Consider the following 54,913-nt stretch of genomic DNA (forward strand, 5'->3'; position numbering starts at 1 on the left):
CGTCATGTTCGCGAACCTACGACCCGCCACGGGTCGCGGCACATGTGTGCGTCCCACACACCCGGGCGGTTGCCCCTGTGCGGTAGCTTTCAGCCCGCGATGAACGTCTCCCGACGCGCCCTGCTCGGCGCCGCGCTCGGCTCGCTGGCCGCGACGGCGGCCGGCTGCGCCCGCCCGGCCGACCCGGCGACCGGCGGCGCGCCCGGCGAGACGCTCGGCCTGGGCATCCTCGGCACCCGTACCGGCGCCGACCGCCGGCCCATCGACGAGAGCATCCGGTTCGAGCAGGGGCTGCGCGTGGCCGTGGGCTGGGTGACCAGCCGCACCAACCGGATCGGCGCCCGCACGATCAGCATGGCGCGGGCGGACGACCGCAACGACCCCGGCGCCGCGGCGGCCGCCGCCGAGGAGCTGGTCGACCGGGGCTGCCGGATCCTCGTGGGCGGCTTCACCGACCCGGTCGCGCTGCGGCTGGCCGAGGTCGCCGGGCGTCGCCGGGTCCTGTTCATCGCGGCCACCGCGACGGCCGACGAGCTGACCGGCGTCAACCGGTACACGTTCCGCTCCGGGCCGGAGATCACCCAGCTGCTGCTGGCCGCCCGTTCGTACGTGCGGCCGGGCGGCCGGCTCGTGGTGCTCGCCGCCGACCGCGCCCGGGCCGCCCGGGCCGCCTCGATGCTCGGCGCCGCCGCCACGATGGTGCTGCCGGCGGCCACGACGAACTTCGCCGCGGTCCGGCGGATCAGGGCCGCCCAGGTGTACGTCGACTGGCCGCGTCCGGAGCCGCGGCTGTGGACGGCGATCCCGGCCGGGGTCCAGCCGATCACCATCCTCGGCGCCCGGAACACGTGGCACCAGTACGGGACGCACGCCCCGGCGCTGCGGTTCGTGACCCCGTACGTGGACGGCGCCACCAGCAACAACGGGTACCAGGCGCTGCGCGTCGCCGTGCCCGACCGGCGCAGCGACACCGGCCACGCCGAGGGGTTCGCGGCCGGTCAGATGATCGTCCGGGCGTTCCAGTCCGGGGTGCGGGGCACCGACGACATGATCAGGTCGCTGGCGGACCTCGAGCTCAACGGCGTGAAGACCGGGCTGACCGTCCGGGCCGGGGACCACCTGCTGGCGCAGGGGCTGTGGGGTGGCAGGCTGACCTGGGTGGGCGCGTCCGGCGCGCTCACCGCCGTCACGGAACGCGAGTTCACTCCCGACGAGACCACCCCGGCGGTGTGATGCGATGAGCGACGACAACCGGCCCGCGACGGTCGCCGACGTGCACGAGATCGCCGAGGCGATGCCGCACGTCACGGTGGAGTGGGGCAGCGGCGACAACCCGGTCTACCAGGTCGGCCGCAAGTCCTTCGTGTTCTTCCGCACCCCGCGGCCGGACGCGTTCGACCCCGAGACGGGCGAGCGCTACCGGGACGTGATCGTCTTCTGGGTGGAGTCGCAGGGCGACAAGGAGGCACTCGTCCAGGACGAGTCGACGCCGTTCTTCACCACGCCGCACTTCGACGGGCACCCGTCGGTGCTGCTGCGGGCGAGCCGGATCCACGAGCTGACCCGGGGCGAGCTGGCCGAGATCATCCAGGACGCGTGGCTCTCGCGGGCGTCGGCCCGCCGGGCGGCGGCGTGGCGGGCCGCTCAGGAGGCGGGGCCGCTCAGGTAGCGGGTGCGTGCGGCGGCGCGGTGAGGTGTGCCCGCACCGCCTTGCGCAGGTCGTTGAGCAGCAGCCCGCGGTCGCCCGCCCGGGTCGCCAGGACCACGTGGGTGGGCTCGACCCCGTGCAGCGGGATCTCGGTGAGGTCCGGCCGGTAGGAGGCCGACCCGGCGGGCACGATCGCCACCACCTCGCCCGCGGCGATCAGCTCGGCCTTGTCCTCGAGCGAGGTCAGCAGCGGGCCGGTGGCGGTGCTGCCGGCCCGCCAGAACTCGTTCCAGGCCGGGTCGGTGGCCATCCGCGGCAGCGGCTCGTCGGCGATGTCGTCGAGGGTCACCGACTCCTTGCCCGCCAGCCGATGGCTCGCCGGGATGAGCAGCACCCGCGGCTCGGGGTAGAGGACCGTGACGTCGAGGCCCTCGGTCACCAGCGGCAGCCGGCACACCACCGCGTCCACCCGGCGGTCGAGCAGGGCCGGGCGCGGCTCGTTCCACGCCAGGTGCAGCGTGCGCACCTCGGCGTCGGGGTGCTGCCGGCGCAGCTCGGCCATCGCCGGGGTGACGATGACGCCGTGCAGGTAGCCGACGGTGAGCCGGGCCGGCGAGGCGGCGGCGCGGGTGTCGGCGACCGCGACCGCCGCCGCCGTCAGCAGGGCGGTGGCGTGGGTGAGGAAGACCTCGCCGGCCGCGGTCAGGCGGGCGCCCTGCGGAGTGCGGTCGAACAGCCGCGCCCCGGCCCGCTGCTCCAGCGCCCGGATCTGCCGGCTGAGCGACGGCTGGGTGATGTGCAGCGCGGCCGCCGCCCGGCCGAAATGCCCCTCCCGGGCGACCTCCGCGAAGTACCGGACGAGCCGCAGATCCAAGTCCATGCCCGGATCGTATTGCGTGATGCGAAACAGGCTTTGGCGTCCGCCCGGCCCGCCGGGCCACGCTGGCGGCATGAACGAGATCTGGGTACTGGGCGCGGCGGGCCGCACCGGCAGCGCGATCGCGGAGCGGCTCAAGGGCGAGGACCTGGTGCTGGTGGGCCGCGACCGGGCGCGGCTCGCGGAAGTGGCCGCGGCGACCGGCGGCCGGCCCGTGGCAACCGGCGACATCCGCGCGACCCTGGCGGCGGCGATGCCGAAGGTCGTGGTCAACACGATCGGCCGGCCCCTGCCCGACGGCGGCCACCACTATCTGGACCTGGCCAACGACGTGACCACGATCGGCGACGTGCTGTCGCGGGACGCCGCGGCGAAGAACGCCGGGCGCACGCTGGTCACCGGCGCCGGCTTCGGCGTCCTGGCCGCCGAGAGCGCCGTGCTGCGGCTCTGCGCGGGAAGGCCACGGCCCTCGCACGTACGGGTCGATGGTCTTGCCATGATCGAGCCGGTCCCCGGGAAGGTCGGCGAGGCGCTGGCCGGCACGCTGGTCGACGCCCTGGCCGCGGGCGGTCGCCGCTACGCCGGGGGCCGGCTGGTCCGCACCCGCCTGGGCGGCCATCACGCCAAGTTGACGCTGCCCGGCGGCGCGACGGCCGCGACGGTCGCGGTGCCCACCGGCGATCTGATCGCGGCCCAGCGGGCGAGCGGCGCGCCCTCGGTCATCGCGGCCACCTCGGAACTACCCAGTGGGCTCGCCGCCCGGGTCCTGTTGCCGCCGGTCAGCGCGTTGCTGTCGATTCCCGCCGTCGCCCGCTTCGCCAAGCGCCGCCTGGCCGGCCTGGACGCCCCGGCCACGCCCCCGGCCCGCGACCGTTCGTGGGCACGGGCGCAGGGCACCTGGCCCGGCGGCACCACGCGGGAGGTCTGGCTGGAGGCCCCCGAGGGCATGACCTTCACCACCGCGGTCGCGGCCGAGGTGGCCCGCCGCCTGGCCCACGACGAGGGCAGGCCCGGCGCCTACACGCCGGGTGCGCTCTTCGGCGCCGCGCTGGCCGAGGCGGCCGGCGGCCGGTTCATCGAGTGACAGCGGCCGGCGCCCACCGCCACGGGTGACCGGCCGCTTCCTCCGGTGACGCGGGCCGCCGGTCACCGCCACGGGTGACCGGACATGGACGGCTTTCGCTATGCTGCCGGGGATGTTCGACGATCAGTCTTTGGACGCGGCGCTCCAGCGGATCGACGAGTGGGAGCGGTCCGCCACCCAGCGCGCCGAGCAGGCGCAGGAGCTCGCCCGCCGGGCCGCCCAGATCTCCGCGACCGCCCGCAGCCGGGACGGCCTGGTCGAGGTCACGGTCGGCCCCGAGGGGCAGATCCAGCGCCTGCACCTCGACGACCGGATCCGGCAGCAGCCGGCGGCCGAGACGGCCGACCAGATCATGGCGACGCTGCGCAGCGCGCAGGGCCGGCTGGTCCGCCAGTTCGACGAGGTCACCGCCGAGACCGTGGGCGCCGACAGCGAGACCGGGCGGATGCTGATGGATTCGCTGCGCAAGCGGCTGGGCACCGGCGCCGAGCCGGCATGACCGATCACTTCCAGGTCAACGCGGCCTCCCTCACCTCGCACGCCGGCGAGGTCGACGGCATCGGCGACGGCCTCGGCCAGGCCGCGTCGGCCGCGCAGACCGTGCAGACCGACACCGGGGCGTACGGGCAGCTGTGCCAGTTCGTGCCCGCGCTGCTCAACGGCCTGCAGCAGGCCATGGTCGACGGGATGAACACGGCCGCCGGCTCCGCGCACGACACCGCCGACGCCCTGCGCGCCACCGCCGCCGACTACGACGGCGCCGACGCGGGCGCGGCCGAGAAGATCCGGAACACCCGATGATGCCGCGGCCGCCGCTGGTCGCGGTGGCGAACCCCGGCATCTCCGCGGATCCGTGGGCCGGCGTGTGGATCGCCGAGGACATCGAGACGATCCTCGCCGGGGTCAAGAGCGGCAGCTGGATCGACGTCACGCTCGGCGCGGTGTCGGCCGGGCTGGACGCGCTGGCGTTCGTCTCCGACCCGATCGGCAGCCTGCTGCAGTACGGCGTCGCCTGGATCATCGAGCACGTCAAGCCGCTGTCCGAGGCGCTCGACTGGCTGGCCGGCGACCCGGGCCAGATCGCGGCGCACGCGCAGACCTGGCGCAACATCGCGGGCTCGCTGCGCGACCGGGCCGGCGACCTCGAGCGGGCCGTGCGCTGGGACACCGAGGAGTGGAAGGGCGCGGCGGCGGACGCGTACCGGACGTGGACCGGCCAGCAGAAGGACGCCGTCGGCGCGCTGGCCGGCGCGGCCGACACCATGGCGGCGATCACCGAGGGCGCCGGGATGCTGGTGGCGGGCGTCCGGATGATGGTGCGCGACGCGATCGCGGTGCTGGTGTCCCGCCTGATCACGTACGCGGCCGAGGAGGTCTTCAGCCTGGGCCTGGCCACGCCGCTGGTGGTCGAGCAGGTCAGCACCCTGTGCGCGTCGTGGGCCGCGCGTATCGGGCGGTGGCTCAAGGGCCTGATCCGCAGCCTCGAGCACCTGCGCGGCCTCGGCAAGAAGATGGGCGAGGCGATCGAGCTCATCAAAAAGCTGCTGATGAAGCTGCGGCGCGGCAAGGAGGGCGGCGGCACCGTCCCGTCCGGCAAGCCGGACCCCGGCCGCAAGCCGCGTGGCGAGCGCACGAAAGCGCATCCCACCAAGAAGACCGACCGGGGGCTGCGCCGGGAGAACGAGTCGGCCGATACTCTGGCGCAGAACGGGTACGACGTCGAGCAGAACCCGCCGACGAACGCGAAAGGCAAGAACCCGGACTACAAGATCGAGGGCGAGTACTTCGACGCCTACGCTCCGAGCAGTAAGAACCTCGACAACATCCGCGACGAGATCAGCGGCAAGGTCAAGGAGGGGCAGACCGAGCGGGTCGTGCTCAACCTCGATGACTGCCCACGGTCGACGGAGGACATCCGCGGCGTGCTCGAGCGCAAGCCGATCACGAATCTCAAGGAGATCATCGTGGTCAAGGACGGCAAGGTCATCCCGTTCTACCCGTTCTCGTGATCCGCGGAAGGCACCATGGCGATCGAATACACGTACTACAGCGCGGCTGACCTGACGACCGAGGCCCTACGGTCGCAGGTCGCTGCGGTTCTCGGCGGCACGGTCACCGAGGACGGCACGGTGGTGCGGGACGGGTTGCAGACGACCGCCTACCACGCCGATCCGGGTGACGAGGCCGTCGCACCCGGCCTGTTCGGATTCAGGCACCGCATCACGGTGCGGTTCCGGTTCTCCGCGGTGCACCGGGAATTCGAGGAGCACAACACAGCGCTCATGGCGAGCGTCGTGATCGGGCTGGCCGGCGCCGATGGGGTCCTGCTGTTCAACGGCGAGGAGGCGGTCATTCAGGTCACCGGCGGCGCCGTCATTTTCAACGCCGAGTGGGACGACTGGGCGGAGAACCCGGAAACCGCGCCGCTGCTCACGCAGTTCCCGAGCCGGGTGCTTCCGCAGCCTCTGCTCTGAGCAGGGGCCGCACCAGGGCGGCGAAGTCGTCGGGCCGCTCGATCTGCGGCATGTGGCCGGTGCGCTCGAAGAGATGCCACTGGGCCTTCGGCAGCGCCGCCCGGGCCGCGGCCAGGTGGGCGCACGGCAGGACATGGTCGCGGTCGCCCCACACCAGCAGGGTCGGCTTGTCCTGGGCGGCCACCCGGGGGAGCAGCTCCGAGCGCCAGCCGGCGGCGATGCCGCGGAAACCGCCGAGGGCCTTGGCGATCTCGAGATAGACGGCGGCGAAGTCGGGCTGGCGGGCGATCCGGATCGCGGTCTCGATGCGCTCGGCGGTGACCATCGCGCGGTCGGCGAACAGGCTGCGCTCGACCCGCGGCGCGGTGTGCCGGTCGATGTGCGACAGCAGGTACCGGCCCATGCCGGGGATCGCCAGCATGCGCAGCGCGAACGTCACCTCCTTGCCGAAGCCGGCGCTGTTGACCAGGGTCAGCGTGGACACCCGGCCGGGCTCGTCGACCAGCATCCGCATCGACACCGCGCCGCCCAGGCTGTTGCCCATCAGGTGCACCGGCCGGGTCTCGCCCAGCGCGTCCAGCGTGGCCCACACGCCGTCCGACAGCGACACCAGCGTCGCCGAGGCGGGGTGGCGCTGGCTCAGACCGAAGCCGGGCATGTCGATGCTGATCACCCGATGGGTCCCGGACAGCCGCGGATGCTGGGCCGCCCAGTCCTCGAGGCTGCGGCCGATGCCGTGCAGCAGCACCACCGGGGGCGCGGACTCGTCGCCGGTCGCCTCGAAGCGGATCCGCGCGTCGCGCACGTCGATGTAGCTCATCGGGCCACTCCCTGCGGCGCGGCGGCGCGGGGGCCGCGGGACGCCCGGGCCGAGGTCGCCGCGCGCACGATCCGCTCGTGGCCGACGGGCAGCACGTGGGCGAGGAGGTCCGGCACTTTCGCGCTGGACGCGATGAGCACGCGGGCCTTGCGCTTGGCGACGCCGTCCAGGATCTGCCGCGCGGCCTTGTCCGGCGGGTACGTGAGAAGTTTCGCGAAAAGTTTCCGGTTGGGTTCCACCTCCTCGGCCGGCACGCCGCTGCCGACCGGGGCGTTCTCGGCGATCCGGGTGCGGACGCCGCCCGGGTGCACCGTGGTCACCCCGATCCCGTCGTCGGCGAGCTCGGCGTGCAGCACCTGGCTCAGCCCGCGCAGGGCGAACTTGCTGGCGCTGTATGCGGACTGCCCGGCCGGCGCGATCAGGCCGAACAAGCTCGACACGTTCACCAGATGCGCGCCGGGCGCGGCCTTCAGCGCCGGCAACAGCGCGTGGGCGAGCAGGAAGGGCGCGCGAAAGTTCACGTTCATGACCCGCTCGAACTCGTCGACCGTCACCTGGTCGAAGCGCCCGCCGAGCGCCATCCCGGCGTTGTTGATCAGCAGCCCGAGCGCGGGATGCTCGGCGAGCACCTGGGTGGCGAGGTCGTCGACGGCGGCGCGGTCGGCCAGGTCGGCGACGAGGGTCTGCACCGACCGGCCGGGGTGCACCCGGTCGATCCGGTCGGCCACCTCGCGCAGCCGGACGGCGTCGACGTCGACCAGCACGAGGTCGCTGCCGCGGCCGGCCAGGCCGTAGGCCAGCTGCTCGCCGATGCCGCTCGCCGCGCCGGTCAGCACCGCGGTGCGGCCGGGGAAGAGGTACGGGGTCATGAGGCGATCTCCTCCAGGGGGGCGGGAGCGGGACGGCGGGTGAAGGTCATGGCGCGGGTGACGTCCGCGCGGGGCAGCGACAGCGCGTCGCTGAGATAGTTCTGGCGCACCAGCCATGGGTCTTTCGCGCCCTGCCGGGGAAACTTGTCGAGCGCGCGCCGCACGTACCCGGACGAGAGATCGAGCAGGGGACGGCCCTGCCCGCCGGTCTCGTCCGGCGCCGCCACCGCGTAGCCGTGCCGGTCCATGTGCTTGAGCAGGCGCAGCACGTAGCGGTGCACCAGATCGGCGCGCAGCGTCCAGGACGCGTTCACGTAGCCGATGCAGTAGGCGAGGTTGGGCACGCCGCTGAGCATGATCCCGCGGTAGGCGGTGTGGTCGCCGATCTCGACCGGCGTGCCGTCGACCGTGAGCCGCACGCCGCCGATCGGCAGCAGCGACAACCCGGTCGCCGAGACGACGATGTCGGCCTCGAGCACGCGGCCGGAGCGCAACCGGATCCCGTCGGGCCGGAAACTTTCGATGTGGTCGGTGACGATCGACGCGGTGCCGGCCCGCAGGACCTCGTACAGGTCGCCCGACGGGATAACGCAGAGACGCTGGTCCCACGGCTCGTAGCGCGGGTTGAAGTGCTCGTCGACATAGGCCGGGTCCTTCAGGGCGCGCACCGCGAAGGAGCGCAGGATCTTCCGTACCCGGGCCGGCCGGCGCCGCGCGAGCTGGTAGAAGCCCTGGGTGATGAGGATGTTCTTGGCCCGGGCGATCCGGTTGGCCGCCCCGGCCGGGAGCACCCGGCGCAGCCCGTTCGCGATCACGTCCCGTTCCGGCAGCACCGTCATGTACGTGGGGGAGCGCTGCAGCATCGTCACGTGCCCGGCCTCGGCGGCCATCGCCGGGACCAGGGTGACCGCCGTGGCGCCGCTGCCGATGACGACGACTTTCTTGCCCGCGTACTCAAGGCCGGCCGGCCAGAACTGCGGGTGCACCAGCCGCCCGGCGAACTCCGCCATCCCCGGGAAGTCGGGCTGGAAGCCGGCCGCGTAGTCGTAGTAGCCGGCGCACGCGTACAGAAAACCGCAGGTCAGCGTGGCGCCGTCGGCCAGCCGGAGGGTCCACCGGTCGCCGGCCCAGTCGGCGGTGACCACCCGCGAGCCGAAGCGGATGTGCGGCATGATGCCGCCCTCGGCCGCGGTCTCCTCGATGTAGCGGCGGATCTTGTCGCCGGGGGCGATCGACTCCGGCTCGCGCCACGGCCGGAACGGATAGCTGAGCGTGAACATGTCCGAATCGGATCGGACGCCGGGATAGCGGAACAGGTCCCACGTGCCGCCGATCGCGTCGCGGGCCTCCAGGATCGCGTACGTCTTGCCCGGCATCTGCTCCTGCAGCCGCCACGCCGCGCCGATCCCGGAGAGGCCGGCGCCGATGATCAGGACGTCGAAATGTTCGGCCATGGTGGCAGTCTCGTCAACCCCGCCGCCGGCGGACTTGCCTTCGCGCGACACTCATTTATCCTTTCGCGACATGGGAACGATGGTGCGGGCCGCCGGGCTGCGCGGACTCCCCGGCCTCATCGACGAGCTCGACGGCGACGGCCGGGCGCTGCTGGCGCGGCACGGCGTCGACGCCGCCCTGCTCGACACCGACGACGCGGTGATCCCGTCGCTGTCGGCCGGCCGCATCCTCGAGGCGGCCGCCGCCGACCGGGACTGCCCCGACCTCGGGCTGCGGCTGGCGGCGCGGCAGGGCATCACGGTGCTGGGACCCCTCGCCATCGCGATCGAGAACTCGGCGACCCTGGGCGAGGCGCTGGACTGCGCGACGCGGTTCCTGTTCGTGCACTCGCCGGCCCTCACGATCACCCAGGTGCCGGACCCCGCGGGCCGGCCCGGCGTGGTCGGGCTGCGGTACGGCTCGACCGAGCTCGAACCAATGCCGCCGCAGGTGTGCGACAACGGGCTCGGGCTGCTGCACCGCATCACGGTGCTGCTCGCCGGCGGCCGTTACGGCCTGCGCTCGGTGCACCTGACGCACGGTCCGCTGGCGCCGGTGGCCCGGTACACCGAGTTCTTCGGCGCGGACGTCCGCTTCGGGGCCGAGTCGGCCCTGCTGCGGGTGCCGGCCACGGTGCGGGACGCCAAGGTCAGCGGGGGCAACCGGGTGCTGCGCGAGGTGGCCCTCGAATACATGCGCAACCATTTCCACGCGCCCGAGCAGCCGCTCGCCGACCGGGTGCGCCGGCTGGTCACGCAGTCGCTCGGCACGTCGCCGGTCGGCGTCGCCGCGGTCGCCCGGCGCCTGCAGCTCCACCCGCGCACGTTGCAGCGCCGCCTGGCCCTGGACGGGACGACGTACGAGAAGCTGCTCGACGACGTGCGCCGGGCCACGGCCCACCGGCTGATCACCACGACGGACATCCCGTTCGCGCAGATCACCGCGATGGTCGGGCTGACCGAGCAGTCGGCGCTGACCCGCGCGGTCCGGCGCTGGCACGGCCGCAGCCCGCGCGACCTGCGCCGCGCGGCCCTGTGTCGCGCGGCCCTGCGTCGCGCGGCTCAGTGAAACCACGGCGGCGTGCCCGTGCCGGAGAGCCGGACCCCGCCCCACGGGTCCGGTTCGCTGAGCCGGACGGTCGTCTCCGGCGCGCCGGGGATGGTCAGCCTGCCCTCCCGCAGGCCCGCGCCGACCCGCGATCGCAGGCCCTCGTCGGGGGTCGTGCGGCCGGCCCAGCGGAAGCGCCCCTCCACCGGCTCGAAGCGCGCCGACAGCCGGATCGACACCGCGAGGTAGTCGTCGCCGACGCGCAGCGTGGCCGGGCCGCGGTACTCCTCGCCGGGCAGGTGCGGCTCGTGGTCAGGATCCATGCCTGGTCTCCTCCTGGTACGCGGCCAGGCCGCCCGGGATGTCGGCGGCGTGCTTGATGCCGGAGACGCCGCCCCACAGGAACGTCGTCAGGTAGTCGCCGAGCGCCTCGCGGCTGATCGGCTGCTGCCGGCGCAGCCACCAGTCGCCGACCGCCTGGACGTAGCCGACCACCCCGTACGCCCACGGCAGCGCGGCGCCGGAGTCCAGGCCGCGCGCGCGTAGCCGGTCGCCGAAGATGCGGGCCAGGCCGCTCGCGACGGTGTCCACCACGTCGGCCACCACGTCCTGGTGGCGGGTGATGTCGGGCTGATGCACGACGAACTGGTAGAGGTTGGTGTCGCCGGCGATGTGCGCCAGGTACGCGTCGATCGCGGCGGCGATGACGTCGCGCTCCTCGCGCACCCGGGCGACGGCCGGGGCGATCGCGTCCAGGACCATGCCCGCCGCCTCCTGGCCGACCGCCAGCCACAGCTCGGACTTGTCGGCGAAGTAGCGATAGAGCACCGGCTTGCTGACGCCGGCGCGCGCGGCGATCGCGTCCATCCCCACCTCGGGGCCCAGCTCGCGGATCGCCTCGATCGCGGCCGCGGTCAGCTCGGCCCGGCGCTGCTCGCGGTGGCCGGCCCAGCGGCCCTTGCGCCCATCGGTGTCGCCCTTCATAGTACTAGAAGTAACTGTTACTTGAGGTAACGTCAAGTACGTCACAGGAGGGCGACTCATGACGACGACGGACCGCGACCGTGACCGCACCGCCACCCGCCTCCTGCGCTCCTCGGCCGAGCACTCGTACGACCCCGAGGTGGAGATCGACTGGGCGGCGCCGTTCGCCCCGGGCCGGTACTTCGTGCCCCCGGAGCGCTCCAGCCTCTACGGCACGCCGCTGTGGGAGGGGCTGACCGAGGAGCAGCGGATCACCCTTACCCGGCACGAGGCGGCGAGCATCGCCGGGCTCGGCGTCTGGTTCGAGACGATCCTCATGCAGCTGCTCATCCGCGGCTACTACAAGCAGGACCCGACCGCCGCTCACGCGCAGTACGCGCTCACCGAGATCGCCGACGAGTGCCGACATTCGGTGATGTTCGGCCGGATGATCGACAAGCTCGGCACCCCGGTCTACCGCCCCGCGGGCATCGACGCGTTCCTCGGCAAGTGGATCGCCGCGACCGGCACCGGCCCGCGCATGTTCGCCGCCATCCTGATCTGCGAGGAGATCCTCGACACGCTGCAGCGCGAGGCGATGGCGCACGAGCGGGTGCAGCCGCTGGTGCGGATGCTCAGCCGGATCCACGTGGTCGAGGAGGCGCGGCACGTCCGCTACGCCCGCGCGGAACTGGCCCGCCAGGTGCGCGCGGCGGGCAAGGGCCGGCTCGCCTTCGACCGGCTGGTGATCGGCCGCGCGGCGTACCTGTGCGGCACCCGCCTCATCCACCCTGGCGTCTACCGCTCGGTCGGCATCGCCCCGCGGGCGGGCCACCGGGCCGCGATGGCGAACCCGCGCTTCCGCGAGACTCTGCGCTGGGCGGGCGAGCGCGTCGTGGCGTACCTTGACGATCTTGATCTGATCGCGGGCGCGGGCAAACCGCTCTGGCGCCGGTCCGGCCTGCTCCCGGCAGCCTGAGATCGACGAGCGTGTGCCGGCTGGTCGACCTCGTTCCGGAGGATCGTCGGCGGACCGATCGGCCGGTGGGCGAACATCACTCAGCGTGACATCGTCTCTTGTGACGCAGAGTGAGGAGATCCGCCATGGAGGACGCACTGGCCGCCTACGGCTCCGGTCACGCCGACGGGATGGCCGGCGTGACCGACGCCGATCGCGCCCGGGACCCGCGGACCGGCCCCGACTACCTCGTCGGCGTCGTCGACGGCCGGATGGCCGCCTTCGAGGCGGCCCTGGTGGCCGCCATCCGCCGCGCGATGGGCGACCGGCTCGATGGATGACGAGTTCGAGGCGTACGAGGCGGGCCGCCAGGACGGGCTCGACGGTCGCCGGGACGCGGCCCGCGCCGGGCACGCCGCCCTCGGGCGCGACTACCGGATCGGCTTCATCGACGGGCGGCTGGAGGTCTACCGCCTGCTCGCCGACGTCCGCAAGATCGTCGAGAACGGCGAGTAATCCCATCAGCTGAGAGCCTGGCGCGCCGATTTGGGATATCACATGCTTGTCGGCACCGTTGTGAAAGCGCGTTGACGCCGCCGAAACGCCGCCTCTTCGAAGCGGTAACCGCAGGTGGCGACGCTGGCGTGGACGACCGGTGTGCGAGAGGGAGCGGATGACGACGACCGAGGGTGTGCTGACGGGCTTCACCGTCGCGGTGACCGCCGAGCGGCGGCGCGACGAGATGACGGCGCTGCTGCAGCGCCGCGGGGCCCGGGTGTTCACCGCCTCGGCGCTCACCATCGTCCCGCTCGCCGACGACGACGCGCTGCGCGCGGCCACCGAGGCCTGCATCGGGCTCGCCCCCGACCTGGTCATCGCCACCACCGGGTTCGGCTTCCGCGGCTGGATCGAGGCGGCCGAGGGATGGGGCCTCGGCGAGCGGCTGCGCGAGGTGCTCGGCCAGGCGCGCATCCTGGCCCGCGGCCCCAAGCCGTGCGGCGCGATCCGGGCGGCCGGGCTCACCGAGGAGTGGGCCGCGCGGACCGAGGCCTCCGCGGAGATCCTCGAGAAACTCCTGGCCGAGGGCATCGCCGGGCACCGCATCGTGGTGCAGGAGCACGGCGAGCCGCAGACCGGGTTCGTGGCCGCGCTGCGGGCGGCCGGCGCGGCCGTGGCCGAGGTGCCCGTGTACCGGTGGGTGCCGCCGCCGGACACCGCTCCGGTCCGCCGCCTGGGCGAGCTGATCACCGCCGGGCAGATCGACGCGGTGACCTTCACCAGCGCGCCCGCCGTCAAGTCGTTCTTCCGGCTGACCGGGGACGCCGTGCTGGCGAGCCTGCGGTCCGGCCCGCTCGTCGCGTGCGTCGGCCCGGTCACCGCGGCGCCGCTGATCGAGCGGGGCGTCCCGGTGGTGATGCCCGAGCGCTTCCGCCTGGGCGCGCTGATCAAGACGGTGAGCGACGAGCTGCCCAAGCGCGCGGTCCGGCTGCGGGTCGCGGGCGGGATTCTGGAGGTACGGGGACACGCCGTGCTCATCGACGACGAGCCCCGCACGCTCGCCCCCGCCGCGATGGCGATCCTCGGCGCGCTCGCCGCCCGTCCCGGCGCGGTGGTCGCGAAGGAGCAGCTGATCGCCGCCCTGCCCCGCGGCAACGACGGCCACGCGGTCGACGTGGCGGTGGCCCGGCTGCGCACCGCGCTCGGCTCCGGCAAGCACATCGAGACCGTCATCAAGCGCGGTTACCGGCTGCGCGTGGACGAACCCGCCTGATCTCCCCGGGCCTGATCTCGCCGGGCCTGATCTCTCCGGTCTGATCTTTCCGGCCTGATCTCCCCGGCTCCGGTCGACGCTGCCCGGAAACTTTCGACGAAAGGCAGCGCATGAAACCCACCCTGCTCGCCGTCGCCCACGGCACCCGATCGGCCGCCGGGCAGCGGCAGATCCGCGACCTGGTGGCCACGGTCGCGCGGCGCCGTCCCGGCCTGGACGTGCGGCTGGCCTACGCCGACGTCCAGCGCCCGCACGTCGGGGAGGTGGTGGCGGGCGCCCGCGACGCGGTGGTGGTCCCGCTTCTGCTCTCGGCCGGCTTTCACGTCCGGGTCGACATCGCCGGCGCCGTGGCGGGCACCGGCATCCCGGTCACCGCGCCGCTCGGCCCCGACGACGTCCTGGTGGAAAGCCTGACCCGGCACCTGCCCGCCGCCGACGCCGTGGTCCTGGCCGCCGCCGGATCGGCGGATCCGGCATGGCGGCGCAGCGTGCACCGGACGGCCGCGGGGATCGGCGCCCACGTCGCGTACGCGTCGGGCAGCGACCCCAGGGTGGCGGATGTCGTCGCCGGGCTGCGCGAGCGAGGGGCCCGCCGGATCGCGATCGCCGCCTACCTGCTCGCCGACGGCCTCTTCTACCGCACTTTGCACCGCGCCGGAGCCGATTCGGTGACGCCGCCGCTGTGTCTCGACCCGGCCGTCGCCGGTCTCGTGCTGCGCCGTTACGAGGCCGCCATTCTCACAACGGCGGACCGTCGCTTGTAGGGTTTTCCGAACGTTCGCGCAATCGCGACGGTCACGACGCTAAACAATGGCCCGGAAACATCGCCGTCGTGAACAGACAACGCCTGGTGGTCATCGGTAATGGCATGGCCGGCGCCCGGACGGTGGAGGAGATCCTCGCCCGGGGCGGCGATTTCGACATCACGATGTTCGGGGACGAGCCCTACGGCAACTACAACCGGATCATGCTCTCCAATGTCCTCGCGGGCGTGGAGGACGAGTCCGGCATCTTTCTCAACGACCTTTCCTGGTACGCCGACAACGGCATCACCCTGCACACCGGCGTGCGGATCGACCGCATCGACCGGGCGGCGCGGACGGTGCACGGCTCCGACGGCAGCGTCACCGGCTACGACAAGCTGGTGATCGCCACCGGCAGCTCCGCGTGGGTGCCGCCGATGAAGGGCGTGCACGTCCCCGGCCGCGGCTACCACCAGGGCGTCTTCGTCTTCCGCACGCTCGACGACACGCGTGCCATGATCCGGTACGCGCGGGAGCACGAGCGCGCGGTCGTCATCGGCGGCGGGCTGCTCGGCCTCGAGGCCGCCCGCGGCCTGCAGAACCACCTCGGCCACGTGACCCTCGTGCACGCCATGGGCCACCTGATGAACGCGCAGCTCAACGAGCGCGCCGGCCGGACCCTGCAGGCCACCGTCGAGAAGAAGCTGGGCATCGACGTCGTGGTCGACGGGATGACCACCGAGATCCTCGGCAAGCACGCGGTCACCGGGGTGAAGCTCGCCGGCGGCCGGGTCATCGACTGCGACGTCGTGGTGGTCGCGGCCGGCATCCGCCCCAACGCGCAGGTGGCCGCGGACAGCGGGCTGACCGTCGAGCGCGGCATCGTCGTAGACGACCAGATGCGGGCCGCCGGCGAGGACGACATCTACGTGGTGGGGGAGTGCGCGCAGCACCGCGGCGAGGTGTACGGGCTGGTCGCGCCCCTGTGGGACCAGGCGAAGGTGCTCGCCGACCACGTCACCGGCGCCGACGCCGGCGCGGTCTACGCGGGCTCGCAGGTGGCCACGAAGCTCAAGGTGGCCGGCGTGGACGTGGCCGCCATGGGCTTGCAGAGCCCCGAGCGCGAGGACGACGAGCTGCTCGAGTTCGCCGAGCCCGGGCGGGGCGTCTACAAGAACGTCATCATCCGCGACGACCGGCTGGTCGGCGCGACCCTGGTCGGCGACAACAGCAAGGCGCTGTCGCTGATCAAGACGTTCGAGAAGGGCCTGCCGGTGCCCGAGGACCGGGCCGCGCTGCTGTTCGACCTCGGCGGCCCGGCGGCCGAGGAAAGCGTCGCCGACATGCCCGACGACGAGCAGGTCTGCAACTGCAACGGCGTCTCCAAGGGCGCCCTGAGATCCTGCGTCGACGGCGGCTGCAAGACGGTGAGCGGGGTGATGGACAAGACCCGCGCCGGCAAGGGCTGCGGCACCTGCAAGCCGCTCGTGCAGCGGATCGTCGAGTGGGCGAACGGCGGCGAGGCCGAGGAGGATCCGGCCGCGTCGTACTACGTGCCCGGCGTGCCGATGCCCAAGCCCGAGCTGATGGACGCGATCCGGCGTTACGAGTTGCGCAGCGTGTCGTCGGTTTTCGCGAAACTTGGCGGCGAGGAGGACGCGAAAAGCAAGATGGGCCTCGCCTCGCTGCTCAAGATGATGTGGGGCGACCGGTACGTGGACGAGCGCGATGCCCGTTTCATCAACGACCGGGTGCACGCCAACATCCAGCGCGACGGCACGTTCTCGGTGGTCCCGCAGATGAAGGGCGGGGTCACCACCCCGGCCGACCTCAAGCGCATCGCCGAGGTCGCCGAGCGGCACGGCGTGCCGATGGTCAAGCTCACCGGCGGCCAGCGGATCGACCTGCTCGGCATCCCCAAGGAGAAGTTGCCGCAGATCTGGGCCGAGCTCGACATGCCGTCCGGATACGCGTACGCGAAAAGTTTCCGCACCGTGAAGACGTGCGTCGGATCGGATTTCTGCCGCTTCGGCGTCGGCGATTCCACCGCCCTCGGGATCGCGCTCGAGGAGCGCTATCAGGGCATCGAGGGGCCGGGCAAGATGAAGCTCGCGGTGACCGGCTGCCCGCGCAACTGCGCCGAGGCGTACGTGAAAGACCTGGGTGTTGTCGCCATTGACGGCGGCAAATGGGAGATCTACGTGGGCGGCGCGGCCGGCGCCCACGTGCGCAAGGGCGATCTGCTCGCCACCGTGGGCAGCCCCGCGGAAGTCATCACATTGACCGGCCGGTTCCTGCAGTACTACCGCGAGAACGGCAATTGGCTCGAGCGCACCTACGCGTGGGTGCCGCGCGTCGGCATCGAGAAGATCCGCGCGGTCGTCGTGGACGACGAGGACGGCATCGCCGCCGGCCTGGACGCGCGGATGGACGCCGCCGTCGCCGCCTACCGCGACCCGTGGAAGGAGCGTGCCGAGCCGGTGACGCCCGGACAGTTCCGCACCTCGCTGCCGCTGACCGTGCTGCCCAAGGTCCCGGTGCGCGCATGAGGACGCTGCGGATCCTCGGCCCGGTCCACGACATCCCCGTCGGGGAGGGCCGCACCTTCGCGGTCGACGGCGAGATGATCGCCGTGTTCCGGCTCCGCGACGGCTCGATCCGGGCGCTCTCCGCGGTGTGCCCGCACCGGGGCGGGCCGCTCGCCGACGGCCAGATCGACCTCAAGCAGGTCGTCTGCCCCCTGCACCTGTACGCCTGGGACCTGTCCACCGGCTGCTCGCTCAGCGGCCAGGATCCGGTGTCCGTCTATCCCGTCCGGGTCGACAACGAACAGCTCATCCTGGAGATGTGACATGACAGCTACGCTGCCCGTTGCCCGCCCGGCCGCGAGTCTGCGGGCGCACTGGATCGACGACTGGCGCCCCGAGGATCCCGCCTTCTGGGCGTCGACCGGGGCGCCGATCGCCCGCCGCAACCTGATCTTCTCCATCCTGTCCGAGCACATCGGGTTCTCCGTCTGGTCCCTCTGGTCGGTGCTCGTGCTGTTCCTGGGCCCCGCCTACGGCATCGATCCGGCCGGAAAGTTTCTGCTCACCGCGGTGCCGGCGCTGGTCGGCGCGGCGCTGCGGATCCCGTACACGTTCGCGGTCGCCCGCTTCGGCGGCCGCAACTGGACCGTCTTCAGCGCGAGCCTCCTGCTCGTCCCCGCCGTGCTGGCCGCCTTCCTGATCCGGCCGGGGGTCTCCTACACCACGCTGATCGTGATGGCCGCGGTGGCCGGCGTCGGCGGCGGAAACTTCGCGTCCTCGATGGCGAACATCAACGCGTTCTATCCGAACCGGCTCAAGGGCTGGGCGCTCGGCATCAACGCCGGCGGCGGCAACCTCGGCGTCGCGGCCGTCCAGCTGGCCGGCCTGTTCGTGCTCGCGGTCCTCGGCGCCGGCCACCCGGGCGTCGTCGCCGGCATCTACATTCCGCTGATCGTGATCGCCGCGCTCTGCTCGGCGCTCTACATGGACAACCTCACCCAGGCCCGCAGCGAGAAGCGGGCCATGCGCGACGCCACCCGGGAACCGCACACCTGGATCATGTCGCTGCTCTACATCGGCACGTTCGGCTCGTTCATCGGCTTCGGTTTCGCGTTCGGCCAGGTGCTGCAGGTCCAGTTCCACACCGAGTTCTCGACCCCGGTGCAGGCCGCGTACCTGACCTTCCTGGGCCCGCTGCTCGGCTCGCTGATCCGCCCGGTGGGCGGCGCCCTCGCCGACCGGCTCGGCGGCGCCCGGGTGACTTTCGGCAACTTTCTCGCGATGGCGGCCGGCGCCGGGATCGTGCTGCTCGCCGCCCAGCAGAAGTCCCTGCCGCTCTACCTCGTCGGGTTCATCGCCCTGTTCGTGCTCAGCGGCATCGGGAACGGCTCGACGTACAAGATGATCCCGGCGATCTTCAAGGCCCGGCACCCGGACGACGAGATCACGGCGCGCCGGCTCTCCGGCGCGGTGATCGGCATCGCCGGCGCGATCGGCGCGTTCGGCGGGGTGCTGGTCAACCTCGCCTTCCGGCAGTCGTTCCTGCAGACCGGGAGCGCGGAGGCCGCGTACGTGGGGTTCATCGCCTTCTACGCGCTGTGCGTGCTGGTCACCTGGGCCGTTTACCTGCGGCCCGGCGCCGCGACGGCCGGCAAGGTGTAGCCGGCCGGGGCATCACGGGCCGGTCAGGGCCGCGGCGAGCTCCCGGCGGGACGAGATGCCGAGTTGATGAAGATCTTGCGCAGGTGCCACTCGACCGGTTTCACCAGGCACGGCGCCCTCCCGGCCGGAGCCTGCCGCTTGCGGCCCGCCCCGCCACCTGTGCGTGCGGCCCGCCCCGCGGTTGCCGCACCGGAAAACTTCGGCGTGATTGACTGCGGGACATGCTGCCATGGAGTTACGACCTCGCCGGCCGGTTGCATCACGAGACGATCGAGTCGGCGCTGCTGCGCGAGAACCCGCTCGGCGATCCCCACGTGCGCCCGCTCTGGGTGTACACCCCGCCGGGCTATGCGGAATCCGGCGCCGATCGATACCCGGCGATCTACGTGATCCAGGGGTACAGCGGCCACGTCGGCATGTGGGCCAACCGGTCCCCGTTCCGCCAGCCGTTCATCGAGACCGCCGACGCGGTGTTCGCCCCGGGCGGGGCGCCGGGCTGCATCGTCGTCTACGTCGACGCGTGGACGGCGTACGGCGGCTCCCAGTTCGTCGATTCCGCGGGCACCGGCAAGTACCACTCGTACCTGTGCGACGAGGTCGTCCCGTGGGTCGACGAGCGTTTCCGGACCGTCCCGGCGCCCGGCGCGCGGGCCATCACCGGCAAGTCCTCGGGCGGTTTCGGCGCGATGATCACCCCGATGCTGCGGCCGGACCTCTTCGGCGCGCTCGCCACCCACGCCGGCGACGCCCTCTACGAGTTCTGCTATCTCAACGAGTTCGCGAAAGCGGCACGGGCGCTGCGCGACTACGACCACGACATCCAGAAGTGGTGGGCCGACTTCCGGGGCCGCACGGCGTTCACCGAGGAGAACGACATGCTGCTCCTGCTGGTGCTCGGCTGCTCGGCCGCGTTCACCCCCGGCCCCGACGGCACCCCGCAACTGCCCTTCGACGCGCGGAGCGGTCAGCTCATCCCCGAGCTCTGGGACCGGTGGCTCGAGTGGGACCCGATCCGGATGATCGACCGGTACGCCGGCGCCCTGCGCTCCCAGCGGGCGATCTGGATCGACGCCGGCAAGAGCGACGAGTGGTTCCTCGACCTGGGCGCCGAGGCGTTCCGGGCCGGCCTCGACCGGATCGGCGTGCCGGCGGACCGGATCCATTTCGAGCTGTTCCCCGGCACGCACGGCGGGATGGACTACCGCTACCCGCAGGCGGTCGCCTGGCTGGCCGACCGCCTCGAGCGCGAGTAGGCACGACCGCGCCCGGCGGACGACGGATGGTCAACCGCCGGGCCGGTCCTCCTCGAGCCGGCGGATCAGTGGGCCCAGGCTGCGCAGCCACTCCCGGGCCTGCGCGTTCCATCCCTCGCCGCCGAGCAGCATGACCGCCTCGCCGCCGAGGAACGCCATGCCGATCAGCCCGGCCACGTCCTCGGCGCGCAGCGGGCCCAGCGAGCCGAACCGCTCCTCCGCCTCGCGGGTGACGCCGACGAGCACCTCGAACCACGCCTCGAGCAGGCCCAGCACCTTGCCGGCGACGGTCTCGTCCGACCAGCCGGCCGCGATCATCTCCTGCAGGACGCGCACGTAACCCGACTCGAGGTCGTCGTCGAGGAAATCGCAGGCCTGCTCGTAGCGCTTCCACAGCGGCATGTCGGTGCCGTACATCTGCCGCTGTCGCGAAAGTAGCCGCCGATTCTCGTACTCGAGCAGCGCCAGCAGGACGCCCTGTTTCCCGCCGAAGTGGTAGTGGATCTGGCTGAGCGGGACCCCGGCCTTATCGGCCAGGCTCCGGGTGGAGAACCCGGCGTAGCCGTGCGACTGGAGGCGCACCTTGGCGGCCCGCACGATCTTCTCCGCTGTCGGATTCACCTCCGAACCCCCTTTCCTCGGTCGGTCGACCGAATCATACTGTCATCGGCTCGGTCGGTCGACCGACCGACCGCTTGGCATCAAACCGGCCGAGCAGCTGACAGAACGTGATGAAACCGGCCGACCGGCCGGCGCAACGGGCCAAACCGGCGGCCGACCGGTACACCAGGGGAACCGGTCGGCCGCAACCGAGGGAGGAAACATGGTGCGAAAGTTCTACGCCGTCGCGGTGTACGCCCTGTTCGCCGCGGCATTTCTGTACACGGCCGGCTTCCTCGCCGGCGTCGTCGTGCCCAAGGGCATCGACGACGGCACCGTCCGCCCGGCGTGGCAGGCGGCCCTGGTGGACCTCGCCCTGCTGGGCGCGTTCGCCCTCCAGCACACCGTGATGGCCCGGCCCTGGTTCAAGCGCGGCTGGACCCGGATCATCCCGCCGCCAGTCGAGCGCAGCACGTTCGTGCTGGCCGCGACCGCGGTGCTGATCCTGCTGCTGTGGCTGTGGCAGCCGCTGCCGGCCTCGGTCTGGACGGTCGGTCCGGGTTGGGCGCGCGCCCTGCTATGGACGCTCTACCTGGCCGGCTGGGCATTTCTTTTCTTCGCCACTTTCGCGCTCGGCCACTTCGACCTTTTCGGCCTGCGCCAGGCACTTTCGCGGAAATATCGCGAGCCCGAGTTTCGCGAGCCGTCCGTCTACCGCTACGTCCAGCACCCGATCATGGTCGGCTTCCTGATCGCGTTCTGGGCCGCGCCGGACATGAGCGTCGGCCGCCTGCTCTTCGCCGGGGCCTCGACGGCGTACATCATGGTGGGTGTGCGCTTCGAGGAGCACGACCTCCGGCAGCAGCTCGGCGCACCCTACGCCGACTACGCGGCCCGCGTGCCGCGGTTCATCCCGCGCCCGCCCCGCAAGAGCGCACGAGAGGCGGTGACTCGTGACCACGCTGCGGCCGACCGCTGACGGCTTCGTCGAGCACCGGGGCATAAAGATCAATTTCGCCGTGTACGGCGAGAGCGGGCCGACCATCCTGCTCATGCCCACGTGGACCATCGTGCACCGCCGGCTCTGGAAGATGCAGGTCGCCCACCTGTCGCGGCATTTCCGGGTGGTGACCTACGACGGCCCGGGCAACGGCCGCTCCGACCGCCCGCTGGAAAGTTTCGCCTACGACCAGGAAAATCACGTCGCCTACGCGCTCGCGGTGCTCGACGCGACCGGCACCGGCAAGGCCGTGCTCGTCGCGCTCTCCCGCGCCGTCAACTGGGCGCTCCAGCTGGCCGCCGAGCATCCGGACCGGGTACACGGGACCGTGGTCATCGGTCCCTCGATCGCCCTGCCGCCGGGGACGGAGCGGGCGACCAACCTCGACGTGGCCGCGCCCGCACCGCAACTGCCGCCGTCCGCCGTGCCCGGGCTCGGCACCGATCCGCAGAAACACTGGGCGAAATACAACTGGCAATACTGGCTCGAGCACTACGAAGATTTCGCGTGGTTCTTCCTGGGCCAGTGCTTCCCCGAGCCGCACTCCACCAAGCCGATCGAGGACGGCGTCGCCTGGGCCCTGGAGACCACCGGCGAAGTGCTCGTCGCCGAGAGCCGCGGCCACCGCCCCGACGAGGAGACGATCCGCGACTGGTGTTCGCGGATCGGCGGCCCGCTGCTCGCCGTGCACGGCACCGCCGATCGCGTGGCCCCGCTCGCCCGCAGCGCACTGCTCTGCGAGCTGACCGGCGGCGAGCTGGTCACCATCGAGGGCGGCGGGCATGTTCCGCAGGTGCGCGATCCCGTACGCGTCAATCTCCTGATCGGTGAATTTGCCGCCCGATTCCGGAAACTTTCCGCGGACCGGCGCGTCTGGCCGCGGTGGAGCAGCCGCCCGAAACGGGTGCTGTACTTGTCGTCGCCGATCGGGCTGGGCCATGCGCGGCGAGATCTGGCCATTGCGAAAGAGCTGCGGGCAAGACATCCCGGCGTACGCGTGGACTGGCTCACCCAGGACCCGGTGACGCGGATGCTGGCCGACGAGGGCGAGCGGGTCCATCCCGCGAGCCGTTTCCTGTTCAGCGAGTCCGCGCACATCGAGGAGGAGTCCGGCGAGCACGACCTGCACGCCTTCCAGGCGCTGCGCTCGATGGACGAGATCCTGATGAACAACTTCATGGTGTTCCACGACGTGGTCACCGAGGAACAGTACGACCTGGTCATCGGCGACGAGGCCTGGGACGTCGACCATTTCCTGCACGAGAATCCGGAGCTCAAGCGATTCGCGTACGCGTGGCTGACGGACTTCGTCGGTTTCCTTCCCATGCCCGGCGACGACGAGCGCGCCACGTCGGTCGCCGCCGACCACAACGCGGAAATGATCGAGCGCATCGCCCGGTTCCCCCGGCTGCGTGACCGCGCAATTTTCGTCGGCGAGCCCGACGACATCGTGCCCGATCGCTTCGGGCCGGACATGCCGTTCATTCGCGATTGGACGACGTCGCATTTCTCCTTCGCCGGCTATGTCACCGGCTTCGATGCTGCCGACCGTGCCGCGCTGCGTGACGAGCTGGGCTACCGTCCCGGCGAGCCTGTCTGCGTGGTCACGGTGGGCGGCTCCGGCGTCGGCGGCGACCTGCTGCGCCGCGTCGCCGACGCGTACCCCGAAGCCGGGCGGCGCGTTCCCGGCCTGCGCATGATCCTCGTGACCGGCCCGCGCATCGACCCGTCGGCGATTCGGGCCCGCGACGGCCTGGACGTGCACGGCTATCTGCCCGGCCTGCACCGCCACCTGGCCGCCGCCGACCTGGCGGTGGTGCAGGGCGGCCTGACCACCTGCATGGAGCTGACCGCGAGCAACCGGCCGTTCATCTACGTGCCGCTGCGCCGGCACTTCGAGCAGAACTTCCACGTCGCCCATCGCCTGCGCCGCCACGGCGCCGGCCGCCGGATGGACTACGAGACCCTCGGCCCCGACACGCTCGCCGAGGCCATCGCCGAGGAGATCGGGCGCGAGGTCCGGTACCGCCCGGTGACCCCGGACGGCGCCGGCCGGGCCGCGGCGCTGCTGGCCGGCCTGCTGTAACGGCCTGTAACGGCCTGGCGCGACGGCGTCCTCCGGCCGGGTTTCCGCCCGTCCGTGCAAGCTCGTGGCAACCTGTGCAGGATGGAGGCGATGCGGGCCGCCCAGGCGGCCGAGGCGATGCGGGCCGCCCCGGCGGCCGCCGACCAGCGGAGGCGCGGCATGGACGTCAAGGCCATCAACAAGCACGTCATCGACCAGTTCCGGGCCGGCGGCGAGATCGAGGGCATGCATCGCGAGCGCCTGCTGCTGCTCACCACCACGGGCGCCCGCACGGGCCGGCCGCACACGACGCCGATGATGTTCCACCGCGACGGCGACCGCCTGCTGGTGATGGCGTCGAACGCGGGCGCGCCCGCCGACCCGGACTGGTACCGCAACCTGGTCGCCCACCCGGCCGTCACGGTCGAGGTGGGCGACGCCCGCTATGCGGCCACCGCCACTCCGCTGACCGGCGCGGACCGTGAGCGGGCGTGGGCCGCGATCAAGCAGGCGTACCCGTTCTTCGCCGACCACGAGGCGAAAGCGGGACGGGAGATCCCGGTGGTCGAGCTCTTGTATTTCGTCCAAGGAGCCGAAATTTTGCCGATCGACTGACAGTTCACCTGTTGGAAACCGGGGCGGTTTCGGTTCTCGATAAAGTGCCGCCATCCTCGACCTCATCGACCCGTTCATCGGCACCGCAGCGACCGGCCTGCCTCGCCCGCATGGCCTGGCCGCCACCTGGTGGTGGCCGAAACCGCAGGTGGGCAACACGCACCCGGGCGCCACGTCGCCGTTCGGGATGGTGTCGGCGTGCGCCTACTCGGGCGCCTATCCGACGGGATACGGGCGGTACGCGAAGAACACCGAGGGCGTGCCGGAGGAGATGTACGAGCGGGTCGAGGCCTCCGGGTTCACGCATTTCCAGCAGTCGGGCACCGGGGCGATCCGCAAGTATTACAACTACGTCCGGGTGACGCCGATGGTGCAGCCCCTCGACTCGCTGGGCGAGTCATGGGCCCTGCACGACGAGATGGCGGAGGCCGGCTACTACGCGGCGACGCTCGACACCGGCGTGAAGTGCGAGATCACCGTGGGCGGCAAGGTCGCGGTGCACCGTTACACGTTTCCGGAGAACCGCTCGGCGCGCGTCGTCGTCGACCTGTCCTGCGGCGGGCTCAACATCGATCTCGGCCGGACGGTGCCGCTGCGCGCGCAGGTCGAGAGCATGGGCCGCGGCCGCGCGCAGGGGACCGTCGTGATGGAGGGCGTGCCGCTGTCGGTGCACCTCGAGGTCGACTCCCCGGGGTGGCGGCAGATGCTCTGGTACGACCGGCGCCTGATCGACGGCGGGACCCGGCTCGATTTCGACAGCATCCGGCACACCAACCTGCGCCCGTTCGGCCTGCTGTTCATGGGCCCGGCGGCGGCCGGCCAGGTGGTCGAGGTGCGGATGGGTTTCTCGCTGCGCGGCTGCGAGCAGGCCCGGCAGAACCTCGAGCGGGAGTGCGGCCACGACGCGCGGGCCTTCGACGTGGTGCGGTCCCGCACCCGGGTGAGCTGGCGGGAGCACGTCGGCAAGGTCCGGGTCGAGGGCGGGACCCGGGCCCGCCGCCAGGTGTTCGCGACCGCGCTGTACCACTCGATGATCAAGCCGTGCGTGACCGAGGACGAGAGCCCGTTCTGGCCGAACCCCGGTCCGTACGCGTTCGACGTCTGCACGATGTGGGACATCTACAAGACGCAGCTGCCCCTGCTCGCCGCGATCGCGCCGGACCGTTTCACCGACCTGCTCGAGTCGCTGATCCGGGTGTGCGAGGAGGAGGGAAACTTTCCGATCGGCTATCGCATGGCCCGCGGCGCCGACCGGTTCTTCCGGCAGGCCAGCGCGCTCGCGCACACCGCGCTCGCCGACGCGCACGTGCTCGCCCGGCCCGGCATCGACTGGAGCTGGGCGCTGGTGCACATGGTCGACGACCTGCGCCGGATGTACGGGGAGGACTTCTTCGAGCACGGCGTGGTGCACCCGATCACGCACACCCTGGATCTCGCGTACGCCCATCACTGCACCGCCCAGGTCGCGCGCGCCCTCAACGACCGCCGCCTCGCCCACGACCTCGAGCGGCGCGGCCGGCAGTGGGTCAACGCCTTCGACCCGGCGACCGGGCTGCTGCGCGACAGCGAGTTCTACGAAGGCGGAAAATGGAACTACTCTTTCCGCCTGCTGCACGACATGGCCGGCCGGATCGCCCTGGCCGGCGGCGACGAGGCCTTCGCCGGCATCCTCGACGGGTTCTTCGGCTACGGCGCCGGCCCGGTCAAGCAACCCGGCCGCGGCCCGGCGCCGGCCGAGATGGCGGCCGGCTACGCGCTCAACCGATTCGAGGGCCTCAACAACGAGCCGGACATGGAGGCGCCCTGGGCGTACCACTACGCCGGGCGCCCGGACCGCACCGCCGAGGTCGTGCACTCCGCGCTGACCTGGCAGTTCGGCACCGGGCCCGGCGGCCTGCCGGGCAACGACGACTCCGGCGGCCTGAGCTCCTGGTACGTCTGGGCCTCGCTGGGCCTGTTCCCGGTGGCCGGCCAGAACCTCTTTCTGATCAACGCGCCCGCCTTCGACCGCGCCGTCCTGCAGGCCGGCGACGGCGAGTTCGTCATCGAGACGAGTGGGCACCACGACTCGCCGATCGGCGTGGACGGCCTCGACCACGACCCGCCGCCGCAGTACGTGCAGTCGGCGACCCTCGACGGCGAGCCGCTGCACGCCGCCCATCTGTCCGCCGCCCGGCTCCATCGGGGCGGCCGGCTGCATCTGCGGCTGGGCCACGAGCCCAGCACCTGGGGAAGCCGGCACCGGCCCCCGTCCCTGTCCTGAGCCCCGCACCCCCGAGGATCGACGATGAATTATCCCAGCCGCCGCCTCGTGATCGTGGTCCGAGCCGACCCGGTGATCTGCGGGCACGCCGGCGAGGCGCGCAACCTCGCCGAGGTCGCCCTGACCCGGGGCTTCGCCGATGTCCGATTGCTCACCTGGCCGATCCCGGCACTCCAGGCGGCCGGATTGCCGCTCAAGCCGCTCGATCGGCTGCTGCCCTACAGTCCCGGGATCACCGTCGAGCGGCCCGAGCCGGTCGGCGACTACCGGGTGCCCGACGGGCGTCACCTCGCGGGCCTCACCGGCCGGCTGGTCGAGCTGCTCAGCGAGCCGGTGCCGACAGTGTGCCTGTCGATGTACCTGGTGCCGCACACGGCGGTGGTGGTCGACGCGGTCACCGCGGCGCGGGCGGCCGGTTTCCATCCCCAGGTGCACACGATCGCGAAGGCGGTCGGCTCGGACGTCACCAACGTGATCCGCTCCTGCCTGCGGGAGGGGCGCTTCGGGGCGGCGACCGCGCTGTTCACGACGTTCCTGGCCAACGACGAGGTGGTCGCGGTCTCCGACTACACCCGGGACGAAATCATCGCCTCGGCCTCCGAAGTGGACGCTCATTGCGGCACCTCGTTCGCCGCGCAGTGCCACGACCGGGTGCGGGTCAGCTACCCGCCGATCGACGCGTCGGCGTTCGTCGGCAAGCCGGGCCCGGCGGTCGAGGCGGCGCTGGCGCGCCGCGGCCTTTTCCGCGACGGCTACATTCTCTTTCTCTCCCGCGTGACGCGGGCCAAGGGAATCTACGACCTGGTGATCGCGTACGGGCAGGCACGCTGCCGGGACGACGTGAAGCTGGTCGTCGCGGGCACCGGCCCGGAGCTCGGCCACGTCCGTGCGATGGCGCGCGAGGACGACCGGATCGTCTTCCTCACCGACGTGGACGACGAGGAGAAGCCGCTGCTGATGGCCGGGTGTGCGGCGTACGCGTTGCCGACCAAGCCGGAACCGGAGTTCGTGGAAACTTTCGGGATCGCGCTGGCCGAGAAGATGCTCGCCGGCGGCGGTCCGATCGTGACCACGCTGACCGGCGGGACCGGCGAGGCCGTGGGCAAGGCCGCGGTGATCGTCGAGCCGGGCGACATCACCGGGCTGGCGGCGGCGCTCGACCGGGTGGTGCTCGACATGTCGGCGGCGCAGCGGGCCGAGTACGAGTCGCGGGCGCGGGAGACGGCGATGGCGTTCGACCGGGCGGCGGTCTTCGACCGGCTGTTCCCGCAGGAGGCGGGCGTCCGCTGAGCCCTCCGGAGGCGGGCATCCGCTGGGCCGTCAGGTGGCGGGCGTCCGCTGGGCCGTCAGGTGGCGGGCGTCCGCTGGGTCCTCAGGTGGCGGGCGTCCGCTGGGTCCGGTCCTCAGGCGGCGGGCGTCCGCTGGTCAGAAGCCGCGCAGCAACTGCTGCAAGTGCCGGAGCTGGGACGGCGGCAGGTCGCTGCGCACGCGCCGGGGGTCCGAGGGCCGGCGGCCCCACAGCAGAAGCAGGCGGGCGGCCGGATCGGTTTCCACGGCGGGGCTGTCATCGGGGTCGACCAGCGCGAGGGTTCCCTTGCCGTCGCGCACCTCGACGAGCAGGTCGGGCTGCCGCGGGCAGCGGATGCGGGCGGAGATGTCGCCGGTTTCCCCAGCCAGCCCGGTGGCCAGCAGGGACTCCTGCAGCATCCGCACGGAATGCCCGAGCAGCTCCGGCCGGGCCAGGATCTCGTCGGTCCCGGCGTCGTCGCCGGTCAGGTCCCAGCGGTGCACCGCGAACTCCTGGCGCATGTGCAGGACGATCTCGCCGACCGGCATGCCCCAGCCCAGCCCGGGCACGACGGCGGCCGGGTCGGCGGCGACGAGCGGTTCCAGCAGTTGCGTCATGTCCCGCTCGCCGGTCTCCAGCCGGCGGCGGAGCAGGCGGTCGTCCATGGCCTGGTAGGGAAGGTCGCGCGCCGCCCAGTCGTCCACCACCGGCGCCGGCGTGCCGTCGAGGTGGGCGCGGGCCTGCTCGGCGAGGAGCTCGGCGCCGGAGACGAGATGGGCCACGACCTCGTGGGCGGTCCAGCCGTCGCACGCGGTCAGGCCGCGGGGCGGCACGCCGGGCAGCGCCTCGAGGAACGCGTCGATCTCGGATGGCTCGGTGCCGGCCATGTGCCCTCCCGGAGGCTGAACGATCTTGCACGCAGTATGCCGCCCGGAAGCCTGACGTGACAGGGCCGCGGCCGGATGAGCTGCACGATCCGCAGCGGCGACCGGACCGACCCCGCCGTCAGGAGCAGTGGCTCGTCACCGGGGACAGCCACTCCTTGAGCTGCGGGCCCAGCAACTTGCTCGCGTCGTCCGGCGTCTTGAGGGCGGCGAAGACGCTCGCGTCGGCGGCCTTCTTCTGCAGCTGGTCGGCGGCCTGCTTGCCGTCGGCGACGATCCCGGGGTCCTTGGCGGTGGCGGTCGCCGCGCGGATCGAGGCCGCCAGGTCGCCCAGCTTCTTCTGGGCCTGGGCCCGGTCGGCCGGCGCGCCGCTGCCCGCGGCCTTGGAGACGGCCTCGGCGAAGGGCGCCATGCCTTTCGCGTACGCCTCGCCGAGTGCCTCGCACGCATTCTTGGTGTCGATGTCCACCGTCGCCGGGGTGGTCGTGGCGGGGGTCGTTCCGGTCATGGCCGATCCGCAGGCCGCCGGAAACAGGAGCACGGCAGCGAGCAGCAGGGGACGAACGGCGCGACGCATCGAGACCTCCGGTGATGGGGTGGGCAGATGCACGATACGTCGCGATCCGGTCACCGTCCATGCACGGGCGTCGATTTAAGGGTTCGCCAAGACGGCCCGCGCGACGCGGACGCGGATCACACCGCGTGGATCGACGGGCCGAGAGGTGATTATCTAGGCGCGTGAGCGACTCGCCGACCACCACTCAGTTACAGGGCACCACCGCCTGGAAGACCCGTCTGACCACGCCGGTGCGCCTCGTGCTGCGGACCGAGGCGGGCAGCGCGGCGGTTCTCGTGACCGCGATCGTTGTCGCCCTGATCTGGGCGAACGTCGCCGACGGGTCCTACGAGAATTTCTGGCGCACCGAGCTGTCCATCGACCTCGGCGACATGGGCGTCTCACTGACCCTGCGCGAATGGGTCAACAGCGGCCTGATGACGCTGTTCTTCCTGGTGGTGGGCCTGGAGGCGCGGCGCGAGTTCGACCTCGGCGACCTGCGCGACCGGCGGCGGTTCATCCTGCCGGCGGCGGCCGGCATCACCGGGATGATCCTGCCGGTCGGGATTTTCCTGGCGGTCAACGCCGGCGGGCCGGGGGCCGTCGGCTGGGGCGTCGCGATGTCCACCGACACGGCGCTGGCGCTGGGCCTGCTGGCCCTGGTCGGGCGGCGCGTGCCCGACCAGGCCCGGTTGTTCCTGGTGACGGTCTCGGTGGTCGACGACCTCGTCGCGCTGGTGGTCATCGCGGTGGCGTACACCGAGGAGATCAAGGTCGTCCCATTGGCCATCGCGATCGTGCTGTACCTGGCAACCTTCGCGCTCGCGCGGTCGCGGGTGCGCAGCGGGTTCGCGTACGTGCCGCTCGGCGTGGCGATCTGGGGCGCCATGCTGGCCAGCGGCATCGACCCGATCGTCTCCGGCCTCGCGCTCGGTCTGGCGGCGGCCGCGTACACGCCGGCCCGCGGCGACCTCGAGCAGGCCAGCGACCTGTTCCGGCTGTTCCGCGAGCAGCCGACGCCGGAGCTGGCCCACGGCCTGCGAACCGGCGTGGTCAACTCGTTCTCCTGGAACGACCGGCTCCAGCGCACCTACCAGGGCTGGAGCAGCTACCTGATCGTCCCGTTGTTCGGCCTGGCCAACGCCGGGATCGCCATCGACGCGAGCTTTCTGCGGCGGGCGCTCACCTCGCCGGTGACGATCGGTGTCTTCGTCGCCTATGTCTTCGGCAAGCCGATCGGGATCACCGGGGTTTCCTGGCTCGTCACGAAGCTCAGCGGCCGCCGGATCCAGCCGGGCGTCGGGTGGGCGTCGGTGCTCGGCACCGGCACCATCGCGGGGATCGGCTTCACGGTTTCGTTCCTGATCGCCAACCTCGCGTTCGAGGGGCCGCTGCTGGCCGAGGCGAAACTGGGCGTGCTCGCGGCGGCCGTCGCCGCGGCGCTGCTGACCTGGACCGAGTTCCGGATCACCTTCACGCTGCCCAAGCCGAAGCGCGCGATGGCCCTGCTCGGCGACGCCGACCAGCTCAACGACCTGATCCCGGAGGTCGACGAGGAGCGCGACCACGTGCGCGGGCCGGCCGAGGCCTCGGTCACCATCGTCGAGTACGGCGACTTCCAGTGCCCGTACTGCGGCCGCGCCGAGCCGATCGTGCGGGAGCTGTTCAGCGATGCCGACTTGCGCTTCGTCTGGCGAAACTTGCCACTCACCGATGTGCATCCGCAGGCCCAGCTGGCGGCGGAGGCCGCCGAGGCGGCCGGCGAGCAGGGCAAGTTCTGGGAGATGCACGACCTGTTGCTGACGCATCAGGACAAGTTGCGCATCACCGACCTTCTCGCGTACGCCCGGCAGCTCGGCCTCGACGAGGAGAAGTTCCACGACGACATGATGCGCAGCCCGGCCGCCGAGCGCATCGCCAACGACCTCGAGTCGGCGGATCTCAGCGGGGTGTCGGGCACACCCACCTTCTTCATCAACGGCCACCGTCACTACGGGGCCTACGACGTGGACACGCTCAAGGAAGCCATCCGGCTGGCCCGGGTGCGCGCCAAGATCGCCGCACGGCGTCATTGATTCCGGAGCCGGTCCGGCCCGCGCCGCGGCTCTCGTCCTACTTCGACACGGTCCCCAGGCGCTTCCGGCGGCGGCGCCAGACGTACGCGACAATCAGCAGGACCGTGACGCCTGCCGCCGCCACCGCGTATTTGCTGACCCCCTTGGCGATCTCCTCGATGTGATCGCCGGCGTAGTAGCCGCCCGTGGACCACGCGCCCACCCAGAGCGCCGCGCCGAGGGCGTTCCAGGCGAGAAACTTGTGGAAAGGCATGCCGGTGATGCCGGCGACGATGCCGTTGAACTGGCGCAGCCCCTCGACGAACCGCGCCACCACCACGATCTTGGGGCCCTGCCGGGACATGAAGCCCTCGACGCGGTCGAAGCGTTCCGGAGTCAGCCGCACATAGCGGCCGAAACGCCGCACCAGCGGCCGCCCGCCGCGGCGCCCGATCCAGTAGCCGATGCTGTCGCCGATCACGGCGGCACAGAACGCGGTGATCGCCACGGCGACGATGCTGAGGTGGCCGCTCCCGGCGTAGGCCGAGCCGGCGATGATCGCGGTCTCGCCGGGCGCCGGGACGCCGAAACTTTCCACGAGAACGAGGCCGCCGATGCCGAGACAGCCGAACCGGTCGATGAGTTCCAGCATCCCGACACCTCCATCGACCACCGTAGGGCGGCGGGCCCGAGCGAGCACGCTTTCGCGATCGTCGTCACCTCGATGAGCCAGGCATTAGCGTGTGCCCATGACCGACGACTATCCCTGGGAACCACCGCTCGCCGGCACCGAGGCCGAGCAACTGACCGGCTCCCTGAACCGGTTGCGCGCCACCTTTCGCTTCAAGGCCGACGACCTCGACTCCGCCGGGCTGAACGCCCGGCTCGGCGTCTCCGGACTCACCCTGGGCGGCCTGCTCAAGCACCTGGCGGTGGTGGAGGACTACTACTCGACCGTCAAGCTCCACGGCGTGCCGGTGGGCGAGCCCTGGGAGTCGATGGGCTGGACCGGCGGCGACGACTGGGACTTCGAGTCGGCCGCCGCCGATCCGCCGGAAACGCTGTACGCGCTGTACGACGGGGCGGTCGACCGGGCCCGGTCCCGGCTCGCGGACGTCCTGGCCGCGGGCGACCTGAGCCGCCCCATCCACGCGGCCCGGGCCGACGGATCGCACGCCAACCTGCGCCGGCTGTTGTGCGACCTCCTCGAGGAGTACGGCCGGCACACCGGTCACGCCGACCTGCTGCGGGAGGCGGTCGACGGGCGCACGGGCGAGGACCCGCCGCCGGGGTGGCGCCCGAAGTCCGGCAGCTACCGCATCACCTGACCCGGCGTTCCGGCCCGCTACCGCATCACCTGACCCGGCGTTCCGGCCCGCTACCGCGTCGCCTGCCGGGATTTCCGGCCGGCCCGCTACCGCGTCGCCTGACCTTGCGTTCCGGCCCGCTGACGCGTCGCCTGCCCGGGACTTCTCGGCCGGCCTGCTGTCGCGTTGGCCGGCCGGAAACTTCGGCCGGCTATTGCCGCTGCCGGCCGGGCACGGTCAGCACCGCGATCGCGGGCTCGTGCAGGCTGCCCAGCCAGAGGCGGCCGTCGTGCTCGCGCACCCCGGTGACCATGTGGAAGTCGGGGCTGTCGACGGAAACATCGTGGATCAGCTTGCCCTCGTTGTCGTACGCCTGGGCCCGGATCGTCCGCTTCGGGGCCGGCTGCATCGGGTCCGGAATTCTGGTCACCCCGCGGCGAATCCACATCGGCCCCCGCTGGAGGCGCTCGACCAGCGCGTCCTTCGGGCTGGCGATCGACACCCAGATCAGGCCGTCGCTGCCGCGCGCGATGTTGTCGGGATAGCCGGGCAGATCCTCGACGAGGAAGTCGTCGCGGCCGTCGGCCAGCCAATGACGGGCGACGGTGCGGGCGGCGGACTCGGCGACCGCCACGAACGACTCGTCGGACGCCAGCGCCACGCCGTTGGCGAAGGAAAGACCGTCGCGCAGGACCGTGACGGCGCCGTCGGGCGTGCGGCGCAGCAGGCGGCCGGTGCGGGTCTGCTCGACCATTTCGGCCTTCCAGCGGTCGATCGGGTGGACCGTCGACGAATCCGAGAAGTAGACGGTGCCGTCGGTGGCGACGGCGGCGTTGTTGCAGAACAGCATGTCGCCGGCCAACGTGTCGACGGTCCCGTCGGACGGGTCAACCGAGAGCAGGCCGCGGCGGGCGTCGCAAACCAGGAGCCGGCCACCGGGCAGAAGCTCGATGCCCAGCGGCCGGCCGCCGGTGTCGGCGACGGCCTCGGCCCGGCCCGAAGCCGGGTCCACGCGGTGGATGACGCCGTCCTCGGTGCCGGTGAACACCGCTCCGTCGGCGGCCACGACAACGTCCTCGGCGCCGCGGCCCGGCACCCTGATCACCCGGAAGTCCATGAGGCCCGACTATGCACCTGCGCGGGACGTGGATCAATGTCTGGAGCACACCGGCGAAGCGCAGGAAAGTTGGAATCCGGTCCGCCGGCGAGCCCTCCGGCACGCCCTGGCTGGGGACCATCTCGCCGGGCGCAGGCACGACGACGGATCCAGGCGCAGCTTGCCGATCAGGGTTGCCGCAGGCCCTGCGCCCGGCCGAGCACCGCAACGGCCTGGGTGCGTGCGGCCCACGCCGCGCGCGCTCGGCCGTCAGCAGGGGCCGGCGAAGAACGAGACTGTCACGCGGGTGGGTGGGCGGCCGTTCGCGGCGATGTCGAGCGGCACGCATCGCCGGCCGGCCACGTGGAAGCCGCCGATGAAGGCCGTGTCCGAATCCGCGCAAGCGTGGAAAGTCACCGACCGTGCGGGGGAGTAGCCCCAACCCTGCCCGTATTTGAGGCCGGCCAGCGCGGCGAACGAATCGGGGATGGAAACTTTCACGACCGCGCCGGCTTTCACCTCGGCGCCCACCTTGTAGTCGCCGGTGGCCGGGTCGCCGTTGGTGGTCGGCGAGGCGGTGGCCCAGGCGCGCAGGCCGGGCCAGCTGATCGCGCCGGCCACGAGGTCGTCCGCCGCCCGCGAGGAGACGACCTTGATGTGCGCCTCGCGGGGGCCGCACATGATGTCGCGTGGCCCGGACGCCGCGTCCGCGGAGAGGGCCGGGGAGGTACCGGGCGCAGGCGGAGCGGACAGGGCGGAGGGCGGCAAAGCGGCGGAGGGCGGCAAAGCGGCGGAGGGCCCGGGCGCGCCCGAGGGCGGACGCGCGGGGGATGAGCAGGCGCCGAGGACGAGGCTGGTGCCGGAGAGAAGGACGGCGGCGAGCATGAGGCACCGAGGCCGGCCGGGCAGCATTGACCGATCATAGGGCGGCCCCGCGCGTCGTTGGCCGGCCTCGCGCGTCACGCGGCAATCTCACGCGTCGCACGGCGATCGCGCGCTGCGGGGCCATCTTGCACGCTGCGGGGCCATCTCGCGCGCTGCGGGGCCATCTCGCGCTGCGGGGCCATCTTGCACGCTGCGGGGCCATCTTGCGCGTTGGAGGGCGGTCTTGCGCGTCGCTGGGCGAGCGCGCGAGGGAACCGGGCGGGCCGCGGTGGCGTCGAAAGCGTGTGCACACTTCACGAAGGCGTACGCGAATTGTTGCTCTGGTCGCCGCCGGCGCGATGTTGGTGAGCGGGTGTGGGGGCGAGGTACCCGGAGACGCCGGCCGGATCGATGCGAAACTTGTCAGCGAGCTTGAGCCCGGCGACGCGCAGGCCGTGGCGCGGGGCATGAACGCGTTCGGGTTCGAACTTTTCCGCCAAGTTTCCGGCGGGTCGCCGAACACGATCACCTCGCCGTTGTCGGTCTCGGTGCTGCTGGCGATGATCCTGGCCGGCGCGGACGGCGAGACCGCGGCGGAAATGGCGAAAGTCCTGCACCTCGACGAGCGCCGCGACGTTCGGGTCGGTGGGCTGCTGCGCACGCTCGCCGACACCGACGAGGTGAAGCTCTCGGTCGCCGACGCGCTGTGGGCGGACGAGCGGGCGCCCCTCGAGCAGGATTACCTCGACTTCGTGCGCAAGACTTTCGGCGCCACCGTCGAGCAGGCGGAGCTGGGCCGAGCTGACGCGGCGAAGGCCGTCGACGAGTGGGTCAAGAAGAACACCGGCGGCCGCATCGACAGGATCGCCCGCGACCTCGGGCTGCCCAACCCCCAGGCGATGCTGGTGCTGCTGAACGCGGTGTATTTCCTCGGTGAGTGGAAAACCAAGTTCGAGGAGACCGCACCCGGCGGGTTCTCGGTCGGTGGCGCGAAAGTTGACGTCCCGATGATGCGCCTGCGGAACGAAACATTCGGGTACGCCGAGCGCGACGGCTTCCGCATGCTCCGGCTTCCCTACGGCGAGGACGGCCGCTACGCGATGGAGGTCATGCTCCCCGACGTCGGCAAGAGCCTGCACCTCGACGAGGAGGCGTGGCGCGACGCCGTGGCCGACCTCGACGACCATCGGATCGACGAGGTCGCCCTGCCGCGCTTCGAGCTGCGCTGGTCGGGCGACCTGACCGAGCCGCTCATCAAGCTCGGCCTGCCTACGTCCGGCTTCACCGCCATGTCGAAGGCGAACCCGGTCCTCGCGAAGGTCGTGCACAAGACCTACATCAAGGTCGACGAGGACGGCACCGAGGCGGCCGCCGTCACCGGGGGTGTCATGGTCACCTCGGCCCGGGCTGACCGGACCACTTTCGTGGTCGACCGGCCCTTCGCCTTCACCATCTCCGACCAGAAGACCGGCGCGATACTTTTCCTGGGCGAGGTCGGGGATCCGAGAAGCTAGCGCCAGGTGTCGCTGACCGACTGCGTGCAGGCGGCGCCCGTGGTGAGGGTCCGGTTCGCGCCGGACTCCCACGTCACCGCCGAGCCGTTCTTCTTCACGTACTTGTACTCCACGGACGTGTTGGGCGGCAGGCTGACGGTGCCCCGCCACACCGGGTAGGCCGCCGACGACAGCGCCACCCCGCCGCCGGTGTTCCAGTTGCTCAGCTCGGCCCGGTTGCCCAGCACATAGATGTTCTCGCCCCAGACGGTCGTCGCGTTGACCGCGAAAGTTACCGCCACCGACGCGCAAGCCGTCGAGGTCGCACCGACGCGCGCGTTCACGTGCAACGCCACCATCGAGTTCGCCGGCACCGAGGCGGTGAAGGTCCCCGACGAGCTCACCGTGTAGGCCGGCCCGGTGCAGGCGCCGTTGCTGACGTCGCCGTTGGCGACGTCGCAATACGTTCCGGCGGGCAGCGAGGTGGTGAAGGTCCGGCTCAGCGTCCCGCCGTCCCGATTGAAGATCGCGTACGCCGCCGCGCCGCGCCCGAACGCGATCTGGCTGCCGCCGTTGGACCACCAGTTCGTCACCGCGGTTCCGTGGGCGGCGTTGTGGAAGCCCACCATGTTCGCCGTGGTCCGCCACCGATGCTCGCAGGCCCACCCGGACGAGCAGTTCACCGCCGACGTCGTGCCGCCCGAGCCGGACGGCGGGCCCGCGTCGGCGTTGCCGAAGGTGAAGCTCGACATCACCGAGGGCGTCCCGTAGGGATAGGCGAGCATGAACGCCTCGGCCAGCCCGTACGTCATGCCGTCCTTGTAGGTAAGTTTCGCGCGACCGTTCCGCTGGGTGTCGTGGTTGTCGATGAACGCCACCGCGTCGCCGCTCGCCACCAGCATCTGGCTCGGCAGGTTCTGCAGCGCCGACAAGTTCGCGTTGCGGAAGGCGTTGCCGACCACGTCGCCGTACCGGAACTCGGTGACGTCGCCCAGCCCGGTGTACTCCGTCGGGCTCACCTCGCCGGCGCCGCCCTCGATCGTCTCCTGGAAGATGTACGGCGACCCGCTGAGCTGCCCGTAGATTGCCTGCAGGTCCGACGCGGGAATGTGCTTGGCCGCGTCGACCCGGAACCCGTCGACGCCCAGCGAGATCAGGTCGTTGAGGTAGCCGGCGAGCTTGCCCCGCACGTACGAGGACTCGGTGGCGAGGTCGGAGAGGTCGACCAGCTCGCAGTTCTGCACCTCCCACCGGTCGCCCCAGTTCACGATGTCGTCGTTGCCGTTGCGCCCGCAGTGGTGGAAGTCGTTGTTCCCGTACGCGACGGCCGGGTACGAGTAATGGCTGTACGCCGACCCGCCGCTGCCCGTACCCGTCGAAGCGCCTCCCGCCATGTGGTTGATCACCGCGTCGACGTAGATCTTCACGCCCGCCGCGTGGCACGTGCTGACCATCGACGCGAACGCCGCCCGGTCGCCACGCCGCGTCTTCAGCTGGTAGCTGACCGGCTGGTAGTCCTGCCACCACGGGTATCCCGAGCCGGGCAGCACCACATGCTCCTGCGGCGGCGACACCTGCACCCCGCCGAAGCCCTTCGGCCCGAGAACGTTCGTGCACTCGGACGCGATCGACGCCCATGGCCATTCGAAGAGGTGGACGATGACGTCCCGCGGCCCGGGGTTCGCGTCGGCCTTGGCATCGGCCTGGTGCGGCCGGACGGCCATCGTGGTCGCGGCGGTGAGCAGGGCCAGGACGCCGGGGATCGCCCAGCGGCGAGCTTTCATCGGTTGCCTCCTGACGGGCCCGGGCCGGAATGCGGCGGGACCACGGTCGTCGCGGACGGACTTCTCGGGAGCCGGGTCAAAGATGTTCATCGATGACACGGGTGTAATCCCGCGTTCATATTGGCCGAGACGCTAGCAACGACTTGCATCGATTGGAAGACTTTCCAACTCTTTTGCAAGACGTGCGGAGACGGCCGTCGATGCGCAGGCCCGCGGACCGGTCGGCGATCCGCCGATGAGAAACTTCTTATTGACTATCGGATCGAGCGGTCGTAATTTTCATCAGCAACAGCGCCTGATGAAAAGGACGACCATCGTGACCGGTGAAAGTGGCGGACTGCTCGGCCGGCTGAGGATCGACGGGCCCGCGATGCCGGAGGCCCTGGCCCGGGTGGCCGAGACGATCCTGGCCGACCCGGAGAGCGCGGCCCACGCCAGCATCGTCGATCTGGCCGAACGGTCGGGCACCTCGACGGCGACCGTGACCCGGTTCAGCCGAACGCTCGGCTTCAAGGGCTACGCGAACCTGCGGGTCGCGATCGCCACCGAGACCGGCCGCGCCGAACAAGCCCGCTGGGAGACCGACATCAGCGGCGACATCGCCCCCGAAGACCCGCTCACCGACGTGCTCGGCGTGGTCACCGCGGCCGACACCCGCGCCATCCAGGACACCGCCGCCGGCCTCGACATGGCCACGGTCGAACAAGTCGCCGCCGCGATCGCCGCCGCCAACCGGGTGGAACTCTTCGGCCTCGGGTCCAGCGGCACCGCCGCCCGGGAAATGGCGTTCCGCCTCGAACGCATCCGAGTGCCGGTCTGGCATCGCGCCGACCCGCACACCGCGCTCACCAACGCCGCCCTGCTGCTCCCCGGCGACGTCGCGATCGGCCTGTCGCACTCCGGCCGCACCCGCGAAGTCATCGAGACCCTCGCCGAGGCCGCCGACCACGGCGCCCTGACCGTCGCGATCACCAGCTTCAGCCGCTCCCCGCTGGCCGAGACCGCCGACCTCGTCTTCACCACCACCGTGCAGGAAACCACCTTCCGCCTCGCCGCCCTCTCCGCCCTGCACTCCCAGCTGCTGATCCTCGACATGATCTATGTCGCCGTCGCCCAGCGCACCTACGAACGCACCGCCGAGGCGCTCGAGCTCACCGTCCGTGCCGTGGACGCCCACCGCCTGCCCGAGAAGATCCCGTCCCGCAAGCGCGGCCTGCCGAAAGGACAACCGTGAGCGTCACCAGCAACGACTACCTGACGGCCGTGCGGGAGGCGGTCGACCGGGTCGGCGCCGGCCAGCAGGCGGAGAAGCGCCGGGCCGCCGGGATCCTGGCCGCGAGCGTACGCAACGGGGGAGTGATCCAGGCCTTCGGCTGCGGGCACTCCGAGGCGCTCGCCATGGAGATCGTCGGCCGCGCCGGGGGCCTGGTCCCCACCAACCGGATCGCCCTGCGCGACATCGTCCTCTACGGCGGCGAGCCCCTGGCGGCCCTCGCCGACCCGATGGTCGAGCGCCGCACCGACATCGCCCACCGCCTCTACGAGCTCGCCCCGATCAAGCCCGACGACGCGTTCGTCATCGCCTCCAACTCCGGCATCAACGGCGCGGTCGTCGAGATGGCGCTGCTGGTCAAGGAGCGCGGCCACGCCCTGGTGGCCGTCACCTCGGCCGAGCACTCGGCCGGCGTCGAGTCGCGCCACCCGAGCGGCCGCAAGCTCGGCGACATCGCCGACGTGGTGCTCGACAACGGCGCGCCCTACGGCGACGCCGCGCTGCCGCTGCCCGGCGGGGGAGCGGTGGGCGCCGTCTCGTCGATCACGGCGGCGCTGCTGGCCCAGCAGATCGTCACCGAGGTCGTCGCCGAGCTGACCGCGGACGGCAGCACGCCGCCGGTCTACCTGTCCGACAACGTGCCCGGCGGCAAGGAGCACAACGCCCGGCTCGAGGCCCGTTACGCCGGACGCATCCGCCGCACCGCCTGACGGAGCAAAGGCGCCCCGGACGGAACAAAGCGCCGCCTGACGGACCAAGACTCCGCGCCGGAAACGACCGCCGGCGCGGTCAGGAAATCCCCCACCCATCCCCGTGTCACGAAAGCAGGGAGGAGTCTGTCCATGTTGATAGACAGACGTCGATTGGCGACCGGGGCGGTCGCCCTGGTCGCCGCGGCCGGCGCGGTCGCCGTTTCCTCGGGCACCGCGTCCGCCGCCGACTGTGGCTACCTCTTCGACGACTTCCACTACGCCGCCTCGTCCGACTCGTCGCTCACGGCGCACGGCTGGACGCCGCGCACCTATGCCGGCGGCCCGGGCGTGCCCGGCGCGACCTGGTCGGCCAACAGCATCACGTTCCCCACCGCCAACGGCGACAAGGTCATGCAGCTGACCGCCTCGACCGACGGCACGTCGGCCGGCACCAACCAGGCCGAGCTCTACTCCACCCAGAAGCGCTTCCTCGACGGCACCTACGCCAGCCGGATCCGGTTCACCGACGCGCCGGTCAGCGGCAACGACGGCGACCACATCAACGAAACTTTCTTCACCATCAGCCCGCTCAACGGCGACCTCGACCCGACGTACTCGGAGCTGGACATCTCCGAGTACCTGCCGAACGGCGGGTGGGGCGAGACCGGGCCGATCAACTACCAGACCAGCTGGTACACCTATCGCAACGATCCGTGGTACGCCGACAACGTGCACTCCGAGGAGCGCCGCAGCTTCGACGGGTGGCACGACCTGGTCGTGCAGGTCGCCAACGGGCACATGATCTACTTCATCGACGGGACGCAGGTCGGCGACCACTCCGGCAAGTTCTATCCGCGCCAGACGATGACCATCAACTGGAACCTGTGGTTCATCGACACGGCGGCGCACACCGGCGGCCTGTCCACCTACATCCAGCAGGTCGACTGGGTGCTGTTCGCCAAGAACCAGGTGCTCTCGCCGGTCCAGACCACCTCGAAGGCGGCCGCGTACCGCACCTCGGGCAGCGCCTTCAGCGACACCGTCGACGCGACCGGCGGCTGCTCGACGCCGACCACCCCGCCGACCACCCCGCCGACGACGGGACCGGCCACCACGCCGCCGCCGACAACTCCGACAACTCCGCCCGCGACGGACTGCTCGAACGCCCCCGAATGGGCCTTCGCCACCGTCTACACCGGCGGCAACCTGGTGAAACACGAGAAGAGCAAGTACGGCGACCCGAGCGGGCCGCCGTCCGGCCAGGGCAAGCACCTGTGGAAGGCCAGATATTGGACGCAGGGATCCGAGCCCGGATGGACCCAGCAGTGGGAGGATCTGGGCCGCTGCTGAGCGTGACGGAAACCGGATTTCCGAGATTTGACCGGGGGACCGGGGCGGCGACGCCCCGCCCCCGGTTATTCTGTCGCGCCGAAAAGATCAGAGAAGGAGTACGCGTGGGCGCCTCGGGGTGGGACTACTACATGCCCTACCAGGAAGACCGGTACCTCGCCTTGGTGACCCTCCGGACCCTGGTCTTCGAGGCCGGCGAGTTCCTGTGGGCGGTCAGCGGCAAGATGGCCGTCGACGATCCCGGCCGGCCGCGGACCGAGGACGAGCTGTGGGCCGACGAGACCGTACGCCTCAAGGGCACCCACTCGATCCTCGACATGTATCGCGTGCTCGCCGACGACGAGACCCCGAACTACGGTTACCTGCCGTACCCGTACGAGACCTTCGAGGAGTACATGGCGCTGGTCAAGGAGCACGGCAACCCCGAGTACGGCATCATCGTGCCGGTCGGCGAGGCCGAGGCGTACGAGACGGCCGGCGACACGAAACTCACCCGCGACCACGTCGAGGCGATCGTCCCCCTCGCGAAGTTTCCCGGCATCGGCCGCCTCGCCGTCCTGCACGACGAGCGGGACACCCCAGCCGAACTGTACTTCTGGGGCTTCTCCGGCGACTGAGTCCGCCCGCGTCCGCTCGCGGCCCGGCCGTACGGGGCGTCACCGTTCCTCGACCGCGTCCCGGATGAACTCCCGCCACCGCGCCACCGCGGCCGGATCCGTGACGCCGTGCTCGCCCGGACTGGCGAGCAACTCCTTCTCGGTGCTGCCGATGAGCTCGAACACCCTCTTCTGCCCGTCGAGCGGAGAGAGCGTGTCGTCGAGCTGGACGTGATACAGCACCTTCGCGGTGATCTTCCCGGCGTCCGCCGCCACCCGCCGCGGCACGTTCAGCCGCGGATCGATGCCGGCGGGATCCAGCCCGAACTTGCCCAGCACCGCGCCCTTCGCACGATCGCCCAGCGCCGCGAGGAGGGGCAGGCCGAACCGCGCCCCCATCGACATCCCGATGTATCCGAGCCGGTTCCGGTCGACCTGTCCGAGGGTGCCGATCACGCTCAGCCAGTCCTCGGTCATCCGGTCGAGAACGACCTCGAGGCCCTCGGCGGCGATCAGCGCCTGATACTCCTCCGGCGGCATCGGCCGGTCCACCCGCCTGCCGTGGTACGGCCCGTCGATCGCCACCGCCGCGATGCCCGCCGCGGCGAACCACCGGCCCAGCGCGACGATCCGGTCGCTGCGCCGGCTGCCGCTCCCACCGTGACCGAGCAGCACCAGCGGCGCCTTCTCCCGTGCCGGGAGCCAGGCCACCGCCGGGACATCCGTGCTCAACGCCATCTCCACGATCCGATTCCACCACTCGGCGCGCCTGGTCGCCGCAGCCGGCAGCGACGGCGGCCGCGAGCAGACCGGCACCGAAGGCAGACGGGCAACGAAGCCAGACGGGCACCGAAGGCAGACGGGCACCGAAGGCGGACGGGCACCGAAGACGGACAGATCGCGCACGGGCGGCGAGAGTACCTGCGCGCGGAACGGGAGAGATTTAGCATTCTCGACATGAGGCGCCCGACGATCTACGACGTGGCGCGCGAGGCCGGGGTGTCCGCCTCGACGGTGTCGCGGGCCTACGCGCGCCCGGGGCGGGTCAACGCGGAAACTTCGCAGCGCATTTTCCGGGCCGCCGCGAAACTTGGGTACCGGTCGGTCCCGGCCCGGCTGCCGTCCCCGCAGCAGCCGCGGCACGCCATCGCGCTGGTGGTCGCCGACGTCACCAACCCGTTCTACGGCGACATCATCAAGGGCGCCTACGAGGCCGCGCGGGAGGCCGGCTACCAGCTCATCCTGTCGCACACCAACGAGTCGCCGAAGGTGGAGCGGCAGACGATCGAGCAGGAGCTCGGGCAGGTCGACGGGCTGGTGATCGCGAGCTCGCGGATGACCGACTCGGCGCTGCGGATGGTGGCCAAGCAGAAGGCCGTGGTGCTGCTGAACCGCAGCATCCCCGAGGCGAACTGCGTGCTCAACGACGCCGAGCGCGGCATCCGGCGGTCGGTGGAGCACCTCGCGCAGCTGGGGCACGAGCGGATCACGTACGTGGCGGGCCCGGAGACCAGCTGGTCGGACGGGGTGCGCTGGCGCGCGATGCGGCAGGTGGCCGCGGACCTGGGCCTCGAGGCGCGCCGGGTCGGCCCGAACGAGCCGACCGTCCTGGCCGGGCTCGGCGCCGCGCTGCGGGTCGCGGAGCTGGACGCCACCGCCGTGCAGGCGTACAACGACCAGCTCGCGATCGGCATCGTCAAGGGGCTCGGCCGGCTGCGCATCAGCGTGCCCGAGCAGGTCAGCGTGGTCGGTTTCGACAACATCATCTTCGACGAGCTGGTCGAGCCGCAGCTCACCACGATCGCGTCCCCGCTGTACCGGATGGGGTTCACCGGCGTGCGCAACTGCATCGCGGTGGCGCAGGGCGCGCAGCCGAGCGGCGACCCGCTGATCCTGCCGGTGCGCCTGGTGGTGCGCGGCTCGACCGGTCAGCGCAGACGGCCGCCGAGCCTGGCGCGGGCCCAGTCGAACGACATCCGGTGGGACTCCCGCTTGGACTCGACGCTCGGCTCGTCCACCTCGATCATGAAGTCGCCGTCGTAGCCGGCCGGGATCGCGCCGAGCACCGCGTCGAAGTCGACCACGCCGAGCCCGGGCTCGGCCCACAGCCGCTTGGTCCGGGTGGCCTCGTGATACGACAGGTCGCGCCGGTCCAGCAGATCGGGAAAGACGTCCTTGAGGTGGATGCCGCCGAGCCGGTCGGCGTAGCGCCGGATGAACCCGGCCGGCTCGATCCCGGCCCAGCGCAGGTGCCCGGTGTCCGGGCCGAACCCGATCACCCCGGCCCCGAGGTCGTCGAGCAGCCGGGAAATTTCGGGCTCGGTCTCGAAAATGCCGCCGACGTGCGAGTGGTGCAGCGGCCGGAGCCCCTCGGATTGCAGCACGCGGCAGACCTCGCCGCACATCTCGATCGCGCGATCCAGCCGGCCGGCGTCGAAACCGGCGCCGGCGGCGGGTCGCGCCAGGCGTTCCGGTCTCGCCATCGACGAGATCATCGTACGGTCGAGGCCCAGCTCGACCTGGCCGGCGGCGAAAAGTTTCGCGCGCTCGATCTCGGCGGCGAGCTCGACGGTTTCGTCGAACGGCGAGTTGAACAGGCTCAGCGACGGCGCCAGCCCGTAGCCGGCGATCCAGTCGCGGTACTCGGCGGCGGTCATGTCGTCGGGGATGTCGGCCTTCACCGCGGCGAACCCGATTTCCTGGAAGTCCGCGAAAGCTTGCGCGAAAACTTCGCGGGTCTTGCCGGCCGAGGCCCAGTACGGGATGGGGTTGGCCGCCAACTGGCTCACAACGACACCGGCTTTCCCGTGCGGGCCGACTCGTAGGCGGCGGTGATGACGGCGATCGACTGCCGGTTGGTCTCGAGGTCGACCCGCAGCTTCTCGGTGCCGGCCAGCGCGCCGAGAAAGTTGAGGTACTGCAGCCGGTGCGCGTCGGAAAGTTGCCCCGGGTTCGCGGCCGCCGCGGTGTCCCCGCCGCCGCCCGAGATGGTCTGCGTCCCGCCCATGAAGCGCTCCTCCGGGTCGGTACCGACCGGCGTCGAGTGGAAGAAGGCCAGCGCATCGTTGTCGATGACCGCCGAGCCGCGGTCGCCGTGCACCTGCAGCCGGGCGCTGAGACCCGGGTAGGCCGCGGTCGTCGCGTGCAGCAGCCCGAGCGCGCCCGATTCGAACCGCACCACCCCGGCCGCGACGTCCTCCACCTCGATCCGCTGGTGGGCCAGCGTCGCGGCGTAGGCGAACACCTCCACCGGCCGCCCCAGCGCCGCCACGAGCAGGTCGACCGTGTGCACGCCCTGGTTCATCAGCGCGCCGCCGCCGTCGAGCTCCCACGTGCCGCGCCAGCCGCCCGAGTCGTAGTAGCTCTGCCCGCGCCACCAGTCGATCGACGCGATCCCCGAGGTGATCCGCCCGAGCTCGCCCCGGCCGATCGCCTCGAGCGTCCGCTCGGTGGCCGGGTCGAACCGGTGCTGCGAGATGACGGTGACCAGCGTGCCGGCCTTCTGCCGGGCGCGGATGATCTCGCCGGTGCGCTCGACCGTGACCTCGGCCGGCTTCTCGATGATCACGTGCTTGCCGGCCTCGAGCGCCGCGATCGCCACTTCGCCGTGCCTGCCGGTGGGCGTGCAGACGACCACCACGTCGACGTCCTGCTCGGCCAGCACCTCGTCGAGCGAGGAGTACGGCCGGCCGCCGCGTTCGGCGGTCAGTGCCGCGGCCCGGGCGGGCTCCACGTCGGCCACCGCGACCAGCCGCAGCCGATCGGCGAGCTGGCTCATGACGAGGCCGTGGTGCTTGCCGATGACTCCCGCGCCGATGAGGGCGAATCTGGGTGCTGTGCTCACGCGTACTCAATCTCCTCGGTCTGCAGAATTTCCGTGAAGGCGCGCCAGGCCGTGCGGAACAGCTCCGGACCACTGAATCCGCCGGTGGCGTGGCCGGCCGCGAGATGTGGCTCGAGGGAGAAGAAACCGTCGAAACCATCGTGGCGCAGCGCGCGAATGGTCGCCGCCACCTCGCCGTCGCCCCGGCCGGCGGGCACCACCGTGCCGTCGGCCAGAAGGGCGTCCTTGATCTGGATGTAGGCGACGTGCGGGCGCAGCATCGCATAACCGTCGGTGTACGGGCGCACGCCGACCTGCACGAAATTCGCGGGATCCCAGGCCAGCTTCAGATAGGGCGAGCCGACCGAACGGATCAGGTCGAGACAGCGCGCCGGAATGTCGCCGTAGATCTGTTTCTCGTTCTCGTGCAGCAGGATCAGCTCGGCCTCCTCGGCCACCCGCACCAGGGCGCGCATCCGGTCGATGACCTCGCCGCGATGGGCCGCCGGATCGGCGCCGGGCCGCAGGAAGAACGAGAAGATCCGGACGTACGGGGCGTCCAGCTCGTGCGCCACCTCGGCCGCGTGCCGCATCCGGTCCAGATGCGGGCCGAAGTCCTCGTCGATGAAGATCTTCCCGATCGGCGACCCGATGCTGGACACTTTCAACCCGTACGCGGAAAGTGTTTTTCGCATGGTGGCGAGCTGATCGGGCGACAGGTCGAGAATGTTGACGTCCCAGGCGCTGCGCACCTCGATGTGCGTCAGGCCCAGCCCGGCCGCGACCTCGCACTGTTCGGTGAGATCGGCGGAGATCTCGTCGGCGAATCCGGAGAGAGTCCACATGGGTCGCGCCTTTCAGTGGTTCTGGCAGTAGACGGCGTCGATGATCTGCTGCGATCGCAGGGCTTCGGCGGGCCCGATCCAGAACGGCTCGGGACCGGCCAGGGACCGGTAGAAATCGGCGATGATGAGCTCGTGCGAGGCGCCCCAGTAGGCGCGGCCGCCGGTGCTCGCGCGGCGCTCGGGGATCACCTCGACGGTGCCGTCCTCGTGGCTGATGGTCAGGTCGCCGCGCAACGACAGGGTGGCTTTCTCGGTGACGATCTCGATGGTGACGGGGGAGTCGGTGGCGTTGGCGACGGTGGCGAACAGGACGCTGCGCGCGCCGTTCGCGTGGTCGAGAATCAGGCCGGCGGTGTCCTCCACGTCGATGTCGTACCCGCTGTAGCGGCCGGCGTGGCCGGTCACGGCGATGACGTCGCCGACCAGCCACTGCAGCAGGTCGATGGTGTGGATCGCCTGGTTGATCAGCACCCCGCCGCCGCTGCGGGCCTTCGCGCCGCGCCACGGCTTGGCCCGGTAGTAGCTTTGCCCCCGGTGCCACAGGACGGTGGCGCTCGCCCCGCGGATCTCGCCGAGGTCCGCCAGCCGCCGGCGGGCCACCTCGGACGCCGTGTTGTAGCGGTTCTGCAGGCACACGCCCACCTTCCGGTGCGGAAAGCGTTTCGCCGCCGTGACCAGGCGCTCGGCCTCCGCCACGGTGTGCGCGACCGGCTTCTCGAGGAAAACGTGTGCGCCATTTTCCAGCGCCTCGATCGCGACCGGCACGTGCTGGTCGTGCGGGGTGCAGACGTGCACGACGTCCGGTTGCTCGCCGGCCCCGACAAGTTTCGCGCCCAGTTTCTCGATCGCGGCCAGGTGCACCACCGACACGTCCCCGCGGCCGACCACCGCCACCCGCGTCATTTCACGCCGCCCGCGGTCAGCCCGCCCACCAGGTAGCGCTGGAAGATCAGGTAGAGGATGACCACCGGCGCCGCGCAGACCAGGGCGGCGGCCATCATCTGCGAGTACACCGGCACCGCGCCGCCCTCCTGCGACGACCCGAAGATCTGCAGCGCGACGGCGGCGGTTTGCGTCTCGGGCCGGGTCAGCACCGACGCGAACAGCACGTCGTTCCAGCCGAGCAGGAACGCGAAGATCGCCGCGACCACGATCGCCGGCAGGCTCAGCGGGAAGATGATCCGCCGCAGGATGACCAGAGTGGACGCGCCCTCGGTGCGGGCCGCCTCCTCCAGCTCGCGGGGCAGCCCGCGCAGGTAGGTGACCATCACCCAGGTCGAGAACGGCAGCGCGAAGGTCAGGTACGCCACGAACAGGCCCCACCGGGTGCCGACGACGGTCAGGCCCAGATAGTTTCCGGCCGAGGAGAACAAGACGAAGACCGGCAGCAGCATCAGCGTGCCCGGGATGCTCTGCAGCCCGACCAGCCCGCGCAGGATCGTCAGCCGTCCCCGGAACCGGTAGCGGACCAGCACGTAGGCGGTGGTGGTGCCGAGCAGCGCGGAGAAGACGGCGGTGCACCCGCAGACGATCAGGCTGTTGACGATGCCGGTGGACAGGTCGGCGGTGGTCCAGATCTTCGAGTAGCTGCCGAGGCCGAACGAGCTGGGCCAGAACTCGCCGGCCGCCACGCCCACGTCGCTGTTCAGCGAGGCCAGAACGATGTACGACAGCGGGACGAGGACCATCGCGCACAGCAGCACGGTGATCGTGACCAGCAGCGGCCGCGGCAACAGCCGGGTGGCCTCGGCGTGCGCGCTCACCGTCGTACCCCCTCGTCGTGGACGTCGAGACGAACGGCCCGCAGATAGACGAAAAGCGGAATCAGCACCAGGATCAGCGAGACCACCGCCATCGCCGCGCTCAACCCGAACCGCAGGCTCTGGAAACTTGTCACGTAGACGAGCATCGGCATCACGTTGACGTCGTCCGGGGCGGGCGCGCCGAACAGCACGAACGGCAACGTGAAGTTGTTGATGTGGTTGAGCGTCGCGAGCAGGCAGGCGAGCAGCACCGGGCCGCGCAGGTACGGCAGGATCACCCGGGTCAGCTTCGGCCACCAGCCCGCGCCGTCCACGGCCGACGCCTCGTGCACCTCGTGGTCCACCGATTGCAGGCCGGCGAGCGCCATCAGGTAGATGAACGGCCACGCGGCCCAGATCTCCACCAGCACCAGCGTCCAGTAGGACTTCGGGCCGTTGAGCCACAGCGTCCCGTCCGTGCCGAGGATCCTGTTCACGATGCCGTCCGGCTGCAGCATGGTTCGCCAGACCGAAGCGACGACGAACGACGGCAACACGTACGGGATGAGGAAGACCGCCCGCACGACGCCGCGCCCCCGGTACGCGTTCTGCGTCACCACCGCGGCGGCGATCCCGATCGGCACCGTGGCGGCCGTGGCGAGGACCGCGAACGACACGCTGATCCAGACCGAGTGCAGCAGGCCCGAGTCGAGCGACTCGGCGTAGTTCGCCAGGCCGATGAACGGCGCCTCGACCCAGCGGCGCAGCGTGTACTGGTCGAGGTCGATCAGCGAGATCCACAGCGCGAGCACCAGCGGGATCAGGATGACCACGACCATCAGCAGGCCGCCCGGGGTCAGCAGCCACAGCGGGCGCTGCCGCTCGGTCGCGCCGCGCCGCCTCGGCTCCTTGGGCGCCGCCTTCTGCGGCGCCCGCAGCAGGGTCGTCATGTCAGCCGGCCCGGTTCACTTGGCCCGGTCCAATGCGGACTGCGCGGACTTCTGCGCGTCGGCGATCCGGGCGTCGATCTGGGCGGTGCTGATCGACCCCTTGGCCAGGTCGGGCAGGGACTGCACGGCGACGTTGGTCAGGGCGAGCTGGATGTCGCCCCACGCGCCGGTGAACGGCGTCGCGACCGACTTCTTGGCCGCCTCGGTCACCGGGCCCAGCTTCGGGTCGGACGAGAGGGTCTGCAGCGCCGCCGCGTTCGCGGGCATGCTGCCGAACTTCTTGTAGTAGTCCAGCTGCACGTCCGGCTCGGTGACCAGCTTGACGTACTCGAAGGCCAGGTCCTTGTTCTTCGAGTAGTCCGCGACGAGGAGGTTGTCGCCGGACAGGATGCTGGCCGCCTCGACGCCGTTGGCGGGCCGGCTGGTCGCGCCCGGCGGCACGGTCGGCAGCAAGGCGAACGCCCACTTTCCTTTCACCGCGCCCTGCTCGAGGGAGTTGGTTGCGGTCGGGGTCGTCAGCAGGAAGTAGCCGGTCTTGCCCTTCGCGAACGCGGCAACGGCCTGCGGGTTGGTCCAGCCGACGGCGGCCGGGTCGACCACCTTGTCGTTGGCCAGCCAGCCGAAGTACGTCTGGTAGGCCTTCTGCACGGCCGGGTCCTGGATCTTCGCCGTCTTGCCCTCGACCAGCGGGTTACCGGCCTGCACCGACATGCCCCAGACAAATTTCCACGGGTCGAAGTTGTCCTTGTACGCGACCGCGAGGCCGTACTGGTCGCCCTTGGTGAGCTGCTTGGCCTGCTGGGTCAGCTCGTCCCAGGTGGTCGCCGGCTTCGCGATGCCGGCCGCCTTGAGCAGCTCGGTGTTGTAGGCCATGACGAACGGGCGGCTCACCCACGGGATGCCGACCTGGTTCTGCTCGTCCGGGCCGGAGATGCCCAGCGTGGCCGGGTTGAACTTCTCCTTGCCGCCGATCTTCTTCCACTCCTCGTCGCCCATCTTCACGAACGCGCCGGTCGAGTAGGCCGTGGGCGTGAAGGTGGTGCCGACCGCGTACACGTCGGGCCCGGAGCCCGACACCACCGAGGTCTGTATCTTGGTGAGCTCGTCGTTGGCGGTGGCGAACGTCTCGAACTTCACCGTCGCGCCGGTCGCCGCCTTGAACTTGTCGCTGATCGACTTCTGCCAGGCCTGGAACTCGTCGGGATACTGTGTGTTCGCCGCGATCAGCACGTCGAGCGTCTTGCCCGCGCCGCCGCCACCGCCGGCGTCGTCGTCGCCCCCGCAGGCGGTGAGCGCGGCGGCCAGCACCGTCGCACCGGCCAGCGCCAGAAACTTTCCGGTACGCATGTTCGTCTCCTTCGGTGGGTGCCGCGCACACAGTGATTGCGGTCACTGTTCGCCCGGCCCGCCGGGCGCGGCAAGCGGTTGCCAGTTGTTGCCCGGGCCGCGAGGCAACAAATGGCAACCGCTTGCTCCGCGCGGGCCTCACCGCCAGGCTCGGGCGCATGGCCGCCCCGCACCCCGACCGTCTGCTGCCCGCCGACCCGGGGGTGCGCGGCCTCGCGCGCCGCCTCTACGAGCAGGTGCGGGAGCTGCCCATCGTCAGCCCGCACGGCCACGTCGACCCGCGGATCCTGCGCGACGACCCGCCGTTCGCCGATCCCGCCAGCCTGTTCATCCAGCCCGACCACTACGTGACCCGGCTGCTGCACGCCGGCGGGGTGCCGTTGCGCGAGCTCGGCGTGGGGGAGGGGCCGCTGCCGCCGGATCGCGCCCGGCACGCGTGGCGGCTGCTGTGCGCCAACTGGCACCTGCTGCGCGGCACGCCGGTGCGGTACTGGCTGGAAAGCTCCCTCGCGGACGTGTTCGGGATCATCGCCCGGCCGTCCGCCGGCAACGCCGACGACCTGTACGACCGGATCGCCTCGCTGCTGGCCGCGCCGAGCCGCCGGCCCCGGGCGCTGTTGCGCCAGTTCACCATCGACTTCCTGGCGACCACCGACGATCCGGCCGACGACCTGGCCGCCCACCGCGCCCTGCGCGACGACCCGGCGGTCACCACGACGATCGCGCCGACCTTCCGCCCCGACCGCTACCTCGCGGTGGACCGGCCGGGCTGGGTCGCCGACATCAAGCAGCTGGGTGGGGACGCCGGCGACTACGCCGGGTTCCTCGCGACCCTGGCGGACCGGCGGCGCTACTTCATCGAGCACGGCGCCGTCTCGGCCGACCACGGCGCGATCGACGCCGGCGCCGAGCCGCTCGACCGCCCCGACGCTGAGCGGATCTACCGCGCGGCGCTGGCCGGCACGGTCACGGCGGCCGAGGCGACCGCGTTCCGCCGCCACATGATCTTCGAGATGGCTCGGATGTCCTGCGACGACGGCCTGGTGATGACCCTGCACCCCGGCATCCACCGCAACCACCACCCGCCGACGCTCGCCGCGTTCGGGCCGGACACCGGGCACGACATCCCGGTCGCGGCCGAGTTCACCCGGGCGCTGCAGCCGCTGCTGGGGCGCTTCGGCACCCACCCCGGCTTCCACCTGGTGCTGTTCACGGTGGACGCGACCGTCTACAGCCGCGAGATCGCGCCGCTGGCCGGGTTCTACCCCGCGGTGTACGCCGGGGCGCCGTGGTGGTTCCTCGACAACCCGGCCGAGATCCGGCGCTACCAGCAGGCGGTCACCGAGATCGCGGGGTTCTCCCGGCTGTCCGGCTTCATCGACGACACCCGGGCGTTCTGCTCGATCCCGGCCCGCCACGACATGTCCCGGCGCCTGGACGCGGGGTTCCTGGCGTCGCTGGTGGCCGAGCATCGCCTGGACGAGGACGAGGCCCTCGACACGCTGACGGCTCTGGTGACCACGCAGCCCCGCACGGTCTTCAAGATCTGAGCCCGGCCGGGCCTCGCCGTGCTCAACTTTCGAGCTCGGCCGGCACTTCCGCGCCCGCCACCAGGCCGGCGGAAGCGGCGGCGGCCAGCGCCTCCTGCAGCACCGCACGCTCCGCGCGGCCGGTGCGGCGGGCCAGCGCGGCCACGTCCGCGAACTCCGGCATGACCTGGACCAGCACCCCATCCGCGTGGCCGAGCTTGACGGCGATGCGGCCCTCGCCCACCGCCACCTCGACGAAGCCGCGCGCCAGGGCCACCCGCTCGGGTGCGCTCTGCCGGATGCCCAGCGTGCTCGTGTCCCGGAAGATCCGCTCGCGGAGGAGATCGGCGTCGCCGGCGCGGCAGAGTACGCTCAGCACGTGCGCCGGGCGGCCCTTCTTCATCAGGATCGGGGTCAGCCAGGCGTCGGCCGCGCCGAGGCCGAGCAGCCCGTCCAGGACTCCCGGCCACAGCCGCGGGTCGAGGTCGTCGACGTTGGCTTCGAGGAGCAGGAGCGCCTCCGGAGCCGCCGACATCGGGGCGGCGGTCGGCGCCGGGGCCTCGTTCTCCGGCGGCAGTCCGAGCAGCACGCGGACGACGTTGGCGTGATCGGCCGGATCGCGGCCGCCCGCGCCGACGCCGACCGTGTCCAGCGTCATCGGCGGCAGCGGCTCGCATACCTCGGCCAGGGTGCGCAGCAGGGCCATCCCGGTCGGGGTCGCCAGCTCGCCCCCGCCGCCCGCGGAAGCCGGCTGCCATTTGCCGTCGCCGGCGGAAACTTGCCAGCCCCGGGCAAGCTCGGCGACCGCCGGTGCGGGCACCGGCAGCCGTCCGTGCCGGGTGCGTATGCTCCCCGAGCCCAGGGCCACCGGGCCGGCCGAGACGGTCGTGACGGCCAGGTCGTGGAGCGCCGCGCAGCTCCCCACCACGTCGGCGATCGCGTCCAGCGCCCCGACCTCGTGGAAGTGCACGTCGTCCGGTGTCACGCCGTGCACCCGCGCCTCCGCCTCGGCGAGCCGGGCGAACACGGCGACGGCGTTGCGGCGGACCGGTTCCGGCAGGGCCGCGCGGCCGAGCATGGCGCGCACGTCCCGCCAGGTCCGCGCGGGCGGCTCGGCGACCAGCGCGGTCACGTCCACCTTGAGCGCGCGCAGACCGGCCCGGGTCACCTGCCGGGCGCTCACCGCCACGGTCTCGCCGGCCACGGCGTGGACCGCCGTCCGGACGGCGTCGAGGGTGGCGCCGGCGTCCAGGAGGGCGCCGAGCAGCATGTCGCCGGCCACCCCGGCGGACGCGTCGATCCAGGCATGCCGCCGGCTCATGCGGGCGAGCCGATCCGGGTGTGCCGTCGGTTCATGGCGGATGCGCCGATCCCGGTGTGCCGTCGGTTCATGGCGGACGCGCCGATCCCGGTGTGCCGTCGGGTCATGCGGCCGCGTCGATCCGGGCGGGCCGTCATGCGGGGGCGGCGATCTGAGCGGCCAGGTGGCCGGCGCCGTAGCCATTGTCTATGTTCACGACGGCGACGCCGGGGGCGCAGGCGTTGAGCATGGTCAGCAGGGCGGCCAGGCCCTCGAAGGCGGCGCCGTAGCCGACCGACGTCGGCACCGCCACGACCGGCGCGGGGATCAGGCCGGCGACGACGCCGGGCAGGGCGCCGTCCATGCCGGCCACGACCACGACGGCGCGGGCGCGGCGCAGGAGGTCGAGGTGGCCCAGGACCCGATGCAGGCCGGCCACGCCGACGTCCACCACCAGGTCGGCGTGGCGGCCGAGGTAGCGGGCGGTCAGCAGGGCTTCGCGGGCCACCGGCAGGTCGGAGGTGCCGGCCGCGAGGACGGCGACCGGGCCGCCGGCCGGCGCGGGCGGGGCGGCCGGCCAGGCGAGCAGGCCGGCCTCCTCGTCGTGGAAGGCGTCGGGCAGCTCCTCCCGCACGGCGGCGGCGTGGGCCGGGGTCGCGCGGGTGAAGAGGGCGACGACCTCCGGGTGGGTGCGCATCTCGGCGGCGATCCCGGCGACCTGGGCCGGGGACTTGCCGGCGCAGAAGACGGCCTCGGGGTAGCCGCGCCGGCGCGCCCGGTCGAGGTCGAGGTCGGCGTAGCCGGCGAGGCCGGCCGGCGGGCTGCCGGCGGCGGAAGGGGCGGCGGCGGACAGGGCGGCGGCGGATGGGGCGGCGGAGGAAGGGGCGGCGTGGGCGGAGAGGCCGGTCACCGGGTGGCCGCCCGGGTGAAGGCGCCCGACTGGATGCCGGCCAGGTCGAGGGTGACGTAGCGGAAACCGGCGGCGGTCACCGCGTCGAGGACGGCCTCGCGTACGGTGGTCGCGGCCCGCGCCAGGTCGGCGGGCGGGAGTTCCAGGCGGGCGATGTCGCCGTGATGGCGTACCCGGAAGTCGGCGAAACCCAGCCGGCGCAGCGCCGCCTCCGCGCGCTCCACCTGGCTCAGCTTCACCGCGTCGACCGGGATGAAATGCGGGATGCGGGACGCCAGGCACGGCGCGGCCGGTTTGTCGGCGCTCGGCAGGCCCAGGGCCCGGGCGATGCCGCGGACGTCGGCCTTGGTCAGGCCGGCGGCGGCGAGCGGGGTCAGCACGTGGTGGGCGGCGGCGGCCCGGGAGCCGGGGCGGTCGGTGCGGCGTACGTCGTCGGCGTTCTCCCCGTAGGCGACCGCGTCCAGCCCGTAGGCGGCCGCCTCGATGCGGGTGAACA

The 54,913-nt window shown here is 71.7% G+C and carries 56 protein-coding genes (2 of these 56 only partly in view); 31 read left to right on the forward strand and 25 right to left on the reverse strand.

Translation table 11 applies throughout. The annotated features are described in order from the left end of the window. Nucleotides 1-6 carry the start of a 3-hydroxybutyrate dehydrogenase gene (locus ACFQS1_RS24060; protein WP_378972203.1) on the reverse strand. Its footprint begins 756 nt before the window's first position, so 6 of the gene's 762 nt are visible here — the first part of the coding sequence; it begins with the start codon at nt 4-6; its stop codon lies beyond the left edge, outside the window. Between the two features lie 93 nt (nt 7-99). Here ACFQS1_RS24060 and ACFQS1_RS24065 point away from each other — a divergent pair, with 93 nt between their 5' ends. Next, on the forward strand, nt 100-1,233 hold the full coding sequence (locus ACFQS1_RS24065) for an ABC transporter substrate-binding protein (protein ID WP_378972206.1): 1,134 nt from the start codon (nt 100-102) through the stop codon (nt 1,231-1,233). 4 nt (nt 1,234-1,237) lie between these two features. Continuing rightward, entirely contained in the window at nt 1,238-1,669 is a 432-nt protein-coding gene (locus tag ACFQS1_RS24070; protein ID WP_378972208.1) for an MmcQ/YjbR family DNA-binding protein, read from the forward strand. On the opposite strand, the gene ACFQS1_RS24075 is transcribed toward ACFQS1_RS24070, so the two are convergent. Next, the gene (locus ACFQS1_RS24075; RefSeq protein WP_378972210.1) at nt 1,662-2,528 is read right to left on the reverse strand and encodes a LysR family transcriptional regulator; all 867 of its coding nucleotides are present in this window, start codon (nt 2,526-2,528) and stop codon (nt 1,662-1,664) included. The two genes, ACFQS1_RS24070 and ACFQS1_RS24075, sit on opposite strands and share 8 nt — an antisense overlap. A gap of 70 nt (nt 2,529-2,598) precedes the next feature. Between ACFQS1_RS24075 and ACFQS1_RS24080 the strand changes: the two genes are divergently transcribed. The 5 genes from ACFQS1_RS24080 to ACFQS1_RS24100 all read left to right on the forward strand — a co-directional run bounded on the left by ACFQS1_RS24080 (nt 2,599) and on the right by ACFQS1_RS24100 (nt 6,083). Further along, nucleotides 2,599-3,609 (forward strand): saccharopine dehydrogenase family protein, encoded by a 1,011-nt coding sequence (locus ACFQS1_RS24080; RefSeq protein ID WP_378972212.1) that lies wholly within the window; start codon nt 2,599-2,601, stop codon nt 3,607-3,609. Between the two features lie 112 nt (nt 3,610-3,721). Beyond that, nucleotides 3,722-4,108 carry a YbaB/EbfC family nucleoid-associated protein gene (locus ACFQS1_RS24085; RefSeq protein WP_378972214.1) on the forward strand — a complete coding sequence of 129 codons (387 nt, stop codon included), beginning with the start codon at nt 3,722-3,724 and terminating at the stop codon, nt 4,106-4,108. Then, nucleotides 4,105-4,410, forward strand: coding sequence for a type VII secretion target (locus ACFQS1_RS24090; RefSeq protein ID WP_378972217.1), 306 nt, complete (start codon nt 4,105-4,107; stop codon nt 4,408-4,410). The genes ACFQS1_RS24085 and ACFQS1_RS24090 overlap by 4 nt, the downstream gene beginning before the upstream one ends. Beyond that, complete coding sequence (locus ACFQS1_RS24095; protein ID WP_378972219.1) at nt 4,407-5,618, forward strand: CdiA C-terminal domain-containing protein; 1,212 nt, start codon at nt 4,407-4,409, stop codon at nt 5,616-5,618. Before ACFQS1_RS24090 ends, ACFQS1_RS24095 begins: the two co-directional genes overlap by 4 nt. A 15-nt stretch (nt 5,619-5,633) precedes the next feature. Continuing rightward, the gene (locus ACFQS1_RS24100; protein ID WP_378972221.1) at nt 5,634-6,083 is read left to right on the forward strand and encodes a SitI3 family protein; all 450 of its coding nucleotides are present in this window, start codon (nt 5,634-5,636) and stop codon (nt 6,081-6,083) included. Here the strand turns inward: ACFQS1_RS24100 and ACFQS1_RS24105 are convergent. From ACFQS1_RS24105 to ACFQS1_RS24115, 3 genes are read right to left on the reverse strand one after another with little or no spacing between them, the layout of a single operon-like run. Continuing rightward, nucleotides 6,040-6,903, reverse strand: coding sequence for an alpha/beta fold hydrolase (locus tag ACFQS1_RS24105; protein WP_378972224.1), 864 nt, complete (start codon nt 6,901-6,903; stop codon nt 6,040-6,042). The two genes, ACFQS1_RS24100 and ACFQS1_RS24105, sit on opposite strands and share 44 nt — an antisense overlap. Next, on the reverse strand, nt 6,900-7,772 hold the full coding sequence (locus tag ACFQS1_RS24110; RefSeq protein ID WP_378972226.1) for an SDR family NAD(P)-dependent oxidoreductase: 873 nt from the start codon (nt 7,770-7,772) through the stop codon (nt 6,900-6,902). The genes ACFQS1_RS24105 and ACFQS1_RS24110 overlap by 4 nt, the downstream gene beginning before the upstream one ends. Further along, nucleotides 7,769-9,226: a flavin-containing monooxygenase gene (locus tag ACFQS1_RS24115; RefSeq protein ID WP_378972229.1), complete on the reverse strand. Its 1,458-nt coding sequence runs from the start codon at nt 9,224-9,226 to the stop codon at nt 7,769-7,771. The genes ACFQS1_RS24110 and ACFQS1_RS24115 overlap by 4 nt, the downstream gene beginning before the upstream one ends. A gap of 70 nt (nt 9,227-9,296) precedes the next feature. Between ACFQS1_RS24115 and ACFQS1_RS24120 the strand changes: the two genes are divergently transcribed. Next, entirely contained in the window at nt 9,297-10,334 is a 1,038-nt protein-coding gene (locus tag ACFQS1_RS24120; protein ID WP_378972231.1) for an AraC family transcriptional regulator, read from the forward strand. Here the strand turns inward: ACFQS1_RS24120 and ACFQS1_RS24125 are convergent. Further along, nucleotides 10,328-10,636, reverse strand: a complete 309-nt coding sequence (locus tag ACFQS1_RS24125; protein WP_378972233.1) for a DUF4873 domain-containing protein — start codon at nt 10,634-10,636, stop codon at nt 10,328-10,330. The genes ACFQS1_RS24120 and ACFQS1_RS24125 overlap by 7 nt on opposite strands. Continuing rightward, entirely contained in the window at nt 10,626-11,297 is a 672-nt protein-coding gene (locus tag ACFQS1_RS24130) for a TetR/AcrR family transcriptional regulator (RefSeq protein WP_378972236.1), read from the reverse strand. The genes ACFQS1_RS24125 and ACFQS1_RS24130 overlap by 11 nt, the downstream gene beginning before the upstream one ends. Before the next feature lie 58 nt (nt 11,298-11,355). Between ACFQS1_RS24130 and ACFQS1_RS24135 the strand changes: the two genes are divergently transcribed. The 9 genes from ACFQS1_RS24135 (at nt 11,356) to ACFQS1_RS24175 (ending at nt 20,191) form a co-directional block, all read left to right on the forward strand. Continuing rightward, entirely contained in the window at nt 11,356-12,255 is a 900-nt protein-coding gene (locus ACFQS1_RS24135) for an AurF N-oxygenase family protein (protein WP_378972238.1), read from the forward strand. A gap of 125 nt (nt 12,256-12,380) precedes the next feature. Continuing rightward, nucleotides 12,381-12,575: a hypothetical protein gene (locus ACFQS1_RS24140; RefSeq protein ID WP_378972240.1), complete on the forward strand. Its 195-nt coding sequence runs from the start codon at nt 12,381-12,383 to the stop codon at nt 12,573-12,575. Then, the gene (locus ACFQS1_RS24145) at nt 12,568-12,750 is read left to right on the forward strand and encodes a hypothetical protein (protein WP_378972242.1); all 183 of its coding nucleotides are present in this window, start codon (nt 12,568-12,570) and stop codon (nt 12,748-12,750) included. Before ACFQS1_RS24140 ends, ACFQS1_RS24145 begins: the two co-directional genes overlap by 8 nt. 157 nt (nt 12,751-12,907) lie before the next feature. Next, nucleotides 12,908-14,005 (forward strand): uroporphyrinogen-III synthase, encoded by a 1,098-nt coding sequence (locus ACFQS1_RS24150; protein ID WP_378972244.1) that lies wholly within the window; start codon nt 12,908-12,910, stop codon nt 14,003-14,005. Between the two features lie 110 nt (nt 14,006-14,115). Beyond that, the gene (locus tag ACFQS1_RS24155; RefSeq protein ID WP_378972246.1) at nt 14,116-14,769 is read left to right on the forward strand and encodes a sirohydrochlorin chelatase; all 654 of its coding nucleotides are present in this window, start codon (nt 14,116-14,118) and stop codon (nt 14,767-14,769) included. Between the two features lie 68 nt (nt 14,770-14,837). Then, on the forward strand, nt 14,838-17,297 hold the full coding sequence (nirB, locus tag ACFQS1_RS24160) for a nitrite reductase large subunit NirB (protein ID WP_378972248.1): 2,460 nt from the start codon (nt 14,838-14,840) through the stop codon (nt 17,295-17,297). Further along, nucleotides 17,294-17,599, forward strand: coding sequence for a Rieske (2Fe-2S) protein (locus ACFQS1_RS24165; protein ID WP_378972250.1), 306 nt, complete (start codon nt 17,294-17,296; stop codon nt 17,597-17,599). The genes nirB and ACFQS1_RS24165 overlap by 4 nt, the downstream gene beginning before the upstream one ends. Before the next feature lies 1 nt (nt 17,600). After that, nucleotides 17,601-18,938 (forward strand): nitrate/nitrite transporter, encoded by a 1,338-nt coding sequence (locus ACFQS1_RS24170; RefSeq protein WP_378972252.1) that lies wholly within the window; start codon nt 17,601-17,603, stop codon nt 18,936-18,938. A gap of 221 nt (nt 18,939-19,159) precedes the next feature. Continuing rightward, nucleotides 19,160-20,191: an alpha/beta hydrolase gene (locus ACFQS1_RS24175; RefSeq protein ID WP_378972255.1), complete on the forward strand. Its 1,032-nt coding sequence runs from the start codon at nt 19,160-19,162 to the stop codon at nt 20,189-20,191. Nucleotides 20,192-20,221: 30 nt separating this feature from the next. Here the strand turns inward: ACFQS1_RS24175 and ACFQS1_RS24180 are convergent, their stop codons facing one another. Next, nucleotides 20,222-20,812 carry a TetR/AcrR family transcriptional regulator gene (locus tag ACFQS1_RS24180; protein WP_378972257.1) on the reverse strand — a complete coding sequence of 197 codons (591 nt, stop codon included), beginning with the start codon at nt 20,810-20,812 and terminating at the stop codon, nt 20,222-20,224. Nucleotides 20,813-21,014: 202 nt separating this feature from the next. Here ACFQS1_RS24180 and mddA point away from each other — a divergent pair, with 202 nt between their 5' ends. The 5 genes from mddA to ACFQS1_RS24205 all read left to right on the forward strand — a co-directional run bounded on the left by mddA (nt 21,015) and on the right by ACFQS1_RS24205 (nt 28,024). Then, complete coding sequence (gene mddA / locus ACFQS1_RS24185; RefSeq protein ID WP_378972259.1) at nt 21,015-21,770, forward strand: methanethiol S-methyltransferase; 756 nt, start codon at nt 21,015-21,017, stop codon at nt 21,768-21,770. After that, nucleotides 21,745-23,877: an alpha/beta fold hydrolase gene (locus tag ACFQS1_RS24190; RefSeq protein ID WP_378972261.1), complete on the forward strand. Its 2,133-nt coding sequence runs from the start codon at nt 21,745-21,747 to the stop codon at nt 23,875-23,877. The genes mddA and ACFQS1_RS24190 overlap by 26 nt, the downstream gene beginning before the upstream one ends. An 81-nt stretch (nt 23,878-23,958) precedes the next feature. Continuing rightward, nucleotides 23,959-24,471, forward strand: coding sequence for a nitroreductase family deazaflavin-dependent oxidoreductase (locus tag ACFQS1_RS24195; RefSeq protein ID WP_378972263.1), 513 nt, complete (start codon nt 23,959-23,961; stop codon nt 24,469-24,471). A gap of 76 nt (nt 24,472-24,547) precedes the next feature. After that, the gene (locus tag ACFQS1_RS24200; protein ID WP_378972364.1) at nt 24,548-26,734 is read left to right on the forward strand and encodes a GH92 family glycosyl hydrolase; all 2,187 of its coding nucleotides are present in this window, start codon (nt 24,548-24,550) and stop codon (nt 26,732-26,734) included. Between the two features lie 24 nt (nt 26,735-26,758). Continuing rightward, the gene (locus ACFQS1_RS24205; RefSeq protein ID WP_378972265.1) at nt 26,759-28,024 is read left to right on the forward strand and encodes a glycosyltransferase; all 1,266 of its coding nucleotides are present in this window, start codon (nt 26,759-26,761) and stop codon (nt 28,022-28,024) included. A gap of 135 nt (nt 28,025-28,159) precedes the next feature. Here the strand turns inward: ACFQS1_RS24205 and ACFQS1_RS24210 are convergent, their stop codons facing one another. Both ACFQS1_RS24210 and ACFQS1_RS24215 read right to left on the reverse strand, forming a co-directional pair. Then, nucleotides 28,160-28,909 carry a maleylpyruvate isomerase N-terminal domain-containing protein gene (locus tag ACFQS1_RS24210; protein WP_378972267.1) on the reverse strand — a complete coding sequence of 250 codons (750 nt, stop codon included), beginning with the start codon at nt 28,907-28,909 and terminating at the stop codon, nt 28,160-28,162. A 118-nt stretch (nt 28,910-29,027) separates the two neighbouring features. Then, nucleotides 29,028-29,414 carry a hypothetical protein gene (locus ACFQS1_RS24215; RefSeq protein ID WP_378972269.1) on the reverse strand — a complete coding sequence of 129 codons (387 nt, stop codon included), beginning with the start codon at nt 29,412-29,414 and terminating at the stop codon, nt 29,028-29,030. A 230-nt stretch (nt 29,415-29,644) separates the two neighbouring features. Here ACFQS1_RS24215 and nhaA point away from each other — a divergent pair, with 230 nt between their 5' ends. Beyond that, on the forward strand, nt 29,645-31,537 hold the full coding sequence (gene nhaA / locus ACFQS1_RS24220; protein ID WP_378972272.1) for a Na+/H+ antiporter NhaA: 1,893 nt from the start codon (nt 29,645-29,647) through the stop codon (nt 31,535-31,537). Between the two features lie 37 nt (nt 31,538-31,574). Here the strand turns inward: nhaA and ACFQS1_RS24225 are convergent, their stop codons facing one another. Then, a complete protein-coding gene (locus ACFQS1_RS24225) occupies nt 31,575-32,168 on the reverse strand; it encodes a DedA family protein (protein ID WP_378972274.1) in 594 nt (197 codons plus the stop codon). Between the two features lie 97 nt (nt 32,169-32,265). Here ACFQS1_RS24225 and ACFQS1_RS24230 point away from each other — a divergent pair, with 97 nt between their 5' ends. After that, nucleotides 32,266-32,844, forward strand: coding sequence for a mycothiol transferase (locus tag ACFQS1_RS24230; RefSeq protein ID WP_378972276.1), 579 nt, complete (start codon nt 32,266-32,268; stop codon nt 32,842-32,844). A 190-nt stretch (nt 32,845-33,034) separates the two neighbouring features. Here ACFQS1_RS24230 and ACFQS1_RS24235 read toward each other — a convergent pair whose 3' ends face one another. Both ACFQS1_RS24235 and ACFQS1_RS24240 read right to left on the reverse strand, forming a co-directional pair. Continuing rightward, a complete protein-coding gene (locus ACFQS1_RS24235) occupies nt 33,035-33,940 on the reverse strand; it encodes an SMP-30/gluconolactonase/LRE family protein (protein WP_378972278.1) in 906 nt (301 codons plus the stop codon). A 249-nt stretch (nt 33,941-34,189) separates the two neighbouring features. Next, nucleotides 34,190-34,600 carry a hypothetical protein gene (locus ACFQS1_RS24240; RefSeq protein ID WP_378972280.1) on the reverse strand — a complete coding sequence of 137 codons (411 nt, stop codon included), beginning with the start codon at nt 34,598-34,600 and terminating at the stop codon, nt 34,190-34,192. A 650-nt stretch (nt 34,601-35,250) separates the two neighbouring features. On the opposite strand from ACFQS1_RS24240, the gene ACFQS1_RS24245 reads away from it, so the two are divergent. Then, a complete protein-coding gene (locus ACFQS1_RS24245; RefSeq protein ID WP_378972283.1) occupies nt 35,251-36,297 on the forward strand; it encodes a serpin family protein in 1,047 nt (348 codons plus the stop codon). Here the strand turns inward: ACFQS1_RS24245 and ACFQS1_RS24250 are convergent. Continuing rightward, entirely contained in the window at nt 36,294-38,060 is a 1,767-nt protein-coding gene (locus tag ACFQS1_RS24250) for a carbohydrate-binding module family 20 domain-containing protein (RefSeq protein ID WP_378972286.1), read from the reverse strand. The genes ACFQS1_RS24245 and ACFQS1_RS24250 overlap by 4 nt on opposite strands. Before the next feature lie 316 nt (nt 38,061-38,376). Between ACFQS1_RS24250 and ACFQS1_RS24255 the strand changes: the two genes are divergently transcribed. The 4 genes from ACFQS1_RS24255 (at nt 38,377) to ACFQS1_RS24270 (ending at nt 41,992) form a co-directional block, all read left to right on the forward strand. Continuing rightward, on the forward strand, nt 38,377-39,294 hold the full coding sequence (locus ACFQS1_RS24255) for a MurR/RpiR family transcriptional regulator (RefSeq protein WP_378972288.1): 918 nt from the start codon (nt 38,377-38,379) through the stop codon (nt 39,292-39,294). Then, on the forward strand, nt 39,291-40,043 hold the full coding sequence (locus tag ACFQS1_RS24260; RefSeq protein WP_378972290.1) for a sugar isomerase domain-containing protein: 753 nt from the start codon (nt 39,291-39,293) through the stop codon (nt 40,041-40,043). Before ACFQS1_RS24255 ends, ACFQS1_RS24260 begins: the two co-directional genes overlap by 4 nt. 132 nt (nt 40,044-40,175) lie before the next feature. Then, nucleotides 40,176-41,375 (forward strand): glycosyl hydrolase, encoded by a 1,200-nt coding sequence (locus ACFQS1_RS24265; protein ID WP_378972292.1) that lies wholly within the window; start codon nt 40,176-40,178, stop codon nt 41,373-41,375. Between the two features lie 104 nt (nt 41,376-41,479). Further along, a complete protein-coding gene (locus tag ACFQS1_RS24270; protein WP_378972295.1) occupies nt 41,480-41,992 on the forward strand; it encodes a hypothetical protein in 513 nt (170 codons plus the stop codon). Between the two features lie 39 nt (nt 41,993-42,031). On the opposite strand, the gene ACFQS1_RS24275 is transcribed toward ACFQS1_RS24270, so the two are convergent. Next, nucleotides 42,032-42,703, reverse strand: a complete 672-nt coding sequence (locus ACFQS1_RS24275; protein WP_378972298.1) for a dienelactone hydrolase family protein — start codon at nt 42,701-42,703, stop codon at nt 42,032-42,034. 225 nt (nt 42,704-42,928) lie between these two features. Between ACFQS1_RS24275 and ACFQS1_RS24280 the strand changes: the two genes are divergently transcribed. Further along, the gene (locus ACFQS1_RS24280) at nt 42,929-44,014 is read left to right on the forward strand and encodes a LacI family DNA-binding transcriptional regulator (protein WP_378972300.1); all 1,086 of its coding nucleotides are present in this window, start codon (nt 42,929-42,931) and stop codon (nt 44,012-44,014) included. On the opposite strand, the gene ACFQS1_RS24285 is transcribed toward ACFQS1_RS24280, so the two are convergent. From ACFQS1_RS24285 to ACFQS1_RS24315, 7 genes are read right to left on the reverse strand one after another with little or no spacing between them, the layout of a single operon-like run. Further along, nucleotides 43,900-44,760: a sugar phosphate isomerase/epimerase family protein gene (locus ACFQS1_RS24285; RefSeq protein ID WP_378972302.1), complete on the reverse strand. Its 861-nt coding sequence runs from the start codon at nt 44,758-44,760 to the stop codon at nt 43,900-43,902. The genes ACFQS1_RS24280 and ACFQS1_RS24285 overlap by 115 nt on opposite strands. Then, nucleotides 44,757-45,815, reverse strand: a complete 1,059-nt coding sequence (locus tag ACFQS1_RS24290; RefSeq protein ID WP_378972305.1) for a Gfo/Idh/MocA family protein — start codon at nt 45,813-45,815, stop codon at nt 44,757-44,759. The genes ACFQS1_RS24285 and ACFQS1_RS24290 overlap by 4 nt, the downstream gene beginning before the upstream one ends. Further along, nucleotides 45,812-46,639: a sugar phosphate isomerase/epimerase family protein gene (locus ACFQS1_RS24295; protein WP_378972307.1), complete on the reverse strand. Its 828-nt coding sequence runs from the start codon at nt 46,637-46,639 to the stop codon at nt 45,812-45,814. The genes ACFQS1_RS24290 and ACFQS1_RS24295 overlap by 4 nt, the downstream gene beginning before the upstream one ends. 12 nt (nt 46,640-46,651) lie before the next feature. Further along, the gene (locus ACFQS1_RS24300; protein WP_378972309.1) at nt 46,652-47,542 is read right to left on the reverse strand and encodes a Gfo/Idh/MocA family protein; all 891 of its coding nucleotides are present in this window, start codon (nt 47,540-47,542) and stop codon (nt 46,652-46,654) included. Further along, nucleotides 47,539-48,402 (reverse strand): carbohydrate ABC transporter permease, encoded by an 864-nt coding sequence (locus ACFQS1_RS24305; RefSeq protein ID WP_378972311.1) that lies wholly within the window; start codon nt 48,400-48,402, stop codon nt 47,539-47,541. Before ACFQS1_RS24305 ends, ACFQS1_RS24300 begins: the two co-directional genes overlap by 4 nt. Further along, nucleotides 48,399-49,331 carry a carbohydrate ABC transporter permease gene (locus ACFQS1_RS24310; RefSeq protein ID WP_378972313.1) on the reverse strand — a complete coding sequence of 311 codons (933 nt, stop codon included), beginning with the start codon at nt 49,329-49,331 and terminating at the stop codon, nt 48,399-48,401. The genes ACFQS1_RS24305 and ACFQS1_RS24310 overlap by 4 nt, the downstream gene beginning before the upstream one ends. Nucleotides 49,332-49,346: 15 nt before the next feature. Further along, nucleotides 49,347-50,678: an ABC transporter substrate-binding protein gene (locus tag ACFQS1_RS24315; protein WP_378972315.1), complete on the reverse strand. Its 1,332-nt coding sequence runs from the start codon at nt 50,676-50,678 to the stop codon at nt 49,347-49,349. Between the two features lie 158 nt (nt 50,679-50,836). Here ACFQS1_RS24315 and uxaC point away from each other — a divergent pair, with 158 nt between their 5' ends. Further along, complete coding sequence (uxaC, locus tag ACFQS1_RS24320; RefSeq protein ID WP_378972317.1) at nt 50,837-52,228, forward strand: glucuronate isomerase; 1,392 nt, start codon at nt 50,837-50,839, stop codon at nt 52,226-52,228. A 22-nt stretch (nt 52,229-52,250) separates the two neighbouring features. On the opposite strand, the gene larC is transcribed toward uxaC, so the two are convergent. From larC to larE, 3 genes are all read right to left on the reverse strand, one after another. Beyond that, nucleotides 52,251-53,528, reverse strand: coding sequence for a nickel pincer cofactor biosynthesis protein LarC (gene larC, locus ACFQS1_RS24325; RefSeq protein WP_378972319.1), 1,278 nt, complete (start codon nt 53,526-53,528; stop codon nt 52,251-52,253). A gap of 133 nt (nt 53,529-53,661) precedes the next feature. Then, entirely contained in the window at nt 53,662-54,417 is a 756-nt protein-coding gene (gene larB / locus ACFQS1_RS24330; protein ID WP_378972322.1) for a nickel pincer cofactor biosynthesis protein LarB, read from the reverse strand. Continuing rightward, on the reverse strand, nt 54,414-54,913 hold the 3' portion of the coding sequence (gene larE / locus ACFQS1_RS24335) for an ATP-dependent sacrificial sulfur transferase LarE (protein WP_378972324.1). Its footprint extends 316 nt past the window's final position; 500 of the gene's 816 nt are visible here — the last part of the coding sequence; its start codon lies beyond the right edge, outside the window — the gene reads right to left on this strand; the stop codon is at nt 54,414-54,416. Before larE ends, larB begins: the two co-directional genes overlap by 4 nt.

The organism is Paractinoplanes rhizophilus, assembly GCF_042664765.1.
Classification (GTDB): domain Bacteria; phylum Actinomycetota; class Actinomycetes; order Mycobacteriales; family Micromonosporaceae; genus Actinoplanes; species Actinoplanes rhizophilus.

Coding starts and splice junctions, on each gene's coding strand:
- ACFQS1_RS24065 (WP_378972206.1), top strand. CDS start 100: ATGAACGTCTCCCGACGCGCCCTGCTCGGCGCCGCGCTCGGCTCGCTG.
- ACFQS1_RS24070 (WP_378972208.1), top strand. CDS start 1,238: ATGAGCGACGACAACCGGCCCGCGACGGTCGCCGACGTGCACGAGATC.
- ACFQS1_RS24075 (WP_378972210.1), bottom strand. CDS start 2,528: ATGGACTTGGATCTGCGGCTCGTCCGGTACTTCGCGGAGGTCGCCCGG.
- ACFQS1_RS24080 (WP_378972212.1), top strand. CDS start 2,599: ATGAACGAGATCTGGGTACTGGGCGCGGCGGGCCGCACCGGCAGCGCG.
- ACFQS1_RS24085 (WP_378972214.1), top strand. CDS start 3,722: ATGTTCGACGATCAGTCTTTGGACGCGGCGCTCCAGCGGATCGACGAG.
- ACFQS1_RS24090 (WP_378972217.1), top strand. CDS start 4,105: ATGACCGATCACTTCCAGGTCAACGCGGCCTCCCTCACCTCGCACGCC.
- ACFQS1_RS24095 (WP_378972219.1), top strand. CDS start 4,407: ATGATGCCGCGGCCGCCGCTGGTCGCGGTGGCGAACCCCGGCATCTCC.
- ACFQS1_RS24100 (WP_378972221.1), top strand. CDS start 5,634: ATGGCGATCGAATACACGTACTACAGCGCGGCTGACCTGACGACCGAG.
- ACFQS1_RS24105 (WP_378972224.1), bottom strand. CDS start 6,903: ATGAGCTACATCGACGTGCGCGACGCGCGGATCCGCTTCGAGGCGACC.
- ACFQS1_RS24110 (WP_378972226.1), bottom strand. CDS start 7,772: ATGACCCCGTACCTCTTCCCCGGCCGCACCGCGGTGCTGACCGGCGCG.
- ACFQS1_RS24115 (WP_378972229.1), bottom strand. CDS start 9,226: ATGGCCGAACATTTCGACGTCCTGATCATCGGCGCCGGCCTCTCCGGG.
- ACFQS1_RS24120 (WP_378972231.1), top strand. CDS start 9,297: ATGGGAACGATGGTGCGGGCCGCCGGGCTGCGCGGACTCCCCGGCCTC.
- ACFQS1_RS24125 (WP_378972233.1), bottom strand. CDS start 10,636: ATGGATCCTGACCACGAGCCGCACCTGCCCGGCGAGGAGTACCGCGGC.
- ACFQS1_RS24130 (WP_378972236.1), bottom strand. CDS start 11,297: ATGAAGGGCGACACCGATGGGCGCAAGGGCCGCTGGGCCGGCCACCGC.
- ACFQS1_RS24135 (WP_378972238.1), top strand. CDS start 11,356: ATGACGACGACGGACCGCGACCGTGACCGCACCGCCACCCGCCTCCTG.
- ACFQS1_RS24140 (WP_378972240.1), top strand. CDS start 12,381: ATGGAGGACGCACTGGCCGCCTACGGCTCCGGTCACGCCGACGGGATG.
- ACFQS1_RS24145 (WP_378972242.1), top strand. CDS start 12,568: ATGGATGACGAGTTCGAGGCGTACGAGGCGGGCCGCCAGGACGGGCTC.
- ACFQS1_RS24150 (WP_378972244.1), top strand. CDS start 12,908: ATGACGACGACCGAGGGTGTGCTGACGGGCTTCACCGTCGCGGTGACC.
- ACFQS1_RS24155 (WP_378972246.1), top strand. CDS start 14,116: ATGAAACCCACCCTGCTCGCCGTCGCCCACGGCACCCGATCGGCCGCC.
- ACFQS1_RS24165 (WP_378972250.1), top strand. CDS start 17,294: ATGAGGACGCTGCGGATCCTCGGCCCGGTCCACGACATCCCCGTCGGG.
- ACFQS1_RS24170 (WP_378972252.1), top strand. CDS start 17,601: ATGACAGCTACGCTGCCCGTTGCCCGCCCGGCCGCGAGTCTGCGGGCG.
- ACFQS1_RS24175 (WP_378972255.1), top strand. CDS start 19,160: ATGCTGCCATGGAGTTACGACCTCGCCGGCCGGTTGCATCACGAGACG.
- mddA (WP_378972259.1), top strand. CDS start 21,015: ATGGTGCGAAAGTTCTACGCCGTCGCGGTGTACGCCCTGTTCGCCGCG.
- ACFQS1_RS24195 (WP_378972263.1), top strand. CDS start 23,959: ATGGAGGCGATGCGGGCCGCCCAGGCGGCCGAGGCGATGCGGGCCGCC.
- ACFQS1_RS24205 (WP_378972265.1), top strand. CDS start 26,759: ATGAATTATCCCAGCCGCCGCCTCGTGATCGTGGTCCGAGCCGACCCG.
- ACFQS1_RS24210 (WP_378972267.1), bottom strand. CDS start 28,909: ATGGCCGGCACCGAGCCATCCGAGATCGACGCGTTCCTCGAGGCGCTG.
- ACFQS1_RS24215 (WP_378972269.1), bottom strand. CDS start 29,414: ATGACCGGAACGACCCCCGCCACGACCACCCCGGCGACGGTGGACATC.
- ACFQS1_RS24225 (WP_378972274.1), bottom strand. CDS start 32,168: ATGCTGGAACTCATCGACCGGTTCGGCTGTCTCGGCATCGGCGGCCTC.
- ACFQS1_RS24230 (WP_378972276.1), top strand. CDS start 32,266: ATGACCGACGACTATCCCTGGGAACCACCGCTCGCCGGCACCGAGGCC.
- ACFQS1_RS24235 (WP_378972278.1), bottom strand. CDS start 33,940: ATGGACTTCCGGGTGATCAGGGTGCCGGGCCGCGGCGCCGAGGACGTT.
- ACFQS1_RS24240 (WP_378972280.1), bottom strand. CDS start 34,600: ATGTGCGGCCCCCGCGAGGCGCACATCAAGGTCGTCTCCTCGCGGGCG.
- ACFQS1_RS24245 (WP_378972283.1), top strand. CDS start 35,251: ATGAACGCGTTCGGGTTCGAACTTTTCCGCCAAGTTTCCGGCGGGTCG.
- ACFQS1_RS24250 (WP_378972286.1), bottom strand. CDS start 38,060: ATGAAAGCTCGCCGCTGGGCGATCCCCGGCGTCCTGGCCCTGCTCACC.
- ACFQS1_RS24265 (WP_378972292.1), top strand. CDS start 40,176: ATGTTGATAGACAGACGTCGATTGGCGACCGGGGCGGTCGCCCTGGTC.
- ACFQS1_RS24280 (WP_378972300.1), top strand. CDS start 42,929: ATGAGGCGCCCGACGATCTACGACGTGGCGCGCGAGGCCGGGGTGTCC.
- ACFQS1_RS24295 (WP_378972307.1), bottom strand. CDS start 46,639: ATGTGGACTCTCTCCGGATTCGCCGACGAGATCTCCGCCGATCTCACC.
- ACFQS1_RS24300 (WP_378972309.1), bottom strand. CDS start 47,542: ATGACGCGGGTGGCGGTGGTCGGCCGCGGGGACGTGTCGGTGGTGCAC.
- ACFQS1_RS24310 (WP_378972313.1), bottom strand. CDS start 49,331: ATGACGACCCTGCTGCGGGCGCCGCAGAAGGCGGCGCCCAAGGAGCCG.
- ACFQS1_RS24315 (WP_378972315.1), bottom strand. CDS start 50,678: ATGCGTACCGGAAAGTTTCTGGCGCTGGCCGGTGCGACGGTGCTGGCC.
- uxaC (WP_378972317.1), top strand. CDS start 50,837: ATGGCCGCCCCGCACCCCGACCGTCTGCTGCCCGCCGACCCGGGGGTG.
- larC (WP_378972319.1), bottom strand. CDS start 53,528: ATGAGCCGGCGGCATGCCTGGATCGACGCGTCCGCCGGGGTGGCCGGC.